Consider the following 41499-nt stretch of genomic DNA (forward strand, 5'->3'; position numbering starts at 1 on the left):
GTTCGGCTGCGCTCCCCCTTCGGCAAGACTTCGCAGTTCCCGGTAGTTCTTCTGATGGAAGATCTTCACGTAAGGACGAATTTCGCAGGCGATACCATGAAACACAAGCGCCGCACACGCCTGATTTGTTGCCGCGTCAATGAGCAACTCAGAAACCTGTCCGCGCGTCTTTCCCTGGCCGTACATGGCGACTATCAGAGTATGCTTCGGGTAGATCTGGCAGTTTGTCTCTTTTAGCGCCACCTCAGTAATGAACTCACTGGCCTGAGTAATGAACGGAGCCCCAGTCACGCTACTGGTAATCCAAGGGATGTCACCGTTTTCGTAGTACTTCGATTCTCCTCGTCGCGGTGTTGACCCTGTCCTGATCAAGGTGATCGCATCTAGTTGAACCCGCGTCCATCCCGGAGGTAACGCGTGAAATAGTTCGTCAGCTCTCGCTGATGGCACCGCCTTCTCCTCCCTAACCTTCCCTTCCTTCACCAACCGCCGCCTCTCCGCCCGAATCCGCTTGAGCAGCTCGCTCGCCGGCTCATCGGCCGAGTCCTGCGGCACCAACTTGCCCTGCACCGCCAGTTGGAGGATGGCCTGGCGCAGCTCGGCCACATTGCGCGGGTCGGCGTAGAGCAAGTCAAAGGCATCGCGCACGGTGGCCCACGCGGCCGCGAACGCGTCGCTGTCCGTCGCGGCGCTCAGCCGGTGCAGCGCGGCGCGGTTGACGGTCACGAGGTCGTCCCGGGCCTGGCGCAGCTTGACCTCCAGGGCGCGGGTCTGCGCGAAGAGGGACTCGACTTTGGCGACGATGCGGCGTTGCTCGGCGAGAGGAGGGAGAGGGACCATTAGGTCGTTGAGCTGGGCTTGGTTGATACTTGCCTGACCTGTCGTCTGTTTTGCACTCTGTTCAAACTCGGTCTTAACCACAGAGGTTCGGAACACTACGTTGATGAAATGTGCTTCGGTCAGCTCTCCTAAGAAACGTACTCGGATGTTCTTGCTCTCATACACCAGCAGTTCTCTAATAACAGGAATCACGGCGGCTTTTCCCACTAACTCCCGACTGTTAACGCGATTTACCAGAAGATCGCCCTCTCGAAGCCCATACGTGGCGATTTCCGAACCGGTCAGGTCCATTCTTTTCAGATCATGAAAGGAAATCCGGCCATCCTGAATGTTGTACATCCGAAGGCATGCGACACCGTCATCATCGTAGAAATTTGCCGGCTTGTAAATCCCGTTGGACATGGACTCCGCTAGATTTCCCAAGCGCACCCACTCCCACGACTCCGGCAATTCGTATGGCATGGCCGCCGGTTCAATCCGTCGCGATACCTTCGACTCCTCAAGCTTCCCTTCCTTCACCAACCGCTGCTTCTCCGCCCGAATCCGCTTCAGTAGCTCGCTCGCCAGCTCGTCCGCCGGGTCCTGCGGCACGAGCTTACCCTGCACGGCCAGCGCCAGGATGGCCTGGTTGAGCCGCGCCACGTCCTCCGGCGTGCGGACCAGGGTCTCGAAGTGGGGAAAGAGCAGGTCAAGGGACATGGGGGGGCCGTTCCAACGCGGTCAGCAGCTCGGCCTTCAACGCGGCGCGGGCCGCGGCGATCTCGGCCTCCAGGCGGCGATAATCGGCCAGCAGCCGGACCGGGTCGCCGTGGGCCGCGTCCACGCTGTTGGGGTTCTTGATGTCCAGGTTGTAATTGCGCGCCTTGATCTCGGCGATGCTCACGCGCCAGGCGTACACGTTCTCCTGTCGGTCGTGCCACCACGCCTTCTCCCCGTCGAACTCCTCGATGCGAATCGGCCGGGTCTTGGTGTACTTTTTGTATCCCGTGGGCAGTGGGTGCTCGAAGTACCACACCTCGCGCGTCGGCTCCCCTTTGGTGAAGAAAAGCAGGTTGGTGTTGATGTCGGTGTAGGGCGCAAAGACGCCGTTGGGCAGCCGCACCACGGTGTGCAGGTTGCAGCGCTCCAGCAGGTGCTCCTTCAGCCGCGTCTTCACCCCTTCGCCGAACAGCGAGCCGTCGGGCAGCACGATCGCGCCCTGGCCGCCGTCGCGCAGCAGGTGTACGATCAGCGCCAGGAACAGGTCGGCGGTCTCCTTGGTCTGGAACTGCGCGGGGAAGTTGCTCTCCACGCCCGGCTCCTCCATGCCGCCGAAGGGTGGGTTGGTCAGAATGATGTCCACGCGGTCGGCGTCGCCGTAGCTGCGATAGGGCCGCCGCGCCAGCGCGTTATCGCGGTCAATCTGCGGCGTCTCGATGTCGTGCAGGATCAGGTTGGTGATGCAGAGCAGGTGCGGCAGCGGCTTCTTCTCCACCCCGCGGATGGCCAGGCCGAGCTTCGCCAGGTCGGCCGGCGTCCGCGCCTGGCGCTTCAGGTGTTCCAGCGCGCAGACCAGGAAGCCGCCGGTGCCGCACGCCGGGTCGAGCACCACCTGGCCGAGCTGCGGGTCGGTCATATCCACCATGAACTGCGTCACCGCCCGCGGCGTGTAGTATTCGCCCGCGTTGCCCGCGCTTTGCAGGTCGCGCAGGATCTTCTCGTAGAGGTCGCCGAAAAGGTGCCGATCCTCCAGCGCGTTGAAGTCAATGCCCGCGATCTTGTTGATCACCTGGCGCAGCAGCGTGCCCGACTTCATGTAGTTGTACGCGTCCGCGAAGACATCGCGCACCACGAAGCCGCGCGGATCATCGCCCGGCGCCAGCGCCAGCTCCTTCAGGCCGGGGAACAGCTCATTGTTGATGAAGGCCAGCAGCTCATCGCCGGTCATCCCCTCGTCGTCCGCGGCCCAGTTGCGCCAGCGCAGCCGTGCAGGAATCGGCGAGACGTAATGCGGCCCGATCTCGTACTCCTGCTCCTTGTCGTCGAAGATCTTCAGAAACAGCATCCAGACGAGCTGCGAGATGCGCTGCGCGTCGCCGTCCACGCCCGCGTCCTGGCGCATGATGTCCTGGATAGATTTGATCAGGGTGGAGATGGACATGGGATTACGCAGGCTCCTGGTCGGGGGATAGCGCGGCCTCTAGCTCCTCAATCGTTGGCATACTGCCGCGCAGGCCCTCCGGCAGCGCCCGCGTCAGCTCATAGGCCGACACGCCAATGGGCTTGCTCAGATCGCGCAGCGCGTACTCCACGATCACCCGGTTCTTCTCGCGGCACAGGATGAGGCCGATGGCGGGCTGGTCGTGCTCCCCCCGCAGGCGGTCATCCACCCCCGACAGGTAGAAGTTCATCTTGCCCGCGTCTTCCGGCTGGAACGCGCCGCTCTTCAAGTCAATGACCACAAAGCAGTGCAGGCGGAAATGATAGAAGAGCAGGTCGAGGTAGAAGTCCTGGTCGCCGATCTCCAGGTGGTACTGGCTGCCGACGAACGCAAAGCCGATGCCAAGCTCGAGCAGGAAGGCGCGCAGGTGCTCGATCAACGCCCGTTCCAGATCCCGCTCGTGGGCCTCCGCACCCAGGCTGAGGAAGTCGAAGGTGTAAGGGTCCTTCAATAACTGCTGGGCCAGCTCTGATTGAGGCGCGGGCAAGGTGCGTGCGAAGTTGCTTTGGGCCGCGCCCAGCCGCTCGTGCAGCCGCGTGTCAATCTGATGCACCAGGATGTTGCGGCTCCAGCCGTTCTCGATGGCTTTATGGGCGTACCAGATACGTTCTGCTTGATCGGCAATGCGATCAAGGAGCCGGACGTTGTGTCCCCAGGGCAATTGTGCAACAACCTGTTGCACAAATTGCTCGTCCGGCCACGCCTCAGCGAACGCCCGCATGTACTTCAAGTTGCGCGCGGAAAACCCCTTCATCTCCGGGAAGGCCCGGCGCAAATCCTGCGCCAGCCGGTCAATCACCTTCGCGCCCCATCCCTGCGCGCCCTGCTGGGCCAAGATCTCACGGCCGATCTGCCAGTAGAGCAGTACCAGCTCGCGGTTGACGGAAAGCACAGCCCGCACCTGCGCGCCGCGGATGCGTTCCTGCAAGCCTGCCAGAAGCGCAGCATAATTGAAGGGTATTTCCAGTTCGGAAAAAGGCATGATCGTCTCTCGCTTTCAGGCGGCGCGATAAATCTCCCGCGCCAACGCGGCCAGCGCCTCGAAGTAGCGTTTCTTGCCGCCGAACGCCTTCAGGATTTGCACCGGTTGGCCGATCTGGTTGAGCGGCGGCAATTGCAGCACCCCGGCCGCCTTGTTCTCGTCGCGCGCTTCTTCCACGGACGCGATGCCCTGGTCCGCGTACTTGTCCAGCAGCGCTTCCAACGTCCGCCGCGCCATGCCGCCGTATTCGTCGAACAGGGCGCTGCGGCGCGCGCTGCGCGCGCGTTCGCCCCGCGTCAGCGGCGGCCGGTCGAAAGCCACGTGACAGATCAGGTCGAACGGGTCGAGATCAGCATTGGCGGCCTCCCGCAGCTTGTCCAGCAGGAAGCCCTGCTCCAGCAGCTCGGCCAGCAGCGCGTCCTTGCGCGCCGCTGCGTTCCAGCGGGTCAGGAAATCGTCCAGCGATGCGTACTGGCGGCGCAAATTCTCCCGGCTGAACTCGCGGAAGGACGCGGTGCGCAGCTCGCCGTTGCGGTCCAGGTACTGCACCCGTTCGGCCAGGATGCGCACCTCGACGCCGTTTACGTAGTATTTGGCGCGGCGCTGCGGCCGTTCCACGATGCGCGCGCTGGTCTCCTGGCCCTGCCCAACCTGGTAATCGGCGGCCGGGAATTCGACAGCGTCTGCCGTCTCCGGCGGCACGGCCGGATCGTCCGGCCCCGGCTCGTAGACCTGCACCGGGTCGCCGTCGAACGCGGGGTCGGCGAAGAGCCGGGTCACGTTGCGGAAGTCCATGATGGTGAAGTAGGTCTTGCCAAAGTCCTCGCGGATGCGCGTGCCGCGGCCGATGATCTGCTTGAACTCGGTCATCGAATTGATGGTCCGATCGAGCACGATCAGCTTGCAGGTCTGCGCGTCCACACCGGTGGTCATCAGCCGCGAGGTGGTGGCGATGACCGGGTAAGGCTCCTCCGGGCTGATGAAGTTGTCCAGTTCGGCCTTGCCCACCGGGTTGTCGCCGGTGATGCGCATGACATAACGGCGGTTGGCATTCACCAGGTCGCCGTTCATGTTGGCGATGGCGTGGCGCATGCGCTCCGCGTGCTCGATGTCCTCACAAAAGATGATCGTCTTCTGCATGCGGCCCGTGGCGCGCAGATATTCCGTGACGCGCCAGGCGACGAGCTGCGTGCGCTCGTCAATCACCAGGGTGCGGTCGAAGTCGCGGGAGGTGTACCATTCATCAGGAATCGGCGCGCCGTAGCGGTCGAGCTGACCCTGCCGCGGCCGCCAGCCGTCCACGTCGCGGTCCAGGTCAATGCGGATCACCTTGTAGGGGGCCAGGAACCCGTCGGCGATCCCCTGGCGCAGCGAGTAGGTGTAGATCGGCTCACCGAAGTAGTCCATGTTGGAGACGTCCTTCGTTTCCTTGGGCGTGGCGGTCAGGCCGATCTGCGTGGCCGAGGCGAAGTATTCCAGCACCTCGCGCCAGGCCGAGTCCGCGTCCGCGCTGCCGCGATGGCACTCGTCCACGATGATCAGGTCGAAGAAGTCGGGGGAGAACTGGCGGTAGATGTCCTGCCATTCCTCCGTCCCGGAGATGCCCTGGTAGAGCGCCAGGTAGATTTCGTAGGACTTGTCCACCTGGCGCTTGACGACCTTGGTCATCTTGTCGCCGAAGAAGCGGAAGTCGTTGGTCATGGTCTGGTCAACCAGGATGTTGCGGTCGGCCAGGAAGAGCACGCGGCGCACCTTTTTGGCCCGCCACAGCCGCCAGATGATCTGAAACGCGGTGTAGGTCTTGCCGGTGCCGGTCGCCATCACCAGCAGGACGCGCTTCTGCCCCTGGGCAATGGCGCGCACCGTGCGGTTGATCGCCACCTCCTGGTAGTAGCGCGGCGCGCGGCCGTAGCGGTCGTAGTAGTAATCTTCCGCCGCCACCTTCGCCACCTCGTCGGCCATGCCGGTCTGCCGCATGGTGCGCAGCCACAGCGCCTCCGGCGAGGGGAACTCATCCAGCCGCAGCTCGCGTTCCAGCGGCCCATCTGTCAGGGTGCGGTCGTGCTCCATGAAGCCGTCGCCGTTGGAGGTGTAGACGAACGGCGCGTCCAGCAGCGCCGCGTATTGCAGCGCCTGATCCATACCTGCGCTCAGGCTGTGGTTGTTATCTTTGGCTTCGACGATCGCCAGTGGAATGCCGGGTTTGTGTGAGAGGAGGTAGTCCACCCGTTTGCGCTCAGCGCTGCGCATGGACAGCGCGCCGCGCACGATGACCCGACCCGCGTCGAAGATCACTTCCTCGCGGATTTGACCCGGCTTCCAGCCTGCGTCCTGGATCGCGGGAGTGATGAAGCGGGTGCGGATTTCCTGTTCGGTCAGCAGCTTCTTGTTCATTTGACGTTGCCACGCGTCAGGCGCTGCCGAAGCGCCTGGCACAGCTCTATTTTGCCGCGCCGGCCGGCAGATCTAGCCGTTCGTCCACCCACTCGCGCAGCAGCGCGCTGAACGACTTGCGGGCTGCCACAGCCTCTGCGTGCAGAATGCCTTTCATGAAGTCGCTGACGTAGATCGTGATGGCATTGGGGTGGTCGCCGTTATCGCCTTGCTCGAACCGTTCGAAGTAGTCTGTCGGGTACAGGTAATCCTCACCGGATTCGTCAACGACGCGCAACATCGCCCCGTCGTTCTCGACCGGCGGCGCCAACCTGTAGACCTGCCCTACCTGCAAATCGTCCAGGACATCATCGAACGGTTTTCCATCCTGGTCGTAGATGAACGTTTCGTTCTTGACACAGCGAACGTATTTCATGCGAGCCTCTCCAGCCGATACTTGTCCTTCATGCGCTTTCGCCGGGCGGGGGGGGGCCGCGGCCCCTTTTGTCCGGGGGGGGGCCTCCGGGGGCCGCCCCTGGCGCCGGGGGGGGTGTTTCGGGCGCCTTGCAGTTTGAGTCCCTGATCTCACTGACGATCTTGAACTTCATTGCTGCGGACTCCGATGTGGCCTTTACCCGACCCTTACCCGGAGATTATACCTGGAACACAGGCCCAGGTCAATCTACCCAAAAGGCATTCTTGATGTCATAGCGGCGACTTGACGCCTTCTTGTTTTGTGGTATGGTCATTCCACCAAACGAAACCATCGAGACTGACAACAAGAAACGATGCCTCGAATCACACCGCCAGAGAGCCCTGGTTGGCGCAATTCGTGGCTTTCTCACCATATCAACTCTCGCTTTTATGGAGGAGCCGCATGAAAGACCTGGATAGGATGGATTCCCAATGGGTTGAGATGGTCGCATCGAAACCGGCACACGTTTTGTTCCGCGGCGGCGCTGAACGCCTGGTTCTCCTGGTGACCATCGCTGTGATGGCGGTAACGTTCATGGCGATCACAGCACTGGCCCCGATGCCCGCGGCCGGCAGCCACAACGGCCGCGCCGAGATCAGCACGCCTGCAGTCTCGAGAGCGTTCTTCCCCCACGTGCCTCACCAGCCCACGCCGACGCCGACGCCAACGTCAACTCCTACCCCGTTGATCGAACTGGTTGGGCAAATCGGCGGTTTCATTCGGGCGGTGGAGGCGCAAGGGGGCTACGCCTACGTCGGCGTTGGACCGCGCTTGCTGATTCTAAATGTCAGCAACCCCTCCCATCCTGTGCTGGTGGGACAAAGCCCTGTCTTGCCTACCTTTGTGAAAAGCGTCAGTGTTGTGGGCGATTTTGCGTATGTAACGAAAGGGTACGGTGGTTTACACATCATTGACGTCAGCGATCCGGCCAACCCCACCCTGCGCGGCGCGTACGATACGCCAGGGCCTGCCTGTGGCATCAGCGTGGTGGGCAGCCTGGCCTATGTGGCCGATGGGGGAGCGGCCTGCAGATCATTGACGTCAGCAACCCGGCCAACCCCGTGCTCCGCGGCAGTTATGACACGCCCGGATATGCCTACGGCGTCAGCGTGATGGGCAGCCTGGCCTACGTGGCCGATGGGTATAGTAGTGGTCTGCAGATCATTGATGTGAGTGACCCGGCCAACCCCACCTGGCGCGGCGCGTACGATACGCCAGGGCCGGCTTATGACGTCAGCGTGGTGGGCGGCCTGGCCTATGTGGCCGATGGGTACGATAGTGGTCTGCAGATCATTGATGTGAGTGACCCGGCCAACCCCATCTGGCGTAGCGCATACGATACGCCAGGGCAGGCCCACAGCGTCAGTGTGGTGGGCAACCTGGCCTATGTGGCCGACGGTAGCCGCGGACTGCAGATCATTGATGTGACTGACCCCGCCAACCCCACCTGGTATAGCGCATACGATACGCCAGGGCAGGCTTATGACGTCAGCGTGGTAGGGGATCTGGCCTATGTGGCCGATGAGCAGGGCGGCCTGCAGATCATTGACGTGAGCGACCCGGCCAATCCCGCCTGGCGCGGCGCGTACGCTACCTCAGGGCAGGCCTTTAGCGTCAGCGTGGTGGGCAGCCTGGCTTATGTGGCCGGTGGGCACATTAGCGGTCTGCAGATCATTGATGTTAGCAAACCCGCCCACCCAGTTTTTCGCGGTGCATACGATGCGCCAGGGCCGGCTTATGACGTCAGCGTGGTGGGTGGTTTGGCCTATGTGGCCGCTGGGCGGAGTGGCCTGCGGATCATTGACGTCAGCAATCCGGCCAACCCTACTCTGCGTGGCGCATACGATACACCGGGGTTTGCTCGAGCCGTTAGTGTGGTGGGCAACCTGGCCTATGTGGCTGATTGGGATAGTGGCTTGCAGATCATTGACATCAGCAACCCGGCCAACCCTACCTGGCGCGGTGCGTACGATACGTGGGGGGCTACGGGCGTCAGTGTGGTAGGCGGTTTAGCCTATGTGACCGATTGGGGCGACGGCTTGCAGATCATTGACGTCAGCAACCCGATCAACCCTATCTGGCGCGGCGCGTACGATACGCCGGACGAGGCCTGGGGCGTCAGCGTGGTGGGTGGTTTAGCCTATGTGGCCGATCACATCAGCGGCCTGCAGATCATTGACATCCGCGACCCGGCCAACCCCACCCTGCGCGGCGCTTACGATACGCCGGAGTATGCCAATGAGGTCAGCGTGGTGGGAAACGTGGCCTATGTAGCCGATGGGAGCAGCCTGCAGATCATTGACGTGACTGATCCGGCCAACCCCACGCTGCGTGGCGGGTACGTTACACCAGGGTTTGCCTTTGGCGTCAGCGTCGTAGGCAGGCTGATCTATGTGGCCGATCAGGAGGACGGCCTGCTGATTTTGCGTCTGCATTGCCCAGGTGTCCACAAAGACGGCTTTCATGCGGCCGGCCTGCCGTAGAGATAGGACGGTCAGCGCCGCAGATGATAGGGCACGTCAATGATGACGCGCTGGAAGCCTTGCCGACGCCGGCGGTAGAGGAGCGCGACCTTGAGCAGGCGGGCGGTCTGGTTGTGCAGAATGCCATGCCAGCGTTTCGCCGGGACGAATTCGGGCAGGATGACGACGGCGAGTTGCCCGTCATGGTGCTCGCTATCGGTCGCGTCCAGGTAGTCCAACAGCGGCCCCACGAGCGAGCGGTAGGGGGATGGCACCACGACCAGCGGCACATCCGGCCACCACGCTTCCCATTCTTGCTGGATATGCGCGCCCATGCCTGGCTCCAGCTCCACGTAGACCGCGGTGATGTCCTGCGCGATAGTGCGCGCAAAGCCCAACGCGTCCACGATGCCGCGATGGATGCCGGAGATGGGAATGACCACGCGCGGTGCGGGAAAAGGCTTGAGCGATGGCGGCAGGCCACGCAGCGAAAGCTGGCTGGCAACCGCGCGATAGTGGTGGCGAATTTGCCCGAATCCGAGGGTGAAGGCTGGAATGACGATCACGGTCAGCCAGGCGCCGTCGCGGAATTTTTCCAGGAGCACCACCAACAGCGTGACGGCCGTGGTCACCGCGCCCAAGCCGTTGATCGCGGCCTTGAGCTGCCAGCCGCGCCCGTGCGTCCGCGCCCAGTGCCGCACCATGCCGATCTGCGAAAGGGTGTAGGCCAGGAAGGCGCCCACCGCAAAGAGGGGGATCAGCGCATGGCTGTGGCCGCGGGAGACGACGATCAACGCGCCGGTGATCAGCGTCAGCCATAGAATGCCATTGGCAAAGACCAGGCGGTCGCCCAGGCCGGCTAACTGGCGGGGCAAGAAACCGTCGCGCGCCAGCAGCGCGGCCAATTGCGGGAAGCCGGCGAAGCTGGTGTTGGCCGCCACGGCCAGGATCAACAATGTGGTGACCTGGATGACCCAGTAGGCCGGCCCTGTGCCGAGGATGGACCGCGCCAGGGCCGAGAGGATGGTTTCCTGCGGACCGCTGATGACGGCCAACGATTGCGTGATCCAAATGCTGGCCGCGAACAGCACACTCATCAGCGCGGCCATGACCAGAAGGGTGCGGCCGGCGTTCTGGGCGGCCGGGGCGCGAAAGACCGGCACCCCATTGCTGACCGCCTCGATGCCGGTCATCGCGGTGCAGCCGGTGGCGAACGCGCGCAGCAGCAGGAGCAAGGTCAGCGGTTGCAGGGCCGGCGGGGCGGTGGCGGCCAGTGAGACAGGCCCTTCGCTGATCACACGCCAGGCGCCAAAGGCCAACATGGGGAAGTAGCACAGCAGGAACAGGTAGACCGGGATCGTCATCAGGCTGCCGGTCTCACGCACGCCGCGCAGGTTGACCAGGGTGATGACGGCCAGGATGAGCAGGGCCGCGGGCACCCGATACGGCCACAGAGCGGGCGCGGCCGAGGCGATCGCTTCCAGGCCGGCGGTCAGGCTGACGGCGGCCGTCAGGATGTAGTCAACGAGCAGCGCGGAGGCCGCCAGCAGGCCGGGCAAGGTACCCAGGTTTTCCCGCGCCACCACGTAGGAGCCGCCGCCCGACGGGTAGCCGTGGATGGTCTGATAATAGGAAAGGGCCACGATCAGCAGGAGAGCGGTGATCGCCAGGCTGATGGGCCAGGCCTGGCTGAGGCCGACACTGCCCGCGACCACCAGGGCCAGGTAGATTTCCTGGTTCGCGTAGGCGAGAGACGAGAGCGCGCCGGGTGAGAAGGATGCCAGGGCGCGCACTTTGTTCAAGCGTGTCTCGCCGAGTTGTTTGGTGGGAACCGGGGAACCGATGAGAAGATTTTTCAGCGTATCGAGCATGACGAGGTCTTCACCCTCCGTGCATGGAGTATAGCCCATCGCGCCGCGGGCGTCCAGCGGAGAGAATCACGTGTGGGCAGAGCACATGCCATCCCATTGATCAAGTGGCTGGTTTTCTATGCACAAGGCTCACCAGCAAGCTGGTGAGCCTTGTTGCCATCGTCGTGTCGGGGCGAGAGGATTTGAACCTCCGACCTCACGGACCCGAACCGTGCGCGCTAGCCGAACTGCGCTACGCCCCGAACAGGGCAAACTATACCACATTACCCCTGTTCCGCAAAATTGGCCGGCCAACGCGCGGGGCCTATCCTGCCCCGGCGGCCCGCTGACACCATCGCGTTGAGCGTCTTTGCCAAATCAGGGGCCTTATGCTAAACTAGTTTCGTTCGCACGAGGGCCACAAGCCCTCGTTCTTTCTGCCCGCGGCCTGACCGGGGGCAAACCCATAGAAAGGAGGCACGCGGGCCTCTATGAACGAGTACGAACTGATGATGATTGTCCGCACGGAGTTAGACGAAGAGGGTGTCAATACGCTCACTGAGCGGATTGCCGAATTCATTCGCACAACGGGTGGCGAAGTCATCGAAACCCAACTGTGGGGCCGCCGTACGCTTGCATATCTCATTCGCAAGCAGCGCGAAGGAAACTACATCCTGATGCGAATACGGTTGCTACCATCGGCCACAGCAGCGCTTGAACGATCGCTGCGTCTCAACGAAAACGTGCTGCGCCACTTGCTCACCACCAAGCCGGTGTAGGCATATCGGCCTTGAGAACGTCAGCCCTCTCCGGGGCAGCGTACTTCTCCGTTTGGCATTGACGGGGAATGATGATGAGGAGCCAGACACATGCCACGAGGTTTGAACAAAGTCATGATTATCGGCCAGATTGGCCATGATCCTGACATGCGTTACACACCCAGCGGCAAACCCGTGACGTCATTCAGCGTGACTGTAACGCGCACCTGGGTGACGGCCGAGGGGGAACGCCGTGAGGCCACCGAATGGTTCAACGTGGTGGCCTGGGGAAACCTGGCAGAAATCTGTAATCAATACTTGCGCAAAGGCCGGCGCGTCTACGTGGAAGGGCATTTGCAGACCCGGAGTTGGGAAGACCAAACCGGGCAAAAGCACTTCCGCACCGAGTTGGTTGCCAATGAGATGATCATGCTCGATGGCCGCCCCGGCAGCAGCGAAGTTGATTATGCCAGCAGCGATGAAGAAGAGAGCAATTACTAATAGTCTATCCGAATAACTACTTTCGGGCGCCTTATCGAGGCAAATGTCAGGTTATTCGGAGAGGCACCAAGTTAGAGCAGGAGTAAGACTGTGGCTACGAATTTTGACATCGTAGATGATGATTTGGATGAGCCGGGCGATGAGCGCGGCAGTCGGCCGTTCGGCAGCCGCCCTCCGCGCGGCCGTGGCGGGCCGCCCGGCGCCGGCCCTGGCGGACGGCGCTTTGGCGCCGTGCGTCGCCGTGTGTGCGCCTTTTGTGTGGACAAGGTTAAATTCATTGACTACAAGGCGGTGGATGTCCTGAGCCGCTATGTGACCGAACGCGGTAAGATCCGCCCGCGTCGCAAAACCAGCACCTGCGCCCGCCATCAGCGCGAACTGACGGTCTCGATCAAACGCGCACGCTATCTTGCCTTGCTGACGTATGTCGGCGGGACACAAGGTTAATTCTCTAACCAGGAGCGCCAGGCTGCATGGCAAAGCGAGATCGTTCGGTCAAAGAACCGACCAAAAAACAGACGGCCCTCAACCGGCGCGAGCGTGAGCTACAGCGCCGCGTCCTGCTTGGCGTTGGCATTACCGGCGCCCTTGTGGTCATTCTGCTGGCGACCGGGCTGCTGCAGCAGTTAGTCCTGATCCCCAATTCGCCCGTGGCCAGCGCCAATGGCGTAAAAATCACGACCGACCGCTATCAGGCCCGCGTCAAATATGAGCGGGCGTTACTCGTGAATCAACTGGCGCAATACCAGCAGATTCAGGAACAGCTCGACCCAGGCGGAACAAACAACTTCTTCGGCTCCCAGATTCAACAGCTTGAGCAGCAGTTGAGCAGTCCGGAGACGTTGGCGCTGAGTGTGCTCGACAACATGATTGATGAGACACTGATTCGTCAGGAAGCCGCCAAGCGCGGCCTGAGCGTGGACCCCGCTGACCTGCAGAAGGAAGTTCAGAAGAACTTCGGTTACGAGCCAGACGCGACCCCGACTCCGATCATGACGCCAGCTACGATCACCTCGACCCAGGTGGTGACAACCTCTGCCGGCGTGACGGGGACCCAGGTGGTCAGCGTCACGGTGACGCCTGCACCGACCGCCACCCCGTACACCGAAACTGAGTACCAGCGTATCTACAAAGAGACGTTGGACAATATCAAGCAGTCCTCTGGCGTGACCGAGGCCGAGTTCCGCGCCCTGACGGAGAGTCGCCTGTTGCGCACCAAACTGCAAGAGATGGTGACCGCGGACGCGCCCACGACCGAAGAGCAGATCAAGGCGCGGCATATCCTGGTTTCGGTGGCGGACACCGCAACCGATGACGAGAAGAAGGCAGCCGATGAGAAGATCAAGGCCGCGCTGGCGCGTCTCAAGAACGGTGAACTCTTCGACGCGGTGGCGAAAGAGGTCTCCGACGACAGCACGGCCGCCAATGGCGGCGACCTGGGCTGGTTCGGCAGGGGGCGCATGGTGGCCGAGTTCGAGGACGCGGCCTTCAAGCTCGAGGTCGGCCAGTTCAGCGACATCGTGACGTCGCAGTTCGGCTATCACATCATCATGGTGACGGAGAAGGACCCCGCCCGCGCCCTGGATGAGAGCGCCCTCGGCGCCAAGAAGGATCAGGCGTTCGAAGAATTCCTGACCAAGCTGCGCGATGAGAGCACGATCGAACGGACGTGGAATACCAGTAAGATTCCGCCCACGCCGATCGGCGGCTAGTTTTCTTGCGCCACACCATGTAATAGAGAGAGCCGGGTTTCCAAAGAAACCCGGCTCTTTTCTTCTGATGCGATCTGCAGAATGGACTAACCCAGACGCTTCTTCGCCTCAGCGGTCAGTGCCGGCACGATCGTGAACAGGTCGCCGACGATGCCGTAGTTGGCAATGCCAAAGATGGGCGCTTCGGCGTCCTTGTTGATCGCCACGATGACCTTGGACGACCCCATGCCGGCCAGGTGCTGGATGGCGCCTGAAATACCGCAGGCCACATACAGATCGGGGCGCACGGTCTTGCCGGTTTGCCCAACCTGGTGCTTGTACGGAATCCAGCCCGCATCCACGGCCGCGCGGCTGGCGCCCAGGGCAGCGCCCAGGGCATCGGCCAATGCCTTGATCGGCGCAAAACCTTCGGCGCCCTTGACGCCGCGACCGCCGGAAACGATGATGCGCGCATCGCCCAGGCTGATCTCGCCACCGCCGACCACCTCGAAGCTGTTCACGCTGGTCCCGGCCTGTCCTTCGGCCAGCACCGGCGCCACCTTGACTACCTTGCCCACCAGACCCGGATTGGCTTCGGGCGCCGGGAAGGCGCGATTGCGCACGCTGGCAATCTGCGGATCGGCTTTGCTGACCACATCCACCATGATGTTGCCGGAGTAGATCGGCCGCGTCGCCAGCAGGCGCCCGTCACGCAGCGCCAGATCGAGCACGTCGGCCGCAACGCCTGTGTTCAGATCGCAGGCCACTGCACCGCTCAGGTCGCGGCCGCGCCCACTGGCCGGGAAGAGCACGATGGTCGGCTTGACCTCGCCAATGACCTTCTTGATCACCTCGGTGTACGGATTGAGACGGAACGATTTCAGGCTGGGGTCATCGCACACGTAAACGGTGTCGGCCCCATAGCTGATAGCCGCCGCGGCCGCGGCATCCACACCGCTGCCCAGGACAATGGCGCCGGTTGTGACGCCCAATTCGCTGGCCAAGGCGCGCGCCTTGCCCAAAACTTCCCACGAGGTGCTGGTCGGTCTGCCCTCGAACTGTTCGACCCAAATCATGACTGACATAGTGATGTCCCCCTTCCTTTAGAGTACCTTGTCGGCTAGCAGCCGATCCATCAGGATGGAGGCTTGCTGCTCCACAGTGTCGGCCTTGATCATGACGCACTCGGTTGCGCGTGCCGCTGGCTTGCGCATGTCAACCCAAACCATGACCGACCCGGCCTTGCCCACCTGACCCGCGCTCAGGCCCAAGTCACCCCCGGTCCAGGACGGAATGATGGCTTTGTTGGCCTTGCGGATGCCCATGAAACTGGGATAGCGTGGTTCGTTGATCTCGCGGGCCACGGAGAGCACCGCGGGCAGCGTGGCTGTGGTCGTCTCTTTTCCCTCTTCCATGCTGCGCTCCACGGTGATTTTGCCACCGCTGATGTCAACCACCTTGGTGACGCCGCTGAGGTAGTTGGCGCCCAACAGGCGCGACAGCCCCACCGACACCAGGCTGCTATTGCCATCCACCGCCTGTTTACCGGTGATGATCACATCGGCCGCGCCATTCTTCTTGATCGCGGCTGCCAGGACACGGGCTGTTGCCCAGGCATCGCCATCTTTGAATGCCTCGTCGGACAAGAGCACCGCATTGGCAACGCCCATCGCCAGCGCAGTGCGCAGCGCGGCGACCGCCTGTTCCGGGCCGATGCTCACCGCGGTGACATCACCGCTGAAACGCTCGCTCAGACGGATACCCTCTTCCAGGGCAAACTCATCCCAGGGGTTGACAACCATGGTCACGCCTAACTCGCCTGACTTGACACGCGTCAAATCAACCTTGGGTAATTCCGCCGTGTCAGGCGTCTGCTTGACGCAAACAACAATCTTCATACACCTCTCCCTTTGATTGGCCGGGGGAATCGTGAGTACCGAATTATGTGGATGATGCACCCATCAGCACGATCGTTCACAAGTTTAACATCATCGCGGCTGCCTGCCATGAGGAAAATCATACAGAGGCAGTATATTAGCGGGCAGGCGCAAGGCCGTGCCCCTACTCTCGACGTGCCAGGAAGGTGACCTCTTGCAGAAACAGGCTCTCTCCTTGTTGTGACACCGGCCCATCCGTGATGATCAGGCGCTCACGCGTGGTCTGATCGTACATGCCGCACACCAGGGTGTAGGTGCCGGGCGCCATGTCGGACGGCAACAGCAAGCGGTGTTCGTCGCGGATCGCCTGCCCAGGCACCCAGATAGAGGTGGAAGCCAGCCCCTCCGCGGGTTCGCCGTCGTGTTGCGCCACGATATTCCCACGGCGGTCGAGCAGATGAACGAACACCGTGTAGTCTGTGTCAACGTAACGGGTGGCATGCCACTGCAGGATGACCTCCAGCGCGGTATCTGAGCGGCGCAGCGAATAGCCGAGCAGAAGGATGCGATCGCCCAGTTCCACGTTCAGCGGCCGTTCGGGGTCCGTGGCCGGTCGGGCGACATCGGGTAACATGCCGATCTTGCCCAGGGTCAGGGGCGGCGCCATTTCTTGCACTGCGCCGGTGACCTCGTGTGTGCGGTACATGCCGGCCAGTATGGTGTAGGCGCCAGGCTGCAGCGAAGATGGCAGGGTGACGGTGAAGACATCGCGCAGCAATTCGCCCGGCCGCCACAGGCTGGTGGGGTAATAGGCGCCGCCGGCCGGATGATCATTGCCCTGCGCCACCTTGTCGCCGGACGCAGCGAGTAATTGCACGAAGCCGGTGAAGTCGGCATCCAGTTTTTGCTGCGGCTGCCAGTAGAGCGTGACGACCAGGGCGCCTCCCGGACGCAATTGATTGTTGGGATCGGCGCCATAGCCGATCAGGCGCAACGCGTCGCCCAGGCCCAGGTCAAGCGGGCGCTCCGGGGTGCGCGTCACCGCCGGCCCATTCACGCGCACCACCTGCCCCGTGGCGGTCAGGTCGAACTTCACATCCAGGCCCGGCATCGGTTTGATCAACACCACCGGCCGGCCGTCGCCCAGACTCAAGGCACTCTCCACGACACGGGCCACATCGCTAAATCCCGAACCGGGCATGATCTGTGGGAAGAGGCCGGTCAGGTCTTGGTGCTGGCCCCGCACGAGCTGGTAGTACCAGAGCGGCGTCATTTCATCACGGTCGTTGCTGACCAGGATGGCATTGGCCGGGATTGGTTGGCTGAGAATCTGCTCCCACCACACCGCCGCCTTGTTCTGCTGGCTCAGGTCAAGCAGGGGAAAGCGCCAGACCAGCCACGCGAGAGGCCACACGAGCAGGACGGCCGGCACGATCAATGGCAGTCGCCCGATCTGGCCGCGCGCCAGCCGCGCGCCCGTTTGCACCAGCGCGGCCAGGCCGATCGCCAGCCAGATGCCGAGCACCAGGTAGACCGGGATGTACAGGACGGCGATGTCGCCGATGCCATAGAAGAGATTGAAGGCGAGCAGGCCCAGCAGGGCCGCGCCGGTCAGGGTCAACATGCCGCGGCGTTGGTGCAGAAGCAGATGGAGCACGCCCAGGGCCGCCAGTGCCAGGCCCGCGGCGCCAAATTGCTCTCTGGCCCAAGTTAGCGCCTGGGGCAACTGCGCCAGCGCAGCCTCTGGTGTGCGCAAGGCGCCGGCAAAGCGCACGCCGGTGGTCCATTGCATGAAGCCGCTGAGGCCCGATTCGTACAGTTGCAGCGCATGGCCGTTGCTCAATTCCACGCGGGCGTAGGGGGTGAACTGCGCACGCCAGGGAATGGTCAGATAGAGCAGCAACGGCAGGCTGGCGCAGAGCAGCAGGATCGTCAGGCGACGCAGCAGCAGGGCAATGGCGGGTTGCACGCGCAGCATGAAGAGCATGACGGCCGGGGCCAACAGCACCGTGGTCTGATGATGCGTCAGGCTGAGGCCGAACATGACGCCAGTGGCGTTGAGCCAGCGCCCCGCCGTGGCCTGATCGGCGCGTTGGGCGGCCGCCCAACGCAACACCAGATAGAGGACGGCCAGCATCAGCACCGCGTTGAAGGTGTAAACTTCGGCAATGACCGCCTGCGACCACCAGGTTGGGGAGACCGCCAACAGCAGTGTGGCAAACACGCCGCACAGCCACCGGCTGCCTGTTGACTGGGTGGGGAGGACGCGCAAGAGCAGGTGCTGCGTCACCAGGAAGAAGAGGCCCAGCGCGACACCGCCCCACAGCACCGAAAAGGCGTTGACCCGCGTGGCCGGTTCGGGCCACCACGGCGTTGCCTGCGTCCACAGCCAGCCCAGCGCGCCAAACAACGGGTAGCCGGTCGGGTGGATCAGGCCGCCGATGGGCAGGGCAAATTGCAGCTCACCGGAATCGCCGAACAGCAGCCCCGGCGCCATCGTGGCCCCGTACAACGCCCAGCCGCCGACCATCAGCGCCAGGGCCAGCCAGCGCTGCGCCGGCGGCCCATCCACCGACTTGGTTGTTGCCTCGTCCAGTTTTTCCATGCTCATGGTTCATCCTCACGGATGCATTTTCATCCTGAAGCGCAGCCCACGGGGATGGGCCTTGCCTGGGTTGCCGCGACTCCAGCGCGTGCTTGCAAGCGCCAGGTCGCCGGATCGAGTCACAACGCTCACTGCACGCGCACCCAGTCCAGGGCGAAGGCCAGCGGCCGGGCGTCGCCGCCCACCTTCAGATAGGCATCGCCGGGCGCCCAGGCTATGGCGCCGACGCCATTCCCCGCGCCTTGCACACCGACCGCGGCCAAACTGGCGCCGGCCGCCAGATCGGCCGGCAGCCCCAGACGCCCCAGGGCCGCGCGTGCCGCCGCGGTCAGGTGCCGCGTCGCATCTTCTTTCGTGGCAACCACCACCACGCGCCCGGCCGGCACCTGCGCCAGGTAGGCGGTCAGCGCCTCGGCCTCGAAGTCGTTGGCCGCGGTGTCGAAGCCGCGCTTGTCCAGCAGCGCGCCCGTCTTTTCATCCAGCACCGCCAGGTTGATGCCGCGGCGGCCGGCCGAGGCATCGAATCGCTCGCCCTCTGGCCCGATCAGGGTAATGAAGGCTTCGCTGAAGGCATGCACCTCGATGATGACCGGCGCAGCCACGCCAGTCGCACCGATCAGGGCGCTCTCCGGCTGCGCGTTGCGCGGGGCCTGCGTCCAGCCGCTGGTCAGGCTGATGATGCTGGGGCCGCTGCCCCCCGTCTCCTGGACATCGGGCACGTCGAACGTCAGCTCCTGCCAACCTGGCGTCAGGCTGCGCTGGCCCAAGGCGCGGCCGTTCCAAGCCACCGCCAACGTTTGCCCAGGGCCGCCGGGGTAGCTGTAAGGCGTGACCCGCAGCGTCAGCCGCAGCTTCTGACCGGGCTGCGGCTGCACCGGCAGGAAGAGCTCAGTCTGGCGGCCGGTCATCCAAACCGCGCTGGCGCCGGCCAGATCGGCTTCATCCACATCCCAGTGGTCGCCGCGGTAGGGCAGGGTGTCCTGGCCGCCAAAATCGAGCTCGAACGGCAGCGGCGGGGGCGGCGCCTGCACCCGGTAGACCTGCACGCCATCGGCCTCGAAAATGGGCTGCGGATCAACCGGCAGCACCTGCAGGGCATAGTCCCGCGTCGCCTGCCAGGTGTCCACATACGGATAGCGTCCTGGCACCGGCGGGTTGACCACCAGGTAACGCACGTTGAGCAGGCTCATCAGCGCCGCGGCCTGATCGCGGGCAGCCTGATCGAGCGCGGGCGCGGGCGTTCGATACATCTCCAGGCCGGTCAACGCCTGGAAGAGCGGCAGGCGCTCGAAATAGTCGAACTTGAAGGGCGGATTGCGCACCGCGTTACCGCCGATGATGGGCTGACCGTGGAGATGTTGGTACCACTGCACGCGTGTATCTTCGGAGCCGAAGACACGAAAGCCGTTGCGCCAGCCCAGCGGCAGGGAGAGCACCGCGAACGGTCCCGGCTCCTGCGCCAGTTGGCTGTAGACGGCCGGCGGCCGCGTGTCGGTCAGCGGCAGGGGCCAGGCGAGATGCTCGAAGAGCACCGCGGCGGCCAGCACACCGCTCAACCCCGCGATCAGAGGCCGGCCGGGCCGCCAACCCGCCAGCCGCGTGCGCAGATGTTGACTGCCCACCGCGGCCAGCACCGCCAGCGCCAGCATCAGCGGGATGCTGAAGCGGTTGGGCGTGCGGTTGGCGTTGATGAACGGCAGGTAGTGCAGCAGGGCAAACGGCAGCGGAAAGGTGACGCCCTCCGGCAGCAGGTTGTCCAGGTTGAAGCGCCATTGGCCGTTGATTTGCAGCAGGGGGCCGAGCGAGAGCAGCGCGCTGAGCAGGGCCAGGCCGATCCAGCCGGCCAGCGCCTGCCAGGCTGCCAGGCCGGACTTGCTCCAGCGGGCGGTCAGGCCGGCCACGAGCGCCAGCGCCAGGGTCACGATGCCCACGAAGCCGGTGTTGACATCGCTGAAACGGGCGCTGCCGGTTTCAGCCGCGCGCAGCGCCTGCGGCCAATTTTGCCCCAGCAGGGGATGCAGCGCCACCGGCGTGACGAAGCTCGCCAGGTCGTTGGAGAGCTTGAGCGCATCGCCCCAGCCCTCCAGGCCGTAGCGGCCGCCGAGCATCTCGCGCACGGTGGGCAGCAGTAGATAGCCGCTGACCAGCGCGGCCACCGCGCCGGCGAGGGCCAATCGGGCCAACTGCTGTCCCCAGGTCGGGCGGCGGGCAGGCGGCGCGGCGTTTGGCCGGGGCTGCATGGGCAGCAGCACCAGCAGCGCCAGCGCCAGGAAGACGGCAAAGGTCATGTCGGTGAGCAGGAGGAAGCCGCTGAAGAGGCCGGCCAGCACGGCCGCGCGCCAGGCGGCGCGGCCGTCGGCCTGCGCAGCCTTGAGAAAATAGAGCAGGGCAAAGGGCAGCCATTGCACGCTGGCGATGTTGTAATGACCGAGGGCCTGGTAAACGGCCCGGTTGGCGCCAAACGCGTAGATCAGCCCGGCCAGCAGCGCGGGGAAGAGTGGCGCGGGCGGGCGTTGATCCGCCGAGCGCAGCAGCCAGCGAGTTAGAAGAAACGCGCCGTAGCCGCTCGTCAGCGTGGCGAACCAGAGCATCAGGTTGCTGGCGAGGGGCACGTTGCCCGCCAGTTGCAGGGGCAGGCCCAGCACGGCATGAAAAAAGTTGTAGGTGTAGAGAATCAGATCCAGGCCAAGCGGATAGAAGAGCAGGTTGGTGTGCAGCGGGCTGCTGTGCAGATCCAGCGCAGCCGTTTTGAACCACCAGGCGCTCCAGAGGAAGGTGTATTCATCGAACGCCCAAGTGGCGCTGCCCGGCACATGCGTGGTCAAATGAGTGACCAGGGGATAGGTCAGGGCCAGGGTGAGAAAGGAAAATAATGTCAGAGCCGCCATGTGTGGTCGGCGCCTGATGAACGACAACAAACGCATACCTGCCTCGCACAACGAGATAAGGCTATGTTACCACAGGCGTGGACAGGTGACAAGGTGGGATGAGGACAGCAGCTCCAAATGTAGCACACATTCAACCACAAAGAGCACATGCGGGGGTTGGTGAACACAAAGAAACGGCAGATCAGACGCAAATCGGCAACTTCTCTGCGTTCTTTGTGATCTCTGTGGTAAAAACCAGGCTACATTTGGAACTACTGGGATGAGGATGTTGGGATCACTGTGCGATCGTCAGCGTGGTGATCTCCACATGATTGCCCGCGGCCTGGCCGGATTGATCGAGTACGGGCAGGCGCTGCCCGCTGGGCGCGTGGTACAGGCCGGTGATGAGGGTGAGCGGCCCGACTGGCGCATTGGCCGGTACGTGCAGGATGTAGGTTTCCAGGCTGCCTTCGCCCGGCCGCCAGAGGGAGGTGGGGTAGCGACCGCCGGTCGGCTGATGATCGTCCTGCGCGAGGATGGCGCCATCTGCGGCCAGCAGATGGACGAACGCGGTCAGGTTGAGCTGCTGCGCCGCGCGGGCAACCCAGACCAGGGTCACGGTCAGCGGTTGGCCCGGCGTGATCTGGTCGGGCAAGCCGGCCGCGGTCAGGATCATGCCCTGGTCGAACGCGGCCGCCACGCCCGTCTGCAGCCCGGCGACTGCAGCCCGGTCGAGCGCTGCGCCCAGGTCGGTCGGCGCGATGGGGACGCCCGGCCCGATCTGCGCCTGCACGCCGCCCTGGCCGCGGCCGGCTACGGGCAGCCAGGCGTCATCCCCCGCGCCGAACGCGCGCACCTGCACCATCAGCAGGTAGCGGCTGGGCCGCACGCCCTCGGTCGGCGGGTTGAGGATGATGATCTCCTGGAACGCGTCGCCGGCGCGCCAGCGGTCGGTGGGCCAGCGGCCGTGGGTGGGCGCGTGGGTGTGTTCGGCCAGCAGCGCGCCATCGTCAGGATGGCGCAGCGCCACGGTGACGCGCCAGTCCTGCGTTGGCGCCAATTGCGCTCGCCAGGTCAGCGTGACGGTCACCGGCTGGCCGGGCGCGTGGCGGGAATCGTCCACCTGCGCCTCGAGCAGCGCCAGCTCTGCGCCGAAGAGGATCGGCGTCGCGTCCGGCGGCAGTGCGGCCAGGGCGGGCCGGCCAAACGCGGGCCGGATCAAGCCCAGGGCCGCGGCCAGAGCCAGCAGAAACGTGGCCGCGGGGATGAGCATCCAGGAGGGCCGGCGGGTCGGCCAGAAGCGCCGCGCCAGTTCGTGCAGGCCGGCCACGAAGCCGATGGCGAGCGGACCGATCACCGGCCACAGCAACCGCGCCTGGTCCGTGCCCAGGGCCAGGCCGGTGTACTGCACCAACGTGGCGAGCGACAGGACCACGCTCAACGCCAGCAGCGCCGCCAGACGGACAGCGCCGGATGAATCCGGCGGTACGGAGGCAGGTGGCTCGAACCGGGGGTCGCGCCGGGGGGGGGGGGGGGCGGGCGACAACAACTCCTCGCCGCGGCCGCGGCGGCGCGGGGCGGTCGCCGTAGGTCACGCCTCCGGCGTGACGGCGTCGTCTGCAACAAATCATCGTTCCCCGGTAACTGCCCAGGTTGCGCGCGCCGCTCGAGCCGTAGGTCACGCCTCCGGCGTGACGGCGTCGTCTGCGACAAATCATCGTTCAACTGCCCAGGCTTACGGAATCCATACAGCGCAAGCCCCGCCAGCGCGGCCAGGCTGGGCAGCAGGAGCAGGGCGTAAACCCAAGCCGGATATTCGATCTGCCCGGCCGCGCCAAATTTGCCCCAGAAGGTCTTGAAGAGGCCGCTTGCCAGCCAGACCAGCACGGAGAAATCAACCGGCCCCTGGCGCACATCCACCGTGGCGCGCACCAGCGGCCAGCCCAGGAGATCATGATACAGGAACCAGTTGCGCAGCAGCCAGGGCGCGGCGAGCAGAACGGCCGGCGCCAGGCTGAGGCTGGCCGCAGCCAGCCTGGCCGTCCACGAACGCCAACCCGGGCCTGCCAGTACGACGGCCAGGGCGGCCACCGGCCACAACGCCAGCAGGCTGACCTTGGCCAGGAGACCGAGGCCGAGCAGGACGCCGAGCGCCAGCCCGCGGCGGTGCGTCCAACCGCGGGCCGCGATGCGCAGCGCCAGCAGCAGGCTGAGGGTTCCCAACGTGGCCGCTAGGTTGTCGTTGCTGACCGCGCCGCTGCTGAAGAGGAAGCCGGGCAGGAAGCCGACGAAGCCGGCCGCGGCCAGCGCCAATGCGGGCCGACCGGGCGCCAGGGTGCGCGCCAGGGCAAAGACGCCCCAGACGGTGACGGTGCTGAGCAGCGCGGAGAAGAAACGCAGGAGGTGCATGGCGAGGCTGCCGCCCTGCCAGGGGAAGTCTTCCAGGCGGGTATGGATGAAATGGTTCGGGTAGATGGCATCCGGGCCATGCTGGGCGTCTGGGTTGGCGCGCAGAAAATCGAAATCGAGGCCGGTCCACGCGGTCAGCGCCGCGCCCAGGCCGTGGTAGAGCGGCGGATGTTTGCCCTGGGTGATCGCTGGCCCCACCGGTAGCCGGCCCTGTGTGCCGATGAAGACGACGTAGGCGTAATGATCGGCCTCGTCGGGCGCTTCACCCAGCGGCACGATCAAGCTGAAGAGGGTCGCCAGCGCCAGGTGAACGGCGAGCAGAAGCCGGAGCGGTGAGCGCCAGGGTGGACGCGGCTGGGCGGTCGGCATCAACGCACCGTGATGCTTCCCAGGGGAATGCGCTGATCGGGCACAGGCGGCGTCACCGGCAGGTTGCGCAGCGGCTGCGGTTGATACATCCCGGCGCGCAGTTCGTAGACGCCGGGCGGTAGGTCGGCCGGCAGGGTGATGAGATGGCGGTCGAGGATCAGTTCGTTCGGGTGCCAGCGGGTGGTCGGGGTGAAGCCGCCAACCGGCGCGCCGTCCTGCTGAGCGCGCACCGCGCCGCCCGCGTCGAGCAGGTGAACGAACACCTGGTAGTTCTGATCGGTGTCGCGCAGGTTGAACCAGTAGAGCGTGACGGCCACGCGCTCGCCGGGCCGCGCCTGCCCGGGCAGATCTGCGCCGATGAGGAGCGCCTGATCGCTCACCGCGCTGGACAGGCGCTGCGGCTGCCATGCGGCCGTGAATTGAACCAGCGCCAGCAGCGGGGCCAGGGTCAGGGCCGCCACGATCAGCAGACCGCGGCGGTCCGCCAATGACAGCCCTCCGGCCAGCAGCAGCCAGAGCAGGCCGCCCCACCAGGTCAGGGCGGTCAGCACGCCGGCCACCTGGCGCGGCAGGGTCGCTTCGAAGGCCATTTCCACCATATGCCGCCCGGCCGGAATCTGCGCTGTCACCAAGCCCAGCTCGCCGCTGGCGCCGGTCGGCACGCGTTGACCGTCCACGCGCACCTGCCAACCGGGGAAGTAAAAGGCGTGCAGGCGGATCGTCTGCGCCTGCGGGCTGTCCAGCAGCAGGCGGTAGGTCAAGGGGCCGCGTGCCAGCAACACGATGTCCGGGATGGCCGCGGGCGCAGGGCCAGCCTGCGGTTGCGCGGGCGGCCGGCCCAATGCCCAGCGCTGTTCTGTCACCGTCACGGGCAGAAACTCGCCGGTCCAGGTGGCGCCCACCTGGCCGTTGGCGGCATCTTCGGCCCACATCTGTTCTGGCGTCACCTCATCCGGACTGCGCGGCAGCACGCGGTAGGGGAGATCGGCCAGGCTGGTCCACAGGAGCAGGATGACGATCGGCAAGGCCAACGCGGCCTGCCAGCGCAATCGGCCGCCGCTGAGCCAGGGCAGGGCGCCCAGCACCAGCGCGCTGGTGAACGCGGTCATGCTGAGCCAGCGCCAGGGGTATTGCAGGCGGGCCAGCAGCGGTTCGGCCAACTGCCACAGGGGCAGCGAGGGCGCGGTCAGCATGACCAGCGACAGCAGGCAGGCGATGACGGCAAAGATGAAGAGGGCGACGCGCGGCGAAAACGAGAGTTCAGGCGACGCGGCGCCATCGAGCGATTGAAATCGCGCCTGGTGGGCGTTCCGCCGGGCGTCCACCTGCGTGGACGCGAAATCGGTCGGCGCAGGTTCAGGCGACGCGGCGCCATCGAGCGATTGAAATCGCGCCTGGTGGGCGTTCCGCCGGGCGTCCACCTGCGTGGACGCGAAATCGGTCGGCGCAGGCCGACCTTGCGGCGGAACGCCCCTTCGCCCCGAATTCATTCGGCCGCGCGCAACAGGCGGAGCAGGGCGCGGCCGCTGGCTGCGGCCACGGTCAGGAGCAGGAGGAGGGCCATGAGCAGGCCCAGGACGTGCTGCCAGGGTTGGTCGGCCGCCAGGCGGTAGACATAAGTCAGGGATCGTCCCACCAGAAGGGGCAGCAGGTGTTGGCGGTAGCCGGTGGAGATGGGGTCCGCGCCCAGCTTGACCGCGCCGGCCTCCGCGATGACCGGCAGCCAGTAGAAGGCGGTTAGGCCCAGGGCGGCGCTGAAAGCCGTCGCGGCACTGAGGATGCGGCGGCCGGGGGCAGATGTTCCACCCAGGCAGATCACCGCGCCGGCCCAGATGGGCGCCAGCAGTAGGGCGGTCAGGTGATGGGTGAGGATGAGTCCGGCCCAGGCCAGGGCATGAGCGGCCCAACGCCAGGCCTCACGGCGGGGTGTGCGGCCGGCGGCGTCGCCGGGCAGCAGGGTCAGGAAGATGAGCGGGGGCCAGACGAAGGCCAGGTGTTCGGCCAGCGCGCCGCGCAGCAGGCCATCGGCCAGATGATAGGGGGAGTAGGTGTAGACGGCCGCGGCCAGCAGCCCGCCGGCGTCGCCCCACCAGCGGCGGGCAAAGGCGAACATCGCCAGCGCCGGCAGGATGAATCCCAGGGCGAAGACGATCTTGGTGGCGGTCAGGGCGCCGAACGGCAGGAAGGGTACGGCCAGGTAGTAGCTGAGCGGGCTGTAGAAGTGCAGCACGGGCTGGCCGTAGCCGAAGCCGAACTCGGCAAACCAGCGTGGGTAGAGCAGGCCCTGACCGATGGCATCACCCAGGGCCGCCACGCGGTAGAGATGAAAAAGGCCGTCGTCAGAGGCAAAGAAGCCCGGTTGCAGGAGCGGCAGGCAGGCGGGCAGGCTGACGAGCAGCGCCAGCAGCCAGACGATCCAGCGGCGGCGCGGCGCGGGCCGGCGCAGCACGCGGCCGCCCTCCCGGAGGGGGCCAGGCGGCGGCGCGAATGGAGCAAGTGCAGGCAGCGTGGTTGGCATGGCCGGTGTGACTCAGCGGGTTAGGGCGATGATGAGCAGGCCGGCTTCGACGAGGAAGAAGGCCAGGGTGATCAGGCTGAGCGCGGAGAGCTGTCCGCGGGTCAGCGCCAGTTGGAAGCGGCTGCGGCGATAGGCGAGCAGGAGCAGCCAGAGAATGAGCGCCCAGATCATGACCGGTTCCCATGACCAGTAGCCGCCGGTGCGCTGCGCGTGCAGCCAGAAATTGAGCGTCAGGGCGGCGGTCAAGGCGAGCAGGCTGATGCTGCTGAGACGCCAGGCGCGGCGAGCCGGGCCGGACAAGCCTTCGAGGAAGGGGCGGCGGCCGGCTGACAGTTCGAGCAGCAGGCTGATGCTGCCAACCAGCACGGCGAGCGCGATCAGCGCCCAGACGGCCCATTGGGCCAGCGAGGTAACGGCGCCCATCAGAAGTCACTCCCGGACGCCGCGCGCGGCGCGGTGTCTGCGTGCAACGGCGTGCCACTAGCCACCATGCCGGCCAGGGCGTCCTGCAAGGCGGCCAACTCGGCGCGCGTCCACGGTCCGCTGCCGAGCAGGGCCAGGGTCGCGGCGGTTTCGTCAGCCTGACCATTGAGCCAGGCCCAGGCGCGGGCAGGCGGTTGACTTTGCGCCAGCAGCAGGCCCATGAAGGTCAACAGGCCGCCGATGAGGGCCAGCGGCAGGCCGGGGTCGAAAATGGCGGCGAGCTGAACGTAGCGCGTGGCCGTAAAATGGAAGGTGTCCTGGGTGGTGGGGTCGGTGACGGCCGTCTGGGCGTGCTCCTGCAGGAAGGTGCTGAAGACGGGGGTCTCGCTGCCCAACGTCAGGGCCTGTGCCAGGAAAACCGGGCCGGCATAGCCTTGCTCAGGCAAGCTGGCGTAGTAGACCAGGCGCAGAACCTGGCTGCGCAAGGGCAAAGCCAGGCTCTGTTCGATCTGCGCCCGATCGAAGATCAGCGTTTGCTGCGTAGCCTGGTTGCCGCTGGTCAGCGGTCGTAGGGAGAGCGGCCGGCCATTGCTATCGGTCACGGTGACTTGCAGCGCGGGGCCGCTGCCTGTGCTAAGCAAGCGCAGCCCACGCGGCGCGGCCGCGGCCTCCGGCCCCAGGCTGACCGCGTCCGCCTGGCCGCCGACGGTGACGGTGAGGTGAGATGTGCTGCCGATGTCGCTGGCTTCGAGGGTGATGCCGGGACGGGCGCGCAGTTGCCAGGTTTGGCCGGGCGCCAGGTTGATTCCCTGCTCGCGCCAGCCGCCCTGTTCGCTGACGAACAACGCCAGCATGACCAGGAGGGGGCCGAGATAGCTGAGGATGTTGCCGATGGCGCCCCAGGCGCCGCGCGTGGCGTGGATGATGATGCGTTGGCTTGCGCCAGGCTCAGCGCCGTCGGCGGCCGAGGCTCCGCTGACCACGAGGCGAAAGCGCGAGCGCAGCTCGGCCATCAAGCAATCTGCCGCGGTCGCGGGCGCGGCGGGCACACGCACCTCGGTGATGACGAGGCCGCTGGGGGGCAGGGGCGAATCTGCGGTGGGGTGTCGCAGGTTGATCCAGAGCAGGTATTGATCGGCCAGGCGTACCAGGTTGTGGATGGCAAGGGCGGCCAGCACGAGGCGTAGCCAGGTGGCCTGCCCGATGGTGAAGAGGCCAAGCGCCAGCCAGACCGATCCCCACACCCCATAGGGCGCCGCGAGTTGCTGCAGAGCGCGTTGGTAGGCAGGCGTGTCTGGTGTGACGACTCTTGGCGCCGACGCGGTGGTCAGTTGTTGGGGCAATTGGGGCAGGGCGGAGGCAACGGCCAGACCCAGGATGAGGGGGATGACCAACAAGAGGAAGGTGCGACGCGATCCGGCCAGGCGCCAGAGTCGCGTCAGGCGATCGGGCGACGCGGTTCTCTCGTGAGTCAACGGGTCAGTCGAATCTGTGCGCAAACCAGCCACCCCATCCCAGGCATCGCGTGATGAGCGCATGATACCTTCATTCACACGGTCAGTCAAGCTCACAACGTGGACGCCAAATTGTTTGACAAAGTGATAGCGGACTGGTACAATTTTCACAAATTCATGCAGCGCAAAGGCGCATTTTAATGTCGGGATGTCGGGGACCTGGCCCACGCAGGTGGACTTTGTACTCGTTGCAGCGACTTACAGTCGCCCGGTCTGCGCCGAGGCCCGCGTCAACCTGCGTCAACCTGCGTCAACTCGCGTCAATCCGCATCAAGATGAAAGGATCCGGTATGAATGGAAGCAATGTGATGCCATCGTCAGGTCCGACCGCAGTCGAAATCCCGCAAGACCTACAGCAGAATGTCTTCATCACTACCCTCGACAAGCTCTACAACTGGTCTCGTGCCTCTTCGATGTGGCCGCTGATGTTTGGCCTGGCCTGTTGTGCCATCGAAATGATCTGTACCGCCGCCGCACGCTATGATTTGGCCCGCTTCGGTATGGAAGTGATGCGCCCTTCACCCCGTCAGAGCGACTTGATGATCGTTTCGGGCACCGTGACCAAGAAGATGGTGCCGCAGATCGTGCGCATCTACAATCAGATGGCCGAACCGCGCTACGTCATTGCGATGGGGGCGTGCGCCACCGGCGGTGGTCCGTTCAAAGACGGCTACAACGTTGTCTCTGGCATTGATAAATACCTGCCGGTGGACGTGTATGTGCCGGGCTGCCCGCCCACGCCCGAAGCCTTGCTGCACGGCTTCATGAAGCTGTTCGACAAGATTCAGCATCAGTCCATCACCCAGGTTCCCTGGTACCGTAAGACCGAGCCTTATATGCCACTGGTGCCGGTTTTGGGGCCGGACATTTTCCGCCCTGAGGACGCCGAAACGATTGCAGCGATCTTGCAGGCCAGGCGGGCGCCGGCCGCGCCCGTCGCGGCGCTAACCGCCATTGCGCCTGATGTCAAAGCGGCCCCGCCGCGGGCCGCGGTTGCGGCTGCGGTCGCGGGCAAGGCGGTGGCGCGCACCATCAGCCCCGAAGAGCTGGCGGCTCGTCAGGCGAAGTTGGCGGAGCGCAAGGCGGGCTGGGCTGCGGCCGGCAAAAATGTGCTGGGCGATGAGCAGATCAATGACCGCATGGAAAAGGCACGTCGCGAGGCCGCGGCGCGCAAGGCACAAGAAGGCGGGCAGTAGACGGACGATCTCAAGCCGTCGCGCTGGCCCGCTGTACGATGACCGGCGCGTGCGGAGAAGGATGAAAGATCAATGGCTGAAGCACGAACGATTGACAGCGCCGACCTGACCAATGCCGTCCCTGGCGCGGTGACCGCAACGTTGCCCAATGGGGATTTGGTCGTTGCGCGTGAAAAACTGATCGAATTTTCCACCTACCTGCGCGACAAAGCGGGTTATGATTACCTGTCCAATGTCACCGGGGTAGACTACCTGGGCTACAAGGGCCGCACCGAAGCCGACCGTTTCGAGGTGGTGTACCATGTCTTCTCCACCAAGCAGGGCGGCGGTCCGGTGACGATGCACGTGCGCGCACCGGCCAGCGATCCCTCTGTGCCGTCGGTGATCTCGGTTTGGCCGGGCACTGACCTGCAGGAGCGGGAAATCTGGGACTTGTACGGCATCCGCTTTCCCGGCCACCCCAACTTGCGCCGTATCTTGTTGTGGGAGGGCTTCGACGGCCACCCCATGCGCAAGGATTGGAAAGAGGCCTATTTCGAGGACGACAAGAAGCCGTTCAAGAGTCGCCATCCCGATGGCCATCACACCTGGGCAGAAACACGCACGCCCTGGGCACACAATGTGGCCTATGCGAGCGACTTCGATCCGCAGGAGTGGCTGCAGCCGGCCACGCAGTTCCGCGCACCGGTGACCAGCGGCGCGGCTGGACAAAATGGTCACGGCGCCGACATGAAGACCGAGCGCATTGTGGTCAACATGGGGCCGCAGCATCCGAGCACTCATGGCGTCTTTCGCATGCTCGTGGCCCTGGAAGGCGAAACCATCACCGCGCTGGAGCCGGAGATGGGCTACCTGCACCGCAATCACGAGAAGATCGGCGAGCGCAACACCTACATCCAGAACATTCCCTACACCGATCGCCTGGACTACATTTCGTCCATGTCGAACAACTTTGGCTATGTGCTGACGGTGGAAAAGCTGCTGGGCGCGCAGTTCCAGCCGACCGAGTATGCCAATTATCTGCGCATCCTCATGGTCGAGCTGACGCGAGTCATCAACCACATGTGGGCCATCGGCTTCTTGCTCAATGACCTGGGCGCCTTCTTCACCCCGGCGTTGTACGCCATTCGCGAACGTGAGCTGATCCTTGACCTGTTCGAGGCTGTGTCAGGCTCGCGCATGATGTGCAACTATATGCGCTTCGGCGGCGTAGCCCGCGACCTGCCGGCTGGCTGGCTGGATGAGTGCAGCAAGATCATCAATCAGCGCCTGGATCGCAAAATTGATGAGATGGAATACTATCTGACCCATAATGAGATCCTGGTGGCGCGCTGCAAGGGCGTTGGCTATCTGTCGCCGGCGGACGCGGTGGCCCTCAGCACGGCCGGGCCGGTCTTGCGTGCCTCTGGTGTTCCCTACGATGTGCGCAAAGCCGATCCGTACTCCATCTACGACCGCTTCGATTTCAAGGTGGCCTGCTTCGATGGCTGTGATGTTTACGCGCGCTACCAGGTGCGTATCGAAGAGATGCGCCAATCGGTGCTTATTCTCAAACAGGTGCTGCAACAGATGCCCAAGTCCGGTGAGATTCAGGCCGGCAAGAAGCAATACAGCATCCGCGTGCCAGAAGGCACAGCCTACGGTCGCGTGGAAGGGCCAAAGGGTGAGCTGGGCTTTTACGTGGTGAGCGATGGCACCGGCAACCCCTGGCGCTATCGCATCCGCGCCCCAAGCTACATCAGCCTCAACGCCTTGGGGCCAATGTGCGTGGGTTATAAGGTCGCTGACTCGGTCATCGTCCTCGGCAGTATTGACATCGTGCTGGGCGAGACCGACCGCTAGCCAACGGCCGCGTTGAGCCGTGGATTTAGCCATTTTTGGACTGAGCTGGGGGTGCTATGTTTGGATCGGGAATTCTCAAGGGCCTGGGTGTCACGTTCAAGCACCTGGTTGACACCTTTACCGACGACGTCAAGAAGATTCCGAGCCGCTATGCCGGCCTGAACGGCGACCGGCAGTTCATTGACCAGCCCTGGAATGAAGAGGGGCTGTTCACGATCCAGTACCCGGAGGAAAAGCGCGTCATTCCGGAGGGTTTCCGCTTCATCCCAATGCTGCTGTGGGACACAGCCAAGAGTGAAGACCGCTGCACGGCCTGTGGCATCTGCGCCAAGGTCTGCCCACCGCAGTGTATCTGGATCGTACGCGACAAGGACGAAAAGGGAAAGCCGGTCACGCGGCCGGCCGAGTTCTACATTGATGCTTCGATCTGCATGAGCTGCGGCTTTTGCGCCGAGTTCTGCCCGTTCGACGCCATCAAGATGAATCACGACTACGAACTGGCTACCTTCGACCGCTACCCGCGCCTAATCTACGACAAAGAGACGCTGACGGTGCCGATCGAGTATTACGCGCGCCTGTGGCCGGCGCAGTACCAGGAAGAAGAACGGGTGCGCGCCGCGGAAGAAGAGGCGAAGCGCAAGCAGGCCGAAGAGAGGGCCAGGGCCGCCGCGGCCAAGGCTGCTGCCCCGGTTGCGGCTGCGGAAGCGACACCGAGCGCCGCAATGGCGCCAACCGCGCGCCCCAAGATGACGCCAGAAGAGATCGAGGCGCGCAAGGCCGAGGTGGCCGCGCGTCGCGGGGGCGAGGCTAGCGCTGAGGCTGCAGTGGCGCCAACCGCGCGCCCCAAGATGACGCCAGAAGAGATCGAGGCGCGCAAGGCCGAAGTGGCCGCGCGTCGCGCGGGCGAGCCTGCGCCAACCCCGGCGCCCAGCATCGCTGCGCCGGTGGAACAGGCGTCCAGCATCGCCGCGCCGGCGCTGTCACCGAACGTGACGGCGAGCATGACGCCGGAAGAGATCGAGGCGCGCAAGGCCGAAGTGGCCGCGCGTCGCGCAGGCGAGCCTGCGCCAACCCCGGCGCCCGGCATCGCTGCGCCGGTGGAACAGGCGTCCAGCATCGCCGCGCCGGCGCTGTCACCGAACGTGACGCGGCCGCGCATGACGCCGGAGGAGATCGAGGCGCGCAAGGCCGAAGTGGCCGCGCGTCGTGCGGGCGAGCCTGCGCCTACGCCGGTTGCACCCACGCCCATGGCGGCCAGGTCGGATGAACTGGAACTGATCGAGGGCATCGGGCCGAAGATCGGCGCCGCGTTCCGCGCGGCCGGCATTACCACCTTCAAGCAGCTCGCCGCGACGCCGCTGGAGCGCATGAAGGAAATCCTGGCCGCCAACAGCCTGCGCGCTGATCCAAGCACCTGGGCCGAGCAGGCCGCGCTGGCGGCCGCCGGTCGCCTGGAGGAACTGCAGAAGTTGCAGGATCAGCTCATCGCCGGACGGCGCGACTAGAAACACAACCCCCCGATCACGCACCAAAAACCTTTGGAGCCAGGCTGGTTCCAAAGGTTTTTTTGATGTATGCACCGGCCTGATTTTCACGCCGAAGGCGCCCGGCAAAGGGGCGATGTCATCATTTGACTTTTGCCCGTTTTTTCGATACTCTTTACCCCTCAAGCGATTCTGACGCATAATGCTGAGAACGATTCGGAGAGGCACCATGATTGCTCCAAAAGCTGAGATCATTTTTCCACCCAAGCTGATCCCCCATCTGCGCGACCTGCGCGGGGATGAATGGCGCGTCCTGGTGGATCGCGTCACGCCCCTGTCCGAGATGGATCCCGATAGCCTGGCCTTTCGCTGCTGATGATTCGCCTGGACGGCTGCCTCAAGTGTTACGCGGGCAGCTACAAGTTCATGCGCGGTTGCCAGTTGTGCGCCGTGCAAACCATCACCCAGTATAAGGGCAGCGACAGTCAGCTCCTCAAGGAGTATCAGCGCGCACAGGTTGACATTGACGATTACCTGAGCGGCCGTCGCCGCGTGTTCACCGAATCGTTTGCTGATGACGGCGAGGCGGACAAGCTGGCCGCGTAACGACCAGGCGCAAGTGGCATCTGAATCTTAGACTTCCAAAGTCTGAGGAGCGATATGAACGAATTCTCTGGCACAAAACGTGTGGGTATCATCGGCGCCGGCATCGCCGGACTGGCGGCCGCGTATGACTTGACGCGCCAGGGCTGCGCGGTGACGATCTTCGAGGGCGCACCGGTGGCCGGTGGTCTCGCTTCTGGCTTCAAGGCCGACACCTGGCAATGGCCGCTGGAACGCTTCTACCACCACCTGTTCACCTCCGACAGCGACATCATCCGCCTGACCCAGGAGATTGGCTGCCAGGACCTGCTCATCTTCCGCCGCCCCATCACCTCGATGTGGTACCAGGGCAAACCCTACGCCTTCGACTCACCCTTGCGCCTGCTGGCCTTTCCGCACCTGGACTGGCCCAACAAGTTCCGCATGGGTTTTGTCTTCGCCTACCTGCGCTATGTGGGCAAGAACTGGCGCGCCTTCGAGCAGACGACCTCGCACGCCTGGCTGGACCGCTGGATGGGGCCGCGCGGTTACAACATGCTGTGGCGGCCGATGTTGGAGGGCAAATTCGGCGATCACTACCAGGAAGTCAACCTGGCCTGGTTCTGGGCGCGCATCGTCAAACGCAGCCCGCGCCTCGGCTACTTCCAGGGTGGCTTTCAGGCCTTTGTAGATGCGCTGATCGCCAGGGTCACGGCCCAGGGTGCGGTCGTCCACCTCGATAGCCGCGTCACCAACGTGCGGCCGGCGGCCAACCGGACACTGATCGTCAGCCATGACCGCGGCGAAGACACCTTCGACGCGGTGATTGCCACGGTCAGTCCCAGCCAGATGGCAGCCCTGGCGCCTGACCTGCCCGCGGCGTACCTGGGTCAACTAGGCCAGCTCAAGAGCATGGGCGCGGTGGTGATGACCCTGGCGCTGAAGCACAGCCTGATGCATGACACCTACTGGCTGAACATCCCGAAAGCCGAGGGTTTCCCCTTCCTGGCGCTGGTCGAGCACACCAACTACATCGAAACGACGCATTACGGCGGCGATCACATCATTTACCTGGGCGACTACCTCGATCCCACGCATCGCTACTTCAGCCTGAGCGATCAGGAACTGCTGGCGGTTTTCTTGCCCGCGCTGGCGCGCATCAACCCGGACTTCCGGCCCGACTGGGTGCGCGAGGCCTGGGTACACAAGGCCACCTACGCGCAGCCGGTGCCGCCGGTCAACTATTCTGCCATGATCCCGCCGCTGCAAACACCCATCCCCGGCCTCTTCTTCGCCAGCATGAGCCAGGTCTACCCCTGGGATCGGGGCACCAATTATGCGGTGGAAATCGGCCGTCGGGTGGCGCAGCAGGTTCAACTTTCAACACAAAATTAGGGCTTGTCAAAGAAAGAATAGGGTTCCCGTTTTTTCCGCCGAAATGCGGACAAGAACAGGAAGTTGTTTCTTGACAAGCCCTGAGGACAAGGACATGTTTGGTAAGAATCATCAAGTGACGGAGAAAGATGTTTTACGGGCGTTGAGCGCGGTCATAGAGCCGGAACTGCACCGGGACCTGGTCACGTTGAACATGATCAAGGACATCAGGATCGCGGGCCAGGAGGTCGGATTTACGATTGTGTTGACGACGCCGGCCTGCCCCCTGCGTTCGCAGATCGAGAGTGAGGCCTCGGCCGCGGTGGCCGCGCTGCCGGGCGTGGCGCAGGTGCAGGTCAACTTCGACGCCAACGTGAGGACCGATCGGCGTATTGCCGGCAAGCTGGATATTCCGGTCAAGAACATCCTGGCGGTGGGCAGCGGCAAGGGCGGCGTGGGCAAGACCACGGTCGCGGTCAACCTGGCCGTGGCGCTGGCGCAGATGGGCGCCCGGGTGGGCATTCTGGATGCCGATATCTACGGCCCCAATGTGCCGATGATGATGGGCGTGCATGCCATGCCCAGCCCGCGTGGCAACAAGCTGACGCCGCCGGTGGCCTATGGCGTGGAAGTGATGTCCATGGGCTTCCTGGTTCCGGCTGGCGAGGCGCTCATCTGGCGCGGGCCGATGCTGCACAGCGCCATTCGCCAGCTCTTCACCGATGTCAACTGGGGTGACCTGGATTACATCATCGTTGACTTGCCGCCGGGCACCGGTGATGCCCAATTGACCCTGGCGCAGTCGGTGCCGTTGGTTGGCGGGGTCATCGTCAGCACGCCGCAACAGGTGGCCCTGTCGGATGCGGTGCGCGGCCTGGCGGCCTTTCGCAAGCTCGAAGTGCCGATCCTGGGCATCGTGGAGAATATGGCCGGCGATGTCTTTGGCAGCGGCGGCGGCGAAGCGGCGGCCCGGCAGTTGGGCGTCCCCTTCCTGGGCCGCATCATGCTCGATGCCGCCATCCGCAGCGGCGGTGATGTCGGCCAGCCGATTGTGGCGGTTGACCCCGACTCACCGCAGAGTCAGGCCTTCCGCCAACTCGCGCAAGCCATTGCGGCGCGCATCAGCGTCATGTCCATGCAGCCAGACCCCGAACTGCGCATCATCTGATGCCACCACCCTCTGAACCCCTGCTTGGGCGACGCGTGTTCGAGCTGGTCCGCAATCTGATGGCGCTGTTGGGCGTCTTCACCACCGTCTACGTGGTGGGCCTGACGCTGATCATCTCCTGGCAGGCCAGCCGTGACGAGGCCCGGCCGGTTGATGCGATCGTGGTCCTGGGCACGGCACAGTACAACGGCCGGCCGTCGGCGGTGCTGGCCGCGCGGCTGGATCATGCCATCAGCCTGTACAATCAGGGGGTGGCGCCGGTGCTGGTGACAACCGGTGGCTCCGGCCGCGATTCCCGCTTCACCGAAGGCGGGGTAGGGCGCACCTACGCCATGGGCCAGGGCGTGCCGGCTGGCGCGATCCTGAGCGAAGAAGGCGGCGCCAGTTCGTGGGAAAGCCTGCGCAACGTCGCGGAACTGCTCGAGGCGCGTGGCTGGCGTCGCATCGTCCTCGTCAGCGACCCGTTTCACATGACACGACTGAGCTGTGGCCTGGGTTTGGAGCCGTCCGCTTCGCCCACGCGTACCTCGCCGATCTCTTACCGCCCCGCGGCCGAGATGTTCTACGTGCTGCGCGAAGTGGCCGGGGTGACCGTCTACGTTCTGACCCAGGCCGCCGCAAGCCTTCTGTGAGCACCGCCTGGCGCCTGGCCGGGTGCAGACCGCGAGGAACAGCATGGGGATAGTCCAGTCGCAGCGTATGGCGATTATTGACCTCGGCTCCAACACCGCGCGCCTGGTGGTCATGAACGCGATCCCCGGTTTTTCCTATCACCAACAGGACGAGATTCGCGAGGTGGTGCGTTTGCGCCAGGGCATGAGCAAGAAGGGCCTGAGTCGCGAAGCGATCGGGCGCGCCCTGGCAACCCTGCGGCTGTTCAAGCGCTTTTGCGACAGCACGCAGGTGGACATCATCCTGCCCACGGCAACCAGCGCCGTGCGTGAAGCGGCCAATGGTCCGGCCTTCATCGAGCAGGTGCGCCGCGAGGTGGGGCTTGACCTGCGCATCCTGAGCGGCGAACAGGAGGCGAGCTACGGGGTGCTGGGCGCACTCAATGAGGTTGCCTTCACGCAGGGCTTCGTGGTGGACATCGGCGGCGGCAGCGCGCAGATCAGCGAGGTGCGCGACCGCCGCTTTTTTGCCGGCGTCTCGTTGACGCTCGGCACCCTGGCGCTGACCGAAGGGTTCATCAGGAACGATCCCATCAAGCCGGCTGAGTTCGAGGCGGTGCAGGCCGAGATCGGCCGCCAGTTGGACAGCGTGACCTGGCTGGGCAAGGGGAGTGGGCCGCTGATTGGCCTGGGCGGCGCCATCCGCAACCTGGCCAAGATCGAAGCGGCTCGCCAGGCCTACCCGCTGAATACCCTGCACGGCTTCACCCTGCGCCGGGCCTCGCTGGAGCAGACGATCGAACTGCTGCGCAGGCTGCCCCTGACCGAGCGCCAGGCGATCCCCGGCCTGCGCACCGACCGCGCGGACATCATCCTACCGGGCGCGTTGGTCATCCGCGCCATCATGGAACGCCTCAAGGTCAACGAGCTGACCGTTTCGGCCAACGGCCTGCGTGAAGGGGTCTTCTTCGAGCACTTCTGGCAGCATTTTGCCTATCCGGTGATTCCGGATGTGCGGCGCTTCAGCGTGCTCAACATGGCGCGCACCTCTACAGCTATCAGAAAGCACACGCCAATCATGTGCGTTACCTGGCGCGGCGCATCTTCGAGCAGTTGATCCCGCTGCACGGTTATGGCATGGCCGAGCGCGAACTGCTGGACGCGGCGTCCCTGCTGCGACATCGGCACCATCATCAGCTATCAGGACCATCACAAACATTCGCAGACGCTGATCGTCAACGCCGGCCTGCCGGGCTTCACCTCGCGCGAGACTGCGCTGATTGCCCTGCTGACCCGTTTTCACCGCAAGGGTAAGCCTGAGCCGCTGGAGTTCGCGCCGCTTCTCAAGGACGGCGATAACATTCTGCTGACGCGCCTCTCCGCCATTCTGCGCCTGGCCGAATACCTGGAACGCGGCCGCAACGCCACCGTGGACGACGTGAGCGTGACCTGGGGCGATGATTACTTGCGCCTGACGCTCATCGCCGACGAATACCCGGCCGTAGAAGTTTGGGACGCGCAGCGCAGCGCCCTGCCGCTGGTGGAAATGGCCTTCGGACGCCGCGCCCTGCTGGACAGCGTCGCCGCACCGAGCGCGTGGCGCGACAGCGTTGCGGCCTGAATTCCCCTGCGCGCTTGACAACTCAACCGGGCAATCCTTCCGTGCTGACGAAACGGAAACTTCTCCACTTTACAGAAACGGGCCTTTCCCTTACAATAGCGGCCTCTGCAATCCCCAGCCGTGCCAACGGCTCAACCGTGTGCCAGGGTTCAATTCAGAAAGGAAAACCGACCGATGACTCGTGCAATCGTCCCATCTCGTGCCCGCCTGCGCCGTTTTTGTCTGTTACTCTTGATGTTCTGTCTGCTGGGGGCCGGGTTGGTTCCAAGCGCCCTGGCCCATCCGAGCCGGCCGCCGCTGATCAACCGGCCCAAGTCTGTCTTGCCCACAGTCTGGAGCGCGCCCACGCCCGCGGTTCAGCGTGGCTCTGACGGGCTGACCGACGAAAAACCGACCCCGCTCACCGACGCGGAACGCGCGGCCATCGTGGACAGCGCCCGCGCCTACCTGGCTGAAGGCCCGCACGCCGGTGGTTTGCCGGCGGGCGGCGGCGTGATCAGCGGCTTCGAGTGCCTGAACGTGGACCTGTTGTCCTGGATGCCCTTGAACGCCTTCAGTTCTGGCCCCACCAGTGCATCCAATATCTGGGAGTACCTGGCGCCCGATGGACGTGAGTATGCGGTCATTGGGGTGCGCAACGGCACGGCTGTGGTGGATATCACCGACCCGGCCAATCCGTTGGAAGTCGGCATCGTGCCCGGCTATAGCAGCACCTGGCGCGAGGTCAAAACCTACAACCAGTTTGCCTACATCTCTACCGAAGCGTCCGGCCAGGGATGCAGATCATTGACCTGCGCGATCTGCCGCAGAGCATTGCGCTCGTCAACACCTACACCGGCAACGGGTTGGGCACCATTCACACCCTCAGCATTGATGCACAGAATGGCTATCTCTACCTGAACGGTTCCAACCTGGCTAACGGCGGCCTCATCATCCTGGATGTCCACACCGATCCGATCCATCCGGTTGAAGTGGGGCGTTGGTCCACGCGCTACGTTCACGATTCCCAAATCGTCACCTATCCGCCCAACCATCCCACCTACGCCAATCGCCAGATCGCTGTTCCTGTACACCGGCGCGCGAGCATTGACATTGTGGATGTCACCAACAAGGCCGCGCTGGTTCTCTTGTCGCACACCACCTACACCGGCCTGGCCTATTCGCACCAGGGCTGGTTGACGCCGAATTTCCAGTACATCTACCAGGACGATGAACTGGACGAGCAAAACAACCTGGTGCCCAACATGACCACGCGCATCTTCGATGTGAGCAATCTGTCCAGCCCGCAACTGGCCGGCACCTATGTGGCGGCCAACAAGACGATTGACCATAATCTCTACATCCGCGACCACTTCCTGTATGAATCGGACTACCGCAACGGCCTGCAGATTCTGAACATCAGCGGCCCACCTCGCCGGTGCTCACCGGCTACTCACTTATCCCGGCAGCAACTTCGGCTTTCAACGGCAACTGGGGCAATACCCTTCCTGCCCAGCGGTCACATCATCCTGGCCGACATCGAGCGCGGGCTGTTCGTGCTGCGTTTCAATGAACTGCCCGGTTCGACCACATTCACCATCGCCGCCGCGCCGCAGGCGCTGAATGTCTGCGCCGGCGGCAGCGCGCAATCCACCATCAGCATCGGTCAGATTCGCGAGTTCCTGCCCACCGTCAATCTGAGCGCCAGCAACCTGCAGCCGGAGATCACGGCCAACTTTTGGCGCCTCATCCTGCTGCCGGGCAGCAGCACCGCAGCCTGACGCTCAACGTGACGCCCAACCTGGAGCCGGGCAACTATCCTGTCCGCATCACCGGCGCCAGCGGTGCTGTCAGCTACCACACCGATTTGCGCCTGAATGTGGTCCAGCGTTTGTGCTGGCGGCGCCGGCACTGCTGTCGCCGGCCAACGGCGGGCAACAGCGGCGTGCTGGCAACGCTCCTGGCAGGCCCTGGCTTCGGCGCCAGTGCGTATCGGTGCAGGTCTTCGACAATCCATTCCTCACCCGGCGCCCCGCTGTGGATACGACGGTGAGCGCGACGAGTTTCGCCACTCCCCAACGGCCTGCTCAACGCCAACGGCCGACACCTGGGCCTCGCCACCGTGGCGCGTGCAGGTGAAGGCGCATTCAGCGCGCCGCGTACGTTCACCGCGTTTGCGCCAACCTGTGCCAGGAACTGCTCCTCAACAATGGCTTCGAGGCGGCAGCAACCCGCCCGGCGGCCCGCCCTGGGGTCTGGAGCACCGAAACACACAGACTGTCATCCGCGGGAGGGGCTGCGTTTCTGGACGATGGCGCCACCATCTATCCGCACGGCGCGCGGTGGGCGGCGCGCCTGGGCGGCTATAAACAACATCGGCCCCACGCCCGATTCGCTCTACCAACTCGTTCAGCATCCGGCCGGCTAACGCCACGCTCAGCCTCTGTGGCAGATGCGCACCCAGGAGCAAAATACCGGCACGGTACTTATGACTTCTTCACGGTGCCAAGATCAGCGGACGGCGGCGGGCAACGATCTGCAGACCGTCGCGAGGCGGCAGCAACACCAGCCTGAAGGAGTGCGCGTGGCAGCCCAGACGTCGACCGTACCGGTTCCGCGGGCAGCACGCTGCGCCTGTTTGCGACATCACCACCGATCAATCACTGGCGACCTGGTTTCTACCCTTGACGACACCAGCGTGTCGGCCTGCGCGCCTCTGCGCCCACCTGCACGTGGGCCGGTCGCCCGTGCAACGCCGTAGACGTGCGCGCGACATTCACCATGGCCGAGGCGGTACCCACGGTCAACGGCCAGACTCACCTCAGTTTGATGTCAACAGCGCGGCGGGTTGGGCAGCAATGATGTCCTCGCCACCATCGTGGACGTCCAGGCCGTTCTCATCCGTTGGAACACCGTTGCCCGCCAGTA

At 64.4% G+C, this 41499-nt stretch carries 33 protein-coding genes, 1 tRNA gene and 1 pseudogene (1 of these 35 running past the window's edge); 18 read left to right on the plus strand and 17 right to left on the minus strand.

The features are described from left to right. The 5 genes in view from IPM84_22335 to IPM84_22355 are tightly spaced (at most 46 nt apart) and all read right to left on the minus strand, a layout consistent with a single transcriptional unit that may run on beyond the window. Positions 1 to 1539, minus strand: partial view of a restriction endonuclease subunit S gene (locus tag IPM84_22335; protein MBK9095441.1) — the 5' portion only. The gene continues 177 nt to the left of window position 1, outside the view; the window shows 1539 of its 1716 coding nt (coding positions 1-1539); it begins with the start codon at positions 1537 to 1539; its stop codon lies beyond the left edge, outside the window. Continuing rightward, complete coding sequence (locus IPM84_22340; GenBank protein MBK9095442.1) at positions 1529 to 2980, minus strand: SAM-dependent DNA methyltransferase; 1452 nt, start codon at positions 2978 to 2980, stop codon at positions 1529 to 1531. Before IPM84_22340 ends, IPM84_22335 begins: the two co-directional genes overlap by 11 nt. A 4-nt stretch (positions 2981 to 2984) precedes the next feature. Next, on the minus strand, positions 2985 to 4022 hold the full coding sequence (locus IPM84_22345; GenBank protein MBK9095443.1) for a DUF1016 family protein: 1038 nt from the start codon (positions 4020 to 4022) through the stop codon (positions 2985 to 2987). 15 nt (positions 4023 to 4037) lie between these two features. Further along, the gene (locus tag IPM84_22350) at positions 4038 to 6416 is read right to left on the minus strand and encodes a DEAD/DEAH box helicase family protein (GenBank protein ID MBK9095444.1); all 2379 of its coding nucleotides are present in this window, start codon (positions 6414 to 6416) and stop codon (positions 4038 to 4040) included. A gap of 46 nt (positions 6417 to 6462) precedes the next feature. Beyond that, the gene (locus IPM84_22355; GenBank protein MBK9095445.1) at positions 6463 to 6831 is read right to left on the minus strand and encodes a hypothetical protein; all 369 of its coding nucleotides are present in this window, start codon (positions 6829 to 6831) and stop codon (positions 6463 to 6465) included. A 441-nt stretch (positions 6832 to 7272) separates the two neighbouring features. Between IPM84_22355 and IPM84_22360 the strand changes: the two genes are divergently transcribed. After that, positions 7273 to 7983, plus strand: coding sequence for a hypothetical protein (locus IPM84_22360; protein MBK9095446.1), 711 nt, complete (start codon positions 7273 to 7275; stop codon positions 7981 to 7983). Further along, positions 7932 to 9353 carry a hypothetical protein gene (locus IPM84_22365; protein MBK9095447.1) on the plus strand — a complete coding sequence of 474 codons (1422 nt, stop codon included), beginning with the start codon at positions 7932 to 7934 and terminating at the stop codon, positions 9351 to 9353. The genes IPM84_22360 and IPM84_22365 overlap by 52 nt, the downstream gene beginning before the upstream one ends. An 11-nt stretch (positions 9354 to 9364) precedes the next feature. Here the strand turns inward: IPM84_22365 and IPM84_22370 are convergent, their stop codons facing one another. Continuing rightward, complete coding sequence (locus IPM84_22370) at positions 9365 to 11203, minus strand: APC family permease (protein ID MBK9095448.1); 1839 nt, start codon at positions 11201 to 11203, stop codon at positions 9365 to 9367. A 167-nt stretch (positions 11204 to 11370) separates the two neighbouring features. Further along, positions 11371 to 11445: transfer RNA gene (locus IPM84_22375), tRNA-Pro, on the minus strand. Positions 11446 to 11673: 228 nt separating this feature from the next. On the opposite strand from IPM84_22375, the gene rpsF reads away from it, so the two are divergent. The 4 genes from rpsF to IPM84_22395 all read left to right on the plus strand — a co-directional run bounded on the left by rpsF (position 11674) and on the right by IPM84_22395 (position 14153). Then, a complete protein-coding gene (gene rpsF / locus IPM84_22380) occupies positions 11674 to 11961 on the plus strand; it encodes a 30S ribosomal protein S6 (GenBank protein MBK9095449.1) in 288 nt (95 codons plus the stop codon). A 90-nt stretch (positions 11962 to 12051) separates the two neighbouring features. After that, entirely contained in the window at positions 12052 to 12441 is a 390-nt protein-coding gene (gene ssb, locus IPM84_22385) for a single-stranded DNA-binding protein (GenBank protein MBK9095450.1), read from the plus strand. 123 nt (positions 12442 to 12564) lie between these two features. After that, positions 12565 to 12888, plus strand: a complete 324-nt coding sequence (locus tag IPM84_22390) for a 30S ribosomal protein S18 (protein ID MBK9095451.1) — start codon at positions 12565 to 12567, stop codon at positions 12886 to 12888. 26 nt (positions 12889 to 12914) lie between these two features. After that, on the plus strand, positions 12915 to 14153 hold the full coding sequence (locus IPM84_22395) for a peptidylprolyl isomerase (protein ID MBK9095452.1): 1239 nt from the start codon (positions 12915 to 12917) through the stop codon (positions 14151 to 14153). 86 nt (positions 14154 to 14239) lie between these two features. On the opposite strand, the gene IPM84_22400 is transcribed toward IPM84_22395, so the two are convergent. From IPM84_22400 to IPM84_22445, 10 genes are all read right to left on the minus strand, one after another. Further along, positions 14240 to 15217: an electron transfer flavoprotein subunit alpha/FixB family protein gene (locus IPM84_22400; protein MBK9095453.1), complete on the minus strand. Its 978-nt coding sequence runs from the start codon at positions 15215 to 15217 to the stop codon at positions 14240 to 14242. Between the two features lie 18 nt (positions 15218 to 15235). Then, positions 15236 to 16030, minus strand: coding sequence for an electron transfer flavoprotein subunit beta/FixA family protein (locus tag IPM84_22405; protein MBK9095454.1), 795 nt, complete (start codon positions 16028 to 16030; stop codon positions 15236 to 15238). A 163-nt stretch (positions 16031 to 16193) separates the two neighbouring features. After that, positions 16194 to 18620 carry a DUF2723 domain-containing protein gene (locus tag IPM84_22410; GenBank protein ID MBK9095455.1) on the minus strand — a complete coding sequence of 809 codons (2427 nt, stop codon included), beginning with the start codon at positions 18618 to 18620 and terminating at the stop codon, positions 16194 to 16196. Positions 18621 to 18742: 122 nt separating this feature from the next. Then, positions 18743 to 21502, minus strand: coding sequence for a hypothetical protein (locus IPM84_22415; protein MBK9095456.1), 2760 nt, complete (start codon positions 21500 to 21502; stop codon positions 18743 to 18745). 274 nt (positions 21503 to 21776) lie between these two features. After that, positions 21777 to 22916 carry a hypothetical protein gene (locus IPM84_22420; protein ID MBK9095457.1) on the minus strand — a complete coding sequence of 380 codons (1140 nt, stop codon included), beginning with the start codon at positions 22914 to 22916 and terminating at the stop codon, positions 21777 to 21779. Positions 22917 to 22918: 2 nt separating this feature from the next. Beyond that, on the minus strand, positions 22919 to 24262 hold the full coding sequence (locus IPM84_22425) for a glycosyltransferase family 39 protein (GenBank protein MBK9095458.1): 1344 nt from the start codon (positions 24260 to 24262) through the stop codon (positions 22919 to 22921). Continuing rightward, the gene (locus tag IPM84_22430; protein MBK9095459.1) at positions 24259 to 25749 is read right to left on the minus strand and encodes a hypothetical protein; all 1491 of its coding nucleotides are present in this window, start codon (positions 25747 to 25749) and stop codon (positions 24259 to 24261) included. The genes IPM84_22425 and IPM84_22430 overlap by 4 nt, the downstream gene beginning before the upstream one ends. Next, complete coding sequence (locus IPM84_22435) at positions 25746 to 26777, minus strand: hypothetical protein (protein MBK9095460.1); 1032 nt, start codon at positions 26775 to 26777, stop codon at positions 25746 to 25748. Before IPM84_22435 ends, IPM84_22430 begins: the two co-directional genes overlap by 4 nt. A 12-nt stretch (positions 26778 to 26789) precedes the next feature. After that, positions 26790 to 27200 (minus strand): hypothetical protein, encoded by a 411-nt coding sequence (locus IPM84_22440; GenBank protein MBK9095461.1) that lies wholly within the window; start codon positions 27198 to 27200, stop codon positions 26790 to 26792. Then, on the minus strand, positions 27200 to 28738 hold the full coding sequence (locus tag IPM84_22445; protein ID MBK9095462.1) for a cytochrome c biogenesis protein ResB: 1539 nt from the start codon (positions 28736 to 28738) through the stop codon (positions 27200 to 27202). Before IPM84_22445 ends, IPM84_22440 begins: the two co-directional genes overlap by 1 nt. 284 nt (positions 28739 to 29022) lie before the next feature. Between IPM84_22445 and IPM84_22450 the strand changes: the two are divergent. From IPM84_22450 to IPM84_22505, 12 genes and pseudogenes are all read left to right on the plus strand, one after another. Further along, positions 29023 to 29517, plus strand: a pseudogene (locus tag IPM84_22450) (NADH-quinone oxidoreductase subunit B). A gap of 465 nt (positions 29518 to 29982) precedes the next feature. Continuing rightward, positions 29983 to 31752, plus strand: a complete 1770-nt coding sequence (locus IPM84_22455) for an NADH-quinone oxidoreductase subunit D (protein ID MBK9095463.1) — start codon at positions 29983 to 29985, stop codon at positions 31750 to 31752. A 56-nt stretch (positions 31753 to 31808) separates the two neighbouring features. Beyond that, positions 31809 to 33257 (plus strand): 4Fe-4S binding protein, encoded by a 1449-nt coding sequence (locus IPM84_22460; GenBank protein ID MBK9095464.1) that lies wholly within the window; start codon positions 31809 to 31811, stop codon positions 33255 to 33257. Between the two features lie 208 nt (positions 33258 to 33465). Continuing rightward, complete coding sequence (locus IPM84_22465; protein MBK9095465.1) at positions 33466 to 33612, plus strand: hypothetical protein; 147 nt, start codon at positions 33466 to 33468, stop codon at positions 33610 to 33612. Then, complete coding sequence (locus tag IPM84_22470) at positions 33612 to 33842, plus strand: hypothetical protein (GenBank protein MBK9095466.1); 231 nt, start codon at positions 33612 to 33614, stop codon at positions 33840 to 33842. The genes IPM84_22465 and IPM84_22470 overlap by 1 nt, the downstream gene beginning before the upstream one ends. 54 nt (positions 33843 to 33896) lie before the next feature. Beyond that, the gene (locus tag IPM84_22475) at positions 33897 to 35213 is read left to right on the plus strand and encodes an NAD(P)/FAD-dependent oxidoreductase (GenBank protein ID MBK9095467.1); all 1317 of its coding nucleotides are present in this window, start codon (positions 33897 to 33899) and stop codon (positions 35211 to 35213) included. Between the two features lie 94 nt (positions 35214 to 35307). Beyond that, the gene (locus tag IPM84_22480) at positions 35308 to 36360 is read left to right on the plus strand and encodes an Mrp/NBP35 family ATP-binding protein (GenBank protein ID MBK9095468.1); all 1053 of its coding nucleotides are present in this window, start codon (positions 35308 to 35310) and stop codon (positions 36358 to 36360) included. Further along, complete coding sequence (locus IPM84_22485) at positions 36360 to 36992, plus strand: YdcF family protein (protein MBK9095469.1); 633 nt, start codon at positions 36360 to 36362, stop codon at positions 36990 to 36992. Before IPM84_22480 ends, IPM84_22485 begins: the two co-directional genes overlap by 1 nt. A gap of 43 nt (positions 36993 to 37035) precedes the next feature. Further along, the gene (locus IPM84_22490) at positions 37036 to 38088 is read left to right on the plus strand and encodes a Ppx/GppA family phosphatase (GenBank protein MBK9095470.1); all 1053 of its coding nucleotides are present in this window, start codon (positions 37036 to 37038) and stop codon (positions 38086 to 38088) included. A gap of 15 nt (positions 38089 to 38103) precedes the next feature. Further along, positions 38104 to 38592 carry a hypothetical protein gene (locus tag IPM84_22495; protein MBK9095471.1) on the plus strand — a complete coding sequence of 163 codons (489 nt, stop codon included), beginning with the start codon at positions 38104 to 38106 and terminating at the stop codon, positions 38590 to 38592. Positions 38593 to 39368: 776 nt separating this feature from the next. After that, positions 39369 to 40352, plus strand: a complete 984-nt coding sequence (locus tag IPM84_22500; protein MBK9095472.1) for a choice-of-anchor B family protein — start codon at positions 39369 to 39371, stop codon at positions 40350 to 40352. Continuing rightward, on the plus strand, positions 40310 to 40624 hold the full coding sequence (locus tag IPM84_22505) for a hypothetical protein (GenBank protein ID MBK9095473.1): 315 nt from the start codon (positions 40310 to 40312) through the stop codon (positions 40622 to 40624). The genes IPM84_22500 and IPM84_22505 overlap by 43 nt, the downstream gene beginning before the upstream one ends. The last annotated feature ends 875 nt before the right edge of the window (positions 40625 to 41499 follow it).

Origin of the sequence: Candidatus Amarolinea dominans (assembly GCA_016719785.1) — a bacterium.
GTDB lineage: Bacteria > Chloroflexota > Anaerolineae > SSC4 > Amarolineaceae > Amarolinea > Amarolinea dominans.

Coding starts and splice junctions, on each gene's coding strand:
- IPM84_22480 (MBK9095468.1), top strand. CDS start 35,308: ATGTTTGGTAAGAATCATCAAGTGACGGAGAAAGATGTTTTACGGGCG.
- ssb (MBK9095450.1), top strand. CDS start 12,052: ATGCCACGAGGTTTGAACAAAGTCATGATTATCGGCCAGATTGGCCAT.
- IPM84_22445 (MBK9095462.1), bottom strand. CDS start 28,738: ATGCGCTCATCACGCGATGCCTGGGATGGGGTGGCTGGTTTGCGCACA.
- IPM84_22400 (MBK9095453.1), bottom strand. CDS start 15,217: ATGTCAGTCATGATTTGGGTCGAACAGTTCGAGGGCAGACCGACCAGC.
- IPM84_22405 (MBK9095454.1), bottom strand. CDS start 16,030: ATGAAGATTGTTGTTTGCGTCAAGCAGACGCCTGACACGGCGGAATTA.
- IPM84_22435 (MBK9095460.1), bottom strand. CDS start 26,777: ATGCCAACCACGCTGCCTGCACTTGCTCCATTCGCGCCGCCGCCTGGC.
- IPM84_22360 (MBK9095446.1), top strand. CDS start 7,273: ATGAAAGACCTGGATAGGATGGATTCCCAATGGGTTGAGATGGTCGCA.
- IPM84_22430 (MBK9095459.1), bottom strand. CDS start 25,749: ATGAATTCGGGGCGAAGGGGCGTTCCGCCGCAAGGTCGGCCTGCGCCG.
- IPM84_22340 (MBK9095442.1), bottom strand. CDS start 2,980: ATGTCCATCTCCACCCTGATCAAATCTATCCAGGACATCATGCGCCAG.
- IPM84_22415 (MBK9095456.1), bottom strand. CDS start 21,502: ATGGCGGCTCTGACATTATTTTCCTTTCTCACCCTGGCCCTGACCTAT.
- IPM84_22345 (MBK9095443.1), bottom strand. CDS start 4,022: ATGCCTTTTTCCGAACTGGAAATACCCTTCAATTATGCTGCGCTTCTG.
- IPM84_22370 (MBK9095448.1), bottom strand. CDS start 11,203: ATGCTCGATACGCTGAAAAATCTTCTCATCGGTTCCCCGGTTCCCACC.
- IPM84_22485 (MBK9095469.1), top strand. CDS start 36,360: ATGCCACCACCCTCTGAACCCCTGCTTGGGCGACGCGTGTTCGAGCTG.
- IPM84_22490 (MBK9095470.1), top strand. CDS start 37,036: ATGGGGATAGTCCAGTCGCAGCGTATGGCGATTATTGACCTCGGCTCC.
- IPM84_22470 (MBK9095466.1), top strand. CDS start 33,612: ATGATTCGCCTGGACGGCTGCCTCAAGTGTTACGCGGGCAGCTACAAG.
- IPM84_22460 (MBK9095464.1), top strand. CDS start 31,809: ATGTTTGGATCGGGAATTCTCAAGGGCCTGGGTGTCACGTTCAAGCAC.
- IPM84_22465 (MBK9095465.1), top strand. CDS start 33,466: ATGATTGCTCCAAAAGCTGAGATCATTTTTCCACCCAAGCTGATCCCC.
- IPM84_22355 (MBK9095445.1), bottom strand. CDS start 6,831: ATGAAATACGTTCGCTGTGTCAAGAACGAAACGTTCATCTACGACCAG.
- IPM84_22440 (MBK9095461.1), bottom strand. CDS start 27,200: ATGGGCGCCGTTACCTCGCTGGCCCAATGGGCCGTCTGGGCGCTGATC.
- IPM84_22500 (MBK9095472.1), top strand. CDS start 39,369: ATGCAGATCATTGACCTGCGCGATCTGCCGCAGAGCATTGCGCTCGTC.
- IPM84_22395 (MBK9095452.1), top strand. CDS start 12,915: ATGGCAAAGCGAGATCGTTCGGTCAAAGAACCGACCAAAAAACAGACG.
- IPM84_22495 (MBK9095471.1), top strand. CDS start 38,104: ATGGCATGGCCGAGCGCGAACTGCTGGACGCGGCGTCCCTGCTGCGAC.
- IPM84_22350 (MBK9095444.1), bottom strand. CDS start 6,416: ATGAACAAGAAGCTGCTGACCGAACAGGAAATCCGCACCCGCTTCATC.
- IPM84_22475 (MBK9095467.1), top strand. CDS start 33,897: ATGAACGAATTCTCTGGCACAAAACGTGTGGGTATCATCGGCGCCGGC.
- IPM84_22410 (MBK9095455.1), bottom strand. CDS start 18,620: ATGAGCATGGAAAAACTGGACGAGGCAACAACCAAGTCGGTGGATGGG.
- IPM84_22455 (MBK9095463.1), top strand. CDS start 29,983: ATGGCTGAAGCACGAACGATTGACAGCGCCGACCTGACCAATGCCGTC.
- rpsF (MBK9095449.1), top strand. CDS start 11,674: ATGAACGAGTACGAACTGATGATGATTGTCCGCACGGAGTTAGACGAA.